Source organism: Pseudoalteromonas sp. APM04 (genome assembly GCF_022809815.1).
GTDB lineage: Bacteria > Pseudomonadota > Gammaproteobacteria > Enterobacterales > Alteromonadaceae > Pseudoalteromonas > Pseudoalteromonas marina.
Window position 1 is genome coordinate 921,232 of record NZ_CP094441.1, and the last position, 57,671, is coordinate 978,902.

General features: G+C 40.0%; 59 protein-coding genes (1 of these 59 running past the window's edge). 50 read left to right on the plus strand and 9 right to left on the minus strand.

Features of this window, described 5'->3' with window-relative positions:
• Window positions 1–79: 79 nt before the first annotated feature.
• The 3 genes from MTP24_RS18950 to fliD all read left to right on the plus strand — a co-directional run bounded on the left by MTP24_RS18950 (window position 80) and on the right by fliD (window position 3,582).
• Window positions 80–1,549 carry a flagellin gene (locus MTP24_RS18950; RefSeq protein ID WP_279388990.1) on the plus strand — a complete coding sequence of 490 codons (1,470 nt, stop codon included), beginning with the start codon at window positions 80–82 and terminating at the stop codon, window positions 1,547–1,549.
• A 148-nt stretch (window positions 1,550–1,697) separates the two neighbouring features.
• Window positions 1,698–2,123, plus strand: coding sequence for a flagellar protein FlaG (locus tag MTP24_RS04345; RefSeq protein WP_243532950.1), 426 nt, complete (start codon window positions 1,698–1,700; stop codon window positions 2,121–2,123).
• 49 nt (window positions 2,124–2,172) lie between these two features.
• On the plus strand, window positions 2,173–3,582 hold the full coding sequence (gene fliD / locus MTP24_RS04350) for a flagellar filament capping protein FliD (protein ID WP_243532953.1): 1,410 nt from the start codon (window positions 2,173–2,175) through the stop codon (window positions 3,580–3,582).
• Window positions 3,583–3,674: 92 nt separating this feature from the next.
• Here fliD and MTP24_RS04355 read toward each other — a convergent pair whose 3' ends face one another.
• Both MTP24_RS04355 and fliS read right to left on the minus strand, forming a co-directional pair.
• Window positions 3,675–3,989: a hypothetical protein gene (locus MTP24_RS04355; protein WP_182737099.1), complete on the minus strand. Its 315-nt coding sequence runs from the start codon at window positions 3,987–3,989 to the stop codon at window positions 3,675–3,677.
• Between the two features lie 8 nt (window positions 3,990–3,997).
• Window positions 3,998–4,399: a flagellar export chaperone FliS gene (fliS, locus tag MTP24_RS04360; RefSeq protein WP_243532955.1), complete on the minus strand. Its 402-nt coding sequence runs from the start codon at window positions 4,397–4,399 to the stop codon at window positions 3,998–4,000.
• 358 nt (window positions 4,400–4,757) lie between these two features.
• Between fliS and MTP24_RS04365 the strand changes: the two genes are divergently transcribed.
• A complete protein-coding gene (locus MTP24_RS04365) occupies window positions 4,758–6,194 on the plus strand; it encodes a sigma-54-dependent Fis family transcriptional regulator (RefSeq protein ID WP_243532957.1) in 1,437 nt (478 codons plus the stop codon).
• A gap of 275 nt (window positions 6,195–6,469) precedes the next feature.
• Here the strand turns inward: MTP24_RS04365 and MTP24_RS04370 are convergent, their stop codons facing one another.
• The gene (locus tag MTP24_RS04370) at window positions 6,470–7,063 is read right to left on the minus strand and encodes a DNA-3-methyladenine glycosylase I (protein ID WP_243532958.1); all 594 of its coding nucleotides are present in this window, start codon (window positions 7,061–7,063) and stop codon (window positions 6,470–6,472) included.
• A gap of 130 nt (window positions 7,064–7,193) precedes the next feature.
• Here MTP24_RS04370 and MTP24_RS04375 point away from each other — a divergent pair, with 130 nt between their 5' ends.
• The 31 genes from MTP24_RS04375 to MTP24_RS04525 all read left to right on the plus strand — a co-directional run bounded on the left by MTP24_RS04375 (window position 7,194) and on the right by MTP24_RS04525 (window position 37,764).
• Window positions 7,194–8,306 carry an ATP-binding protein gene (locus MTP24_RS04375; protein WP_138740375.1) on the plus strand — a complete coding sequence of 371 codons (1,113 nt, stop codon included), beginning with the start codon at window positions 7,194–7,196 and terminating at the stop codon, window positions 8,304–8,306.
• On the plus strand, window positions 8,303–9,769 hold the full coding sequence (locus MTP24_RS04380; protein ID WP_243532960.1) for a sigma-54 dependent transcriptional regulator: 1,467 nt from the start codon (window positions 8,303–8,305) through the stop codon (window positions 9,767–9,769). The genes MTP24_RS04375 and MTP24_RS04380 overlap by 4 nt, the downstream gene beginning before the upstream one ends.
• Before the next feature lie 156 nt (window positions 9,770–9,925).
• Complete coding sequence (fliE, locus tag MTP24_RS04385; RefSeq protein ID WP_008132633.1) at window positions 9,926–10,258, plus strand: flagellar hook-basal body complex protein FliE; 333 nt, start codon at window positions 9,926–9,928, stop codon at window positions 10,256–10,258.
• 20 nt (window positions 10,259–10,278) lie between these two features.
• Entirely contained in the window at window positions 10,279–11,994 is a 1,716-nt protein-coding gene (gene fliF / locus MTP24_RS04390; protein WP_008132632.1) for a flagellar basal-body MS-ring/collar protein FliF, read from the plus strand.
• Window positions 11,987–13,027: a flagellar motor switch protein FliG gene (gene fliG / locus MTP24_RS04395; protein WP_058403503.1), complete on the plus strand. Its 1,041-nt coding sequence runs from the start codon at window positions 11,987–11,989 to the stop codon at window positions 13,025–13,027. The genes fliF and fliG overlap by 8 nt, the downstream gene beginning before the upstream one ends.
• A gap of 3 nt (window positions 13,028–13,030) precedes the next feature.
• A complete protein-coding gene (fliH, locus tag MTP24_RS04400) occupies window positions 13,031–13,837 on the plus strand; it encodes a flagellar assembly protein FliH (protein WP_243532962.1) in 807 nt (268 codons plus the stop codon).
• Between the two features lie 18 nt (window positions 13,838–13,855).
• On the plus strand, window positions 13,856–15,190 hold the full coding sequence (gene fliI / locus MTP24_RS04405) for a flagellar protein export ATPase FliI (protein WP_006792739.1): 1,335 nt from the start codon (window positions 13,856–13,858) through the stop codon (window positions 15,188–15,190).
• Window positions 15,190–15,636: a flagellar export protein FliJ gene (gene fliJ, locus MTP24_RS04410; RefSeq protein WP_006792740.1), complete on the plus strand. Its 447-nt coding sequence runs from the start codon at window positions 15,190–15,192 to the stop codon at window positions 15,634–15,636. Before fliI ends, fliJ begins: the two co-directional genes overlap by 1 nt.
• An 89-nt stretch (window positions 15,637–15,725) precedes the next feature.
• The gene (locus tag MTP24_RS04415; RefSeq protein WP_243532964.1) at window positions 15,726–18,104 is read left to right on the plus strand and encodes a flagellar hook-length control protein FliK; all 2,379 of its coding nucleotides are present in this window, start codon (window positions 15,726–15,728) and stop codon (window positions 18,102–18,104) included.
• 57 nt (window positions 18,105–18,161) lie between these two features.
• Window positions 18,162–18,689, plus strand: a complete 528-nt coding sequence (gene fliL / locus MTP24_RS04420) for a flagellar basal body-associated protein FliL (RefSeq protein WP_008132626.1) — start codon at window positions 18,162–18,164, stop codon at window positions 18,687–18,689.
• 9 nt (window positions 18,690–18,698) lie between these two features.
• On the plus strand, window positions 18,699–19,790 hold the full coding sequence (fliM, locus tag MTP24_RS04425; RefSeq protein WP_010555915.1) for a flagellar motor switch protein FliM: 1,092 nt from the start codon (window positions 18,699–18,701) through the stop codon (window positions 19,788–19,790).
• A 20-nt stretch (window positions 19,791–19,810) separates the two neighbouring features.
• Window positions 19,811–20,209 carry a flagellar motor switch protein FliN gene (fliN, locus tag MTP24_RS04430; protein WP_006792745.1) on the plus strand — a complete coding sequence of 133 codons (399 nt, stop codon included), beginning with the start codon at window positions 19,811–19,813 and terminating at the stop codon, window positions 20,207–20,209.
• Window positions 20,206–20,589, plus strand: a complete 384-nt coding sequence (gene fliO, locus MTP24_RS04435) for a flagellar biosynthetic protein FliO (protein ID WP_006792746.1) — start codon at window positions 20,206–20,208, stop codon at window positions 20,587–20,589. The genes fliN and fliO overlap by 4 nt, the downstream gene beginning before the upstream one ends.
• Window positions 20,590–20,593: 4 nt before the next feature.
• Window positions 20,594–21,334 carry a flagellar type III secretion system pore protein FliP gene (gene fliP / locus MTP24_RS04440; RefSeq protein WP_006792747.1) on the plus strand — a complete coding sequence of 247 codons (741 nt, stop codon included), beginning with the start codon at window positions 20,594–20,596 and terminating at the stop codon, window positions 21,332–21,334.
• A gap of 40 nt (window positions 21,335–21,374) precedes the next feature.
• On the plus strand, window positions 21,375–21,644 hold the full coding sequence (locus MTP24_RS04445) for a flagellar biosynthetic protein FliQ (protein ID WP_006792748.1): 270 nt from the start codon (window positions 21,375–21,377) through the stop codon (window positions 21,642–21,644).
• Between the two features lie 3 nt (window positions 21,645–21,647).
• On the plus strand, window positions 21,648–22,427 hold the full coding sequence (fliR, locus tag MTP24_RS04450; protein WP_006792749.1) for a flagellar biosynthetic protein FliR: 780 nt from the start codon (window positions 21,648–21,650) through the stop codon (window positions 22,425–22,427).
• 9 nt (window positions 22,428–22,436) lie between these two features.
• The gene (gene flhB / locus MTP24_RS04455; protein WP_010555918.1) at window positions 22,437–23,567 is read left to right on the plus strand and encodes a flagellar biosynthesis protein FlhB; all 1,131 of its coding nucleotides are present in this window, start codon (window positions 22,437–22,439) and stop codon (window positions 23,565–23,567) included.
• A 73-nt stretch (window positions 23,568–23,640) separates the two neighbouring features.
• Window positions 23,641–25,749, plus strand: a complete 2,109-nt coding sequence (gene flhA, locus MTP24_RS04460) for a flagellar biosynthesis protein FlhA (protein ID WP_006792751.1) — start codon at window positions 23,641–23,643, stop codon at window positions 25,747–25,749.
• Between the two features lie 20 nt (window positions 25,750–25,769).
• Window positions 25,770–27,245, plus strand: a complete 1,476-nt coding sequence (gene flhF, locus MTP24_RS04465) for a flagellar biosynthesis protein FlhF (protein ID WP_243532967.1) — start codon at window positions 25,770–25,772, stop codon at window positions 27,243–27,245.
• Window positions 27,238–28,098, plus strand: a complete 861-nt coding sequence (locus tag MTP24_RS04470; RefSeq protein ID WP_006792753.1) for a MinD/ParA family protein — start codon at window positions 27,238–27,240, stop codon at window positions 28,096–28,098. The genes flhF and MTP24_RS04470 overlap by 8 nt, the downstream gene beginning before the upstream one ends.
• Window positions 28,099–28,124: 26 nt before the next feature.
• Complete coding sequence (locus MTP24_RS04475) at window positions 28,125–28,835, plus strand: RNA polymerase sigma factor FliA (RefSeq protein WP_008132612.1); 711 nt, start codon at window positions 28,125–28,127, stop codon at window positions 28,833–28,835.
• A 39-nt stretch (window positions 28,836–28,874) separates the two neighbouring features.
• Complete coding sequence (cheY, locus tag MTP24_RS04480; RefSeq protein WP_008132609.1) at window positions 28,875–29,258, plus strand: chemotaxis response regulator CheY; 384 nt, start codon at window positions 28,875–28,877, stop codon at window positions 29,256–29,258.
• Between the two features lie 18 nt (window positions 29,259–29,276).
• The gene (locus tag MTP24_RS04485; RefSeq protein ID WP_006792756.1) at window positions 29,277–30,044 is read left to right on the plus strand and encodes a protein phosphatase CheZ; all 768 of its coding nucleotides are present in this window, start codon (window positions 29,277–29,279) and stop codon (window positions 30,042–30,044) included.
• Between the two features lie 15 nt (window positions 30,045–30,059).
• A complete protein-coding gene (locus MTP24_RS04490) occupies window positions 30,060–32,303 on the plus strand; it encodes a chemotaxis protein CheA (protein ID WP_243532969.1) in 2,244 nt (747 codons plus the stop codon).
• 59 nt (window positions 32,304–32,362) lie between these two features.
• Complete coding sequence (locus MTP24_RS04495; RefSeq protein ID WP_243532971.1) at window positions 32,363–33,517, plus strand: chemotaxis response regulator protein-glutamate methylesterase; 1,155 nt, start codon at window positions 32,363–32,365, stop codon at window positions 33,515–33,517.
• Window positions 33,510–34,274: a flagellar motor protein gene (locus MTP24_RS04500; protein WP_243532973.1), complete on the plus strand. Its 765-nt coding sequence runs from the start codon at window positions 33,510–33,512 to the stop codon at window positions 34,272–34,274. Before MTP24_RS04495 ends, MTP24_RS04500 begins: the two co-directional genes overlap by 8 nt.
• 2 nt (window positions 34,275–34,276) lie before the next feature.
• Complete coding sequence (locus MTP24_RS04505) at window positions 34,277–35,236, plus strand: flagellar motor protein MotB (RefSeq protein WP_243532975.1); 960 nt, start codon at window positions 34,277–34,279, stop codon at window positions 35,234–35,236.
• A gap of 12 nt (window positions 35,237–35,248) precedes the next feature.
• On the plus strand, window positions 35,249–36,019 hold the full coding sequence (locus tag MTP24_RS04510) for a ParA family protein (protein WP_006792761.1): 771 nt from the start codon (window positions 35,249–35,251) through the stop codon (window positions 36,017–36,019).
• 3 nt (window positions 36,020–36,022) lie between these two features.
• Window positions 36,023–36,823 carry a chemotaxis protein CheW gene (locus tag MTP24_RS04515; protein WP_243532978.1) on the plus strand — a complete coding sequence of 267 codons (801 nt, stop codon included), beginning with the start codon at window positions 36,023–36,025 and terminating at the stop codon, window positions 36,821–36,823.
• 24 nt (window positions 36,824–36,847) lie between these two features.
• On the plus strand, window positions 36,848–37,345 hold the full coding sequence (locus MTP24_RS04520; RefSeq protein WP_006792763.1) for a chemotaxis protein CheW: 498 nt from the start codon (window positions 36,848–36,850) through the stop codon (window positions 37,343–37,345).
• Between the two features lie 17 nt (window positions 37,346–37,362).
• A complete protein-coding gene (locus MTP24_RS04525; protein WP_058428556.1) occupies window positions 37,363–37,764 on the plus strand; it encodes a DUF2802 domain-containing protein in 402 nt (133 codons plus the stop codon).
• 35 nt (window positions 37,765–37,799) lie between these two features.
• Here MTP24_RS04525 and MTP24_RS04530 read toward each other — a convergent pair whose 3' ends face one another.
• A complete protein-coding gene (locus tag MTP24_RS04530) occupies window positions 37,800–38,453 on the minus strand; it encodes an OmpW family outer membrane protein (RefSeq protein ID WP_243532980.1) in 654 nt (217 codons plus the stop codon).
• 262 nt (window positions 38,454–38,715) lie between these two features.
• Between MTP24_RS04530 and dapE the strand changes: the two genes are divergently transcribed.
• The gene (gene dapE / locus MTP24_RS04535) at window positions 38,716–39,900 is read left to right on the plus strand and encodes a succinyl-diaminopimelate desuccinylase (protein WP_243532982.1); all 1,185 of its coding nucleotides are present in this window, start codon (window positions 38,716–38,718) and stop codon (window positions 39,898–39,900) included.
• Window positions 39,901–39,955: 55 nt separating this feature from the next.
• Here the strand turns inward: dapE and MTP24_RS04540 are convergent, their stop codons facing one another.
• Entirely contained in the window at window positions 39,956–41,662 is a 1,707-nt protein-coding gene (locus MTP24_RS04540; protein ID WP_243532984.1) for a lysophospholipid acyltransferase family protein, read from the minus strand.
• Between the two features lie 155 nt (window positions 41,663–41,817).
• Between MTP24_RS04540 and MTP24_RS04545 the strand changes: the two genes are divergently transcribed.
• Window positions 41,818–42,738, plus strand: coding sequence for a glyoxylate/hydroxypyruvate reductase A (locus MTP24_RS04545; protein WP_243532986.1), 921 nt, complete (start codon window positions 41,818–41,820; stop codon window positions 42,736–42,738).
• A 203-nt stretch (window positions 42,739–42,941) separates the two neighbouring features.
• Here the strand turns inward: MTP24_RS04545 and smrA are convergent, their stop codons facing one another.
• From smrA to MTP24_RS04560, 3 genes are all read right to left on the minus strand, one after another.
• On the minus strand, window positions 42,942–43,520 hold the full coding sequence (gene smrA, locus MTP24_RS04550; protein ID WP_058428560.1) for a DNA endonuclease SmrA: 579 nt from the start codon (window positions 43,518–43,520) through the stop codon (window positions 42,942–42,944).
• Between the two features lie 128 nt (window positions 43,521–43,648).
• Window positions 43,649–43,894, minus strand: a complete 246-nt coding sequence (locus MTP24_RS04555) for a hypothetical protein (RefSeq protein WP_006792771.1) — start codon at window positions 43,892–43,894, stop codon at window positions 43,649–43,651.
• A gap of 107 nt (window positions 43,895–44,001) precedes the next feature.
• Complete coding sequence (locus MTP24_RS04560) at window positions 44,002–44,445, minus strand: hypothetical protein (protein ID WP_243532988.1); 444 nt, start codon at window positions 44,443–44,445, stop codon at window positions 44,002–44,004.
• A gap of 113 nt (window positions 44,446–44,558) precedes the next feature.
• Between MTP24_RS04560 and MTP24_RS04565 the strand changes: the two genes are divergently transcribed.
• Window positions 44,559–44,942, plus strand: coding sequence for a response regulator (locus tag MTP24_RS04565; protein ID WP_006792773.1), 384 nt, complete (start codon window positions 44,559–44,561; stop codon window positions 44,940–44,942).
• Between the two features lie 65 nt (window positions 44,943–45,007).
• Here the strand turns inward: MTP24_RS04565 and rpsT are convergent, their stop codons facing one another.
• Window positions 45,008–45,268, minus strand: a complete 261-nt coding sequence (gene rpsT / locus MTP24_RS04570; protein WP_006792774.1) for a 30S ribosomal protein S20 — start codon at window positions 45,266–45,268, stop codon at window positions 45,008–45,010.
• 252 nt (window positions 45,269–45,520) lie between these two features.
• On the opposite strand from rpsT, the gene murJ reads away from it, so the two are divergent.
• From murJ to MTP24_RS04630, 12 genes are all read left to right on the plus strand, one after another.
• On the plus strand, window positions 45,521–47,101 hold the full coding sequence (gene murJ / locus MTP24_RS04575) for a murein biosynthesis integral membrane protein MurJ (protein ID WP_279388991.1): 1,581 nt from the start codon (window positions 45,521–45,523) through the stop codon (window positions 47,099–47,101).
• 83 nt (window positions 47,102–47,184) lie between these two features.
• A complete protein-coding gene (ribF, locus tag MTP24_RS04580; RefSeq protein WP_006792776.1) occupies window positions 47,185–48,135 on the plus strand; it encodes a bifunctional riboflavin kinase/FAD synthetase in 951 nt (316 codons plus the stop codon).
• 5 nt (window positions 48,136–48,140) lie between these two features.
• A complete protein-coding gene (gene ileS, locus MTP24_RS04585) occupies window positions 48,141–50,969 on the plus strand; it encodes an isoleucine--tRNA ligase (RefSeq protein WP_058551005.1) in 2,829 nt (942 codons plus the stop codon).
• A gap of 12 nt (window positions 50,970–50,981) precedes the next feature.
• The gene (lspA, locus tag MTP24_RS04590; protein WP_010555931.1) at window positions 50,982–51,482 is read left to right on the plus strand and encodes a signal peptidase II; all 501 of its coding nucleotides are present in this window, start codon (window positions 50,982–50,984) and stop codon (window positions 51,480–51,482) included.
• Window positions 51,479–51,919, plus strand: coding sequence for an FKBP-type peptidyl-prolyl cis-trans isomerase (gene fkpB / locus MTP24_RS04595; protein WP_008132561.1), 441 nt, complete (start codon window positions 51,479–51,481; stop codon window positions 51,917–51,919). Before lspA ends, fkpB begins: the two co-directional genes overlap by 4 nt.
• On the plus strand, window positions 51,919–52,848 hold the full coding sequence (gene ispH, locus MTP24_RS04600) for a 4-hydroxy-3-methylbut-2-enyl diphosphate reductase (protein ID WP_243532990.1): 930 nt from the start codon (window positions 51,919–51,921) through the stop codon (window positions 52,846–52,848). The genes fkpB and ispH overlap by 1 nt, the downstream gene beginning before the upstream one ends.
• 40 nt (window positions 52,849–52,888) lie before the next feature.
• Window positions 52,889–53,923 (plus strand): histidine kinase, encoded by a 1,035-nt coding sequence (locus MTP24_RS04605; RefSeq protein WP_243532992.1) that lies wholly within the window; start codon window positions 52,889–52,891, stop codon window positions 53,921–53,923.
• On the plus strand, window positions 53,920–54,627 hold the full coding sequence (locus tag MTP24_RS04610) for a LytTR family DNA-binding domain-containing protein (RefSeq protein ID WP_010555933.1): 708 nt from the start codon (window positions 53,920–53,922) through the stop codon (window positions 54,625–54,627). The genes MTP24_RS04605 and MTP24_RS04610 overlap by 4 nt, the downstream gene beginning before the upstream one ends.
• A 106-nt stretch (window positions 54,628–54,733) precedes the next feature.
• On the plus strand, window positions 54,734–55,294 hold the full coding sequence (gene pilV / locus MTP24_RS04615; RefSeq protein ID WP_008132554.1) for a type IV pilus modification protein PilV: 561 nt from the start codon (window positions 54,734–54,736) through the stop codon (window positions 55,292–55,294).
• Window positions 55,295–55,296: 2 nt separating this feature from the next.
• Window positions 55,297–56,304, plus strand: a complete 1,008-nt coding sequence (locus tag MTP24_RS04620) for a PilW family protein (protein ID WP_243532994.1) — start codon at window positions 55,297–55,299, stop codon at window positions 56,302–56,304.
• Window positions 56,292–56,795, plus strand: a complete 504-nt coding sequence (locus MTP24_RS04625) for a hypothetical protein (RefSeq protein WP_010555936.1) — start codon at window positions 56,292–56,294, stop codon at window positions 56,793–56,795. The genes MTP24_RS04620 and MTP24_RS04625 overlap by 13 nt, the downstream gene beginning before the upstream one ends.
• A 1-nt stretch (window position 56,796) precedes the next feature.
• Window positions 56,797–57,671, plus strand: partial view of a PilC/PilY family type IV pilus protein gene (locus MTP24_RS04630; protein ID WP_243532996.1) — the 5' portion only. The gene runs 2,311 nt beyond the window's last position; only the first 875 of its 3,186 coding nucleotides appear in the window; it begins with the start codon at window positions 56,797–56,799; the stop codon falls past the right edge of the window.

Consider the following 57,671-nt stretch of genomic DNA (forward strand, 5'->3'; position numbering starts at 1 on the left):
ACGGAGCTGAGCATACATTTGTGGCAGCTCTTGGTTAAATCAAAACAGCAATATTACGAAAGTAATCAGGAGTTTTATCATGGCTATATCAGTAAATACAAATGTATCTTCATTAAACGCTCAACGTAACCTTTCAGCGTCAGGTTCAAATTTAGCTACCTCAATGGAGCGTCTATCATCGGGTATGCGTATTAATAGCGCAAAAGATGATGCAGCAGGCCTGCAAATATCAAACCGTTTAACATCTCAAATTAATGGTTTGGGTGTTGCACAGCGTAACGCTAATGATGGTATTTCAATGGCGCAAACTGCAGAAGGTGCTATGCAAGCTTCTACCGACATCTTACAAAGAATGCGTGAATTAGCACTGCAATCTGCTAATGGCTCTAACTCAGACAAAGACCGCGATGCTTTACAAAAAGAAGTAGTACAGCTAAATACAGAACTAACACGTATTGCAGAAACAACGTCTTTCGGTGGTCAGCAGTTACTAGATGGTTCATTCGGGACTAAGTCTTTCCAAGTTGGTTCTAATGCAAATGAAACAATCGGTGTTACTTTAAAAGATATCTCAGCTAATAGTATAGGCTCTTTCGATAAAGTACTAGCAGGTGCCGCTGGTAGTGCCTTAGGTCTTGGTAGAGCGAGCGCTGCAGCAGATACAAGTGCACTATCAACTAATGGGGTAGCCGGTGGAGCTTTAAGTATCGATGGCACAGCGCTTACTACCGCACCTAGTGGTGGTGATTCAGCGGAAACAATTGCTGCAGGTATTAATGAGCTGTCAGGTACAACAGGCGTTACAGCTGACGCTAGAACGCAAGCTGAAATTAAGTTAACAGCAGGCGACTCAGTAAGTTTTAGCCTTAACTCTGTTCAAATATCAGCTTCTGTTTCGGGCACCGATGATTTAACTGATTTAGCAACAGCTATCAATGAAGAGACAAGTAACACGGGTGTAACCGCAGAGAGTAAAGATGGTCGATTAATACTGACAGACGAAAGCGGTAAAGATATTGAAATTGCAGACTTTACAGCAGCGACTGCGGATATGACCGTAGCAGGTATTGCTCAAGACGGAACGACGCAGGCCGCTCCAATTTCACTTGATGGTCAGTTAGCTGCTGCGGATAGCACAACTGTTGCGGGAAGTATTAAACTTTCATCTGATAGTAACTTTAATGTTGTTGCGGCTACGGCTGCTGATGCTGGTGCTGGTGGTGTAGCAGCACTATCTAAAGTTTCAGATGTAGATATTAAAACTCAAGATGGTTCGCAAAATGCCTTAGCTGTAATTGATGGTGCACTATCGCAAATAGATTCACAACGAGCTAATTTAGGTGCGGTACAAAACCGTTTTAGCCAAACAATTAGTAATTTAGCAAATGTTCAAGAAAATGTATCTGCATCACGTGGTCGTATTCAAGATACTGATTTTGCGGCAGAAACTGCACAAATGACGAAAAACCAAATACTGCAACAGGCTGGAACATCAATCCTAGCGCAAGCAAACCAATTACCACAAGCAGCACTTAGCTTAATAGGTTAAAGGCAATAGCTCAATGGTTAGCTAACTAATACATAAAGTCAGTATTGGTATTTTAAAAAAGGAGGTGGCTTTAGCTACCTCCTTTTGTGGTTTAAGAATATAAACTAAGCTATTGTTGGTTTAATTAAGTGAAAAATAGGAATCTGTTATGAATACAATTACTTCAAACGCAGAGGTTACAACATCACCGGTTCCCATTTCTGGTGATAATAAGCAAGTAGGGCAAGCGGCTCACTCTTTAACTGAGCGAGCGGTAGATGATGTGAAGCAGGCGGACGCACAAAGTCAACAAAAGTTACAGCAAAATCAATACAACAATAACGGTCAAGATGAAAAAGCTCAGCCGTTAGAACGCGAACAGCTCGAACAAATGGCGCAACAATTGCAGGACTTTATGGGTGAAATGAACCGAAGTTTGCAATTTAAAGTTGATGAAGATTCAGGCCGCGATGTCATTAAAGTGCTCGATAAAAACAGTGGTGAAGTAATTAAGCAGTATCCTTCTGAGGAAGTATTAAGTTTAGTATCTAAATTGTCTGAATCTGCAGGTATTTTAATCGACCAAACAGTTTAGTTTAAGTAAAACAACACTAGTTAATTTTTTAAGTATTTAGGGGTGAAATATGTCTATATCGTTTAATGGTTTAGGCTCTGGTTTAGCTGTATCAGATATTGTTGATGCGTTAGTCAATGCTGAGCAAGCACCTGCTGAAGCTCGTTTAAATACTCGAGAAGGTAATTTAACTACAGATATTTCAGCTGTTGGTGCACTCAAGTCAGCGCTTGAAAAAGTACAAACTTCAATGCAAATATTAGGTGATAGCGATAAGTTCCAACAGCGGAGCACATCAGGCAGCGATGATTTTATATCGATAAGTGCTGATGGAGAAGCCCAACCTGGAGGATACTCAGTAAAGGTAAATAACTTAGCTTCGGAACATAAAATTTTATCAAAAGCTTTTGATTCTGAAGCTGCAGTAGGTGAGGGCACTATGACCTTGGCCTCTGGCGATAACAGCTTTGAGATACTTGTGTCTGACACAGCAACTCTTAGCGAAATTCGTGATGCGATAAATGATAGCAACGATAACGACAGTATTAACGCAACTATTATTACTGACGATGATGGACAGCATTTGGTTTTTTCAGCTAAAAATAGTGGTGTTGATAACATCATTAATATTGAAGTTGCTGATATTGACGGAGACAACACCGATTTAAATGGACTTTCGCGATTAGCTTTTGATTTAAATGGTGTTAAGAATATTGATGAAATAATAGAGGCAACAGATGCATCTATTACCATTGATGGTTCACTTACAGTGAGTAGCTCATCTAATGAATTTGCCGGAGTAATTGACGGTATTACAATAACAGCTAAAAAGTCACACGACACAGATGACGATTTGAGTGATATATCGGTTAAAGAGAATAATAATAATATCAAAGCTGGTTTAAATAGCTTTATCGAAAATTATAATGAGCTATTAGAACTAAGCAAGAACCTAGGTGCATCAAGCGAAGATGGCGTTGGGGTTATGGCTGGGGATTCATTACTTCGAGGCGTTATGTCAAAGCTTCGTAGCGAAATAACAAATCCTATTGATTTAGGTGACGGGAACTCGTTATCACTTTCGCAGTTAGGTGTTGAAACAGACCGCTACGGTGTTTTAACACTAAATAGTGAAACATTGGATGACAAAATAGATGCAGATGTTGATTTAGTACAGCAGTTTTTCGTGGGTAATGAAGGCGACGATAATGGTGGGTTTGCAAAGTCCTTTGATGAAAAATTGAGCTTTTATACAGACTCTGACGGCATTATCCAAAACCGAATAGACAGTAAAACGAACCAACTTGATGATTTAGATGATCAGCGCGTGAGCCTTGCTAGTAAAATGGAGTCGTTATCTTCTCGGTTATACGCTCAATATAATGCGATGGATTTATTAGTAGCGAGCCTTAATAACACTAGCAGCTATGTTCAAGCTCAATTAGAGAATATGCCAGGCGTAGTACGAGATAACTCTTAGTAGATAAATATAATATTAATAACTAAATTAAGAAAGCACAAAAAAACCGTTATTTAAAACGGTTTTTTTGTGCTTTCTATTTTAAGTAGATTTTAGCGACTTGCTTTATAAGCTTTAATCGCCTTACCTGATTTTTTATGTTTAATAATAGCTTTTGATGATTCGTTTTTTGCACTATTCGCTTTTACTAAAATAGTATTTATACGAAGCTGAATTAATTCTAATTGTTTTGCGCTTGGGCCGTCGCTGCTTTCGCACCATTGCTTTAGTTTAACATTTAAAGTGTCTAAAAGAGGCTGAGCTTCGTCTGCGTTATCATCATTTACTAACACTTCAATATTACTAAGCAACGTTTGTATGAGCTCAGAGTAGTTAGTTAATGGCTCTGAAAATGTTGGCGAGTCCATAATTGAAATTAAACCGCAGGGCTGCGTTGATCTAGCGGAATGTTATCCCAGCCTTCTTTAATTTCTTTAACAATACTTGATACTTCCACAATTGCTTCAATATCGTTGTTTATGTTCGCTTGCGTTAAACGGCGCTGGCAGTAATCGTAAAGTGCCAATAAATTGTTAGAAATACTAGGGTCTTGTTCTACTTCTAAATTAAGTGCGTCTTGCAGTGCACCAAATAGCAAAATACATGCTGAAATGTTTTCCCCTTTTTTTGCTATTTCTTTGCGCTCAATAAAACCCTTAGTAGCAGCTAAGCGACCGATAATATTACTGAATATAAGGTTTATTTGTTCGTATGGGGCCATTTCGGCAATGCTGCTTGTACGAACTTGACTGTATTTTTTCAATGAGACATGGGCCATGGGAAAATCCTAAAATTTAACTTCAAAATTATGTAAAACTAACATCAAAATAATAGCAATATTAATGCCAAGCGTTTTACATTTGTATAGTTATCGGCATTGTTACTTTTAACTTAAGTAAATAATAGCTTATATATTTTATGTATTGGGTAATTAGTGATTTAAAATTTTTAGTTAGCTTTTATATGGGGGATTATATATTAATACTTAATAGTTAATTCTTAAGTATGATTGAATTAACGAGTGCGTCTGTTTTTTGGCGTTTATGTCAAAAAACTGCCGCTATCACTTGCATCCGTGCTTAACTGGCTTACAATTTAGTTAATTACATTAAAGAGTGAAGCACGGCTCGCTAACTATGATCCTGATTTTAGATAATAATAACAATCGCTCTATTGGGTTAAACGCATCACTTGGTTTTATCGGTGAGGTTACTCATCGTTTAGATGAAGACAACTTTGAACAAGAGTGTGCAAAATATCAGCAGCATGAGTGTATGGTCATTTTAGGGGCTTTACAGTCTCTCGATCACGAAAACTTAATTAAGCGCTACCCAACACTTCCATTTTTATTAATAGGTGAAACGTTAAGACCATTACTTAGCATTGCTAATGTAGTTGGACTTATTTGTGAGCCATTTAATCATGAAGTGACCACACAATTGCTTCATGATTGCCAGCAGTATCATCGTATGTTGCCGGGGGAGCACAAAAATACTCAGTCACATAAATCTTTTGATGGCCTTGTAGGTGAAACACAAGCCGTAAAAGAGGTCCGTTTTTTAATTGAACAAGTAGCAAAAACAGATGCAAACGTTTTAATTTTAGGTGAGTCAGGTACTGGTAAAGAAGTGGTTGCACGTAACGTTCACTTACTTTCTAAACGAAGTACAGGACCATTTGTGCCTGTAAACTGTGGGGCCATACCTGCAGAACTATTAGAAAGTGAACTTTTTGGCCACGAAAAAGGGGCGTTTACAGGGGCTATTTCTGCGCGTAAAGGCCGTTTTGAGTTGGCGCAAGGCGGTACGCTGTTTTTAGATGAAATTGGTGATATGCCGCTACAAATGCAGGTTAAACTTTTACGCGTATTACAAGAGCGAAGCTATGAGCGTGTAGGTGGCACTAAGGCGATTCAAGCCGATGTACGTGTTATTGCTGCAACACACCGCAACCTCGAAGTCATGATTGAAGCAGGCAGCTTTCGTGAAGATTTATATTACCGGTTAAATGTATTCCCTATAGAGAACCCGTCGTTAAGTGAGCGTGCTGATGACATTCCGTTACTACTTAAGGAGTTAATGCGTCGCGTAAACGAGCAAACGGGCACGACAGCTAAATTTACTGAGCGAGCGATCGAAAGCTTAAAAGAGCATGCATGGCCGGGAAATATCCGTGAGCTTGCGAATTTGGTTGAGCGCATGGTTATAATGTTCCCTGAAAAGGTAGTGGACATCCCTGATCTACCCAATAAATATCGTTACATTGAGGTAGATGCTTACGAGCCTGAATATCCTGAAGAACTTATGGAAAAAGATGCTTTTAACGATATATTCAGCACAGGGTTTAGTGATTATGACAATGAGCCAGAGCCTGAATTTAACCAAGCTGGCTCAGGCGTATTACCCGAAGAGGGCATTGAGCTTAAAGAGTATTTAGCAGAGCTTGAAATAAGCTTAATTACCCAAGCTTTAGAGCGTTTTGATTACGTTGTTGCGCGCGCCGCAGAAATATTAGGTGTAAGGCGTACAACACTGGTCGAAAAAATGAAAAAGTATAATCTTTCACGAGATTAGCAGTACGAAAATGGTGAAATACTCTTTGTTATTTTTATTCATTTTTGAGCAATTAATTTACGGGCTTTGCCCGTCGCGCAAGCAAGCTTGGCGTCTACAAGATAAACGCAAACTTAGACTTTGATGCTAGACGCTGAGCTTACTTGCGTGAAAAGTGTAGCTTTTAATTACTTAAACACATATCTGAAAAATTAGGGTAAATGAGTGAATATAGCTAAATTTTACGTTACTTCTCAAAAGCGCAGCGCCTCTTAACCTCTTTGTGAGCAAATTACTTACCCATTAAACGCCTGTATAATTTCTTCTTTTCTAAAGCAGTCATTACTATGATCGTTAACCATACCGCAGGCCTGCATATGAGCGTATACCGTGGTAGGGCCTAAAAATTTAAAGCCGCGCTTTTTTAAATCCTTTGCGAAGGCTGTTGATTCTTTAGTGATTGCAGGCGTCTCTTCGGTATAATTTAAATTGCTCACGATCGGTTTGTTATCAACAAACTGCCATTGATACGCGCTAAAACTGCCAAATTCTTTTTGAATGTCTATAAATTGCTTGGCATTATTTATTGTGGCGTTAATTTTTAAACGGTTTCGTACTATATTTTCATCAAGCATTAAACGCTCAACATCGTCTTGGGTAAACAACGCGACTTTATTTACATCAAAATTAGCAAATGCATTTTTATACCCTTGTCGTTTTTTTAAAATGGTATACCAACTTAAGCCTGCCTGAGCCGACTCTAGCGTTATAAATTCAAACAGTGTTTGATCATCGTAAACAGGGACGCCCCATTCCAAATCGTGATATAAAACGTAATCGGGTTTGGTGGCGTCTAACCAAGCACATCGGCATTTTATTTGCTCACTCATACATATTCCTTTTTATGCGCGTCATTTTTATGTCGCGCTATTATTATTGTAAGTTAATGAAAATAATATAAATAATTTTGGTACACATTGTGCATTGAGCTCCATATCTATACAAATTCGAGATTTGATTATGGCCCTTGCGAGCGTGCTTAAACCACAGTTTATTTCTGCAAATCAGTATAACCCATGTTTACTTCAAGAGGAGTACATAGGTGAGTTAAGCGATCTGCGTCAGCAAGCAAGTTGGCTTTCACATTTAGTTGATACCATGCCCGCAGGTGTGGTTGTGCTTGATGGTAAAGGAATGATTGCAAAGGCCAACCAAATAGCCATTGATATGTTAGGCGAACCTTTAGAAGGTGAAAAGTGGTTTAGCGTTATTCAACGCTCTTTTAGACCGCATCAAGACGATGGTCACGAAGTATCGCTTAAAGATGGCCGTTTAATTAAGCTTGATATAACAGCGTTAGCGCCCGAGCCGGGCCAGCTAATTTTAATGACCGATTTGAGTGAAACACGCCGTTTACAAAAGCGAGTTGCTCATATGCAGCGCCTAAGTGCTTTGGGTAAAATGGTGGCGTCGCTTGCACATCAGGTTCGAACCCCACTTTCAGCGGCCATGCTTTATGCTGCTAATTTGGGCTCTAAGCGTTTACCCGAGGCATCTCGCGATAATTTTCAAAGCAAGTTAATGTCACGCTTAAAAGATTTAGAAACTCAAGTAAACGATATGCTACTTTTTGCCAAAAGTGGCGACCAACAAGTTGTTGAACAAGTGTCTATGCAGCAGTTACTCAGTGAGGTAAAAGCGGGTGCTGATGCTATGGTGACACTAAATGACAGTCATTTAGCTGTTAACCTCCCAGAGCCAGATATTCAAATAACAGGCAATAAATCAGCCATAGCCAGCGCAATTCAAAATTTAATCCATAACAGTATTCAAGTCATTGGTGCTGGCGCTGAAGTAAAATTAAGTGCTGCGACTGACGAGCAAAATCCAGATTTTGTTCGTATCAGCGTATCCGATAACGGTCCAGGTATTGATTTAACTCAAGCAGAAAAAATATTTGAACCCTTTTATACCACTAAAAGCCAAGGCACAGGGTTAGGGCTTGCTGTTGTGAGTTCGGTTGCAAACGCTCATCAGGGGCGTGTTGACGTGACTAATAATAAAGGCGGTGGAGCATGCTTTAGTTTGCTTTTACCTATTCGCACCGCATCTAAATTAGAGGAATCATTATGAGTAACACTATTTTAGTTGTCGAAGATGATGCAGGGCTTCGCGAAGCCTTAATTGACACACTCGAAATGTCGGGGATTGAATGTATTGCGGCTAATTGTGCAGAGCAAGCCATGTTATTGCTGAAAAAAGAGCAATTTTCGCTGGTGGTGAGTGATGTACAAATGGGCACTATGAGTGGGCTTGATTTACTACGCAGTATTAAGCTTAACCACCCTGAATTGCCTGTTTTAATGATGACGGCGTACGCTACCATTGACGATGCTGTTGAAGCGATGCGCTTGGGCGCTATTGATTACATGGCAAAGCCGTTTGCACCTGAAGTTTTACTCAATATGGTAAGTCGATACTTACCTGAAAAAGCAAAAGAGACCGACGGACCCATTGTTGCCGACCCAAGCAGTATTCAACTTTTAGAGTTAGCAAGTAAAGTTGCACGCTCTGATGCGAGCGTTATGGTGCTAGGCCCAAGTGGTTCAGGTAAGGAAGTGCTTGCACGGTATATTCATGATAAATCGAACCGATGCGATGCGCCGTTTGTTGCAATTAACTGTGCAGCAATTCCTGAAAACATGCTTGAAGCAACCTTATTTGGGTATGAAAAAGGCGCGTTTACAGGCGCAATTCAAGCGTGTCCTGGTAAGTTTGAGCAAGCGCAAGGCGGTACTATATTGCTCGACGAAATAACAGAAATGGATTTAGGGCTGCAAGCTAAACTACTTCGTGTGTTGCAAGAGCGCGAAGTAGAGCGCTTAGGTGGAAGAAAAACAATCCAGTTAGATGTACGTATACTTGCAACAAGTAACCGCGATTTGAAAGAAGCGGTTACCGAAAACCAATTTAGAGAAGATTTATATTACAGGCTTAATGTGTTTCCTTTGATGTGGCGACCACTTTGTCAGCGACCTGGAGATATCCTTGTATTGGCTAAGCATTTAATTGAGCGCCACTTAAACAAAAGTAAAGAGCCTATGGCTTATCTTGATAGTGCCGCAGAGAAAAAATTACTTGCTCATTCATGGCCTGGTAATGTGCGTGAGCTTGATAACGTAATACAACGTGCGTTAATACTTAGGACTGGGGATACTCTAAACGAGCATGCTATTTTCATTGAAAACATAGCGGCGACAGATTTTGTAATGGAGCCTGCATCTGTCAGCGCGCAAAATACTAGTCAGCAGCAAGTAAATGCTACTAATAGAGATATTGACCAAGGCACTATGAGTTCAGCGTATTATGACGAACAGTCATCTCCAGCCGAGCCAACAAAACAAGACTTATTGGCTGTTGATACGGGAAGTTATAAGGATGAGCTAAAAGATAAAGAGCATCGCATTATTTTAGAAACGTTAGCAAGATGCCAAGGTAAGCGAAAAGATGTCGCTGAAACGCTAGGTATAAGCCCTCGTACATTACGTTATAAATTAGCGCAGATGCGCGACTTAGGTATTTCACTCCCCGCATAACATCATTTTTGCCCTAAATTTAGCTATTGAATTTAGGGCTGTCAAAACTCTGACTTGTCAAATTCCTTCCAACTCATTGAAATTATTAATTTAATTTTTTGGCATGCTTTGTGCTTTATTCATGTTAAGAGTTAACTGCATTGTCAGAGACAAATTATGAAAATTCAAAACAGCGCTGTATTTCAAGAAATGCAATCAATGGCTTTAGAGGCTGGCCGTAATAATCAAATCGAAAGACTGCCAGTAAAAACACAAGCCTCATCAACCGCTCAATTTGGCGATATGCTATCGGATGCAATTAATACTGTGCACGGTTTGCAGCAAGACGCTAAACAAAAAGTAGTGGCGGTAGAAACAGGCGACAGAAGCGTGTCTTTGGCTGAAGCAATGATTGCTTCTCAAAAGTCGTCAGTTGCATTTGAAGCGACAGTGCAGGTTCGTAATAAACTTGTCGAAGCTTACAAAGAAATCATGAACATGCCTGTTTAACTAGGTAGTGGAGAATTATTGTGGCGCAATCTAATCAATCAACCGATCTGGCTCTTGCTACTGGTGAAATGGACCAAAGCGATAGCGACGATCAACAAGAACAGAAATCAGGCTACTTAAGTTCGCTAAATGGCGTTGATTTATTGCGCCAAGTAACTTTAGTCATTGCTTTAGGCATTTGTTTAGCGATTGCTATATTTATTATTATTTGGGCACGTCAGCCAGATATGCGCCCACTTGGTAAAATGCAGACAGAAGAGCTTATTGAAACGCTCGACTTTTTAGACGCACAAAAAATTGAATACCAAGTAGATGGAAATGTAGTGCTCGTCCCTGAAACTGAGTATCAAAATATTAAACTTTTAATGACTCGTGAAGGGCTAGAGCAAGGCCCTACATCGGGTTCAGATATTATTATGCAAGACATGGGGTTTGGTGTAAGTCAGCGTTTAGAGCGTGAACGCTTAAAGCATGGCCGAGAACAACAGTTAGCGCGCACAATTGAAGAGCTCAATAATATTACGCGTGCACGTGTATTGCTTGCCATTCCAAAAGAAAATGTATTTGCGCGCAGAGAGAAAAAGCCTTCAGCAACTGTTGTACTTACTCTTAAGCGTGGGCGTTCGCTAGATAGCGAAGAAGTCGACTCAGTGGTTGATATGGTTGCATCGGCTGTACAAGGTTTAGAGCCGGCTCGTGTAACAGTAACGGATCAAAATGGTCGCCTACTAAATTCAGGCTCGCAAACATCGCTTGCTGCACGTTCACGTAAAGAGTACGACATAGAGCGTAAGCGTGAACAAGAATATCTTGAAAAAATAGACAGTATTTTAATACCTGTTGTAGGGCTTGCAAACTACACTGCACAAGTTGATTTAAGTATGGACTTTAGTGCTGTTGAGGAGACGCAAAAACGCTACAACCCAGATTTACCAGCAGTAAGAAGCGAAACCACATTCGAAGAAAATAATATAGGTGGTTTAGCAGTCGGTATACCTGGTGCACTGACGAATCAGCCTCCAGTAAACTCTAATATCCCTGAAGTTGCAGGACAAGGTGGCGCAGGTAGTGCAACTTCACCATCAAGAACGCATAAAGAAGCGACGCGTAACTATGAGTTAGATACAACTATCTCACATAAGCGCCAGCAAACAGGTGTGATACGCAGAATAAGCGTGTCGGTGGCCGTTGACTACATTCCAAAAGTAGGTGAAAACGGTGAAACCACAATGACACCGCGCTCAGTGGAAGAACTGTCAAATATTCGTCGTTTATTACAAGGTGGCGTTGGTTTTGACATGCAGCGTGGTGATGCACTTGAAGTGGTGACGGTTCCGTTTGTTCGCGAAGCAACTGATTTTGATATTAGTGTGCCGCTTTGGGAACAAGACTGGTTTATGAAAATAATCCGCTTGGTACTGGGTGCCCTCGTTATTATTGTACTGATAATGGCGGTAGTTAAACCGATGCTTAAACGCTTAATTTATCCAGACGATACACTTGAAGAGTATGACGAAGATGCCTTAAGTGCAGGTGTAGATATTGGCGATAGCACGTTGGATATGCTAAACAAAGACTTTGATTCTGCTTCAATTGGTTTCTCAAGCGATGGTACACTGCAGTTACCAGATTTACATGGCGACGAAGACTTACTCAAAGCAATTCGTGCTCTTGTAGCCAATGAACCAGAACTATCATCACAAGTAGTGAAAGCGTGGTTAACAGAAGATGACTGATCAAGAACAAAAACAATTACCGCCAGCGTTTGATGTTGATAAGCTCGATGGCGTAGATAAAGCCGCAATATTACTGTTGAGCCTATCAGAAGAAGATGCAGCGCAAATCCTAAAACACTTAGAGCCTAAGCAGGTGCAAAAAGTGGGTATGGCAATGGCGGCGTTAGACGACCTGTCACAGGCTAAAATAAGTGCGGTTCACAACTTATTTATTGAGCAAATTCAAAGCTTCAGTACTATCGGATTTCAGTCAGAAGACTTTATTAAAAAGGCGCTTACCGCTGCATTGGGTGAAGATAAAGCGGCCAGCCTTATTGATCAAATTGTTATGGGGTCTGGGGCTAAAGGTCTTGATTCTCTCAAATGGATGGACTCTAAGCAGGTGGCGAATATTATTCGTAATGAACACCCCCAAATACAAACGATTGTATTATCTTACTTAGAGCCTGAGCAGTCTGCAGAAATTATTGCGCAGTTCCCAGAGAAAGTACGTCTTGATTTAACCATGCGAATCGCCAACCTTGAAGAAGTGCAACCAGCCGCACTGCAAGAACTTAACGAAATTATGGAAAAACAATTTGCCGGACAAGCAGGGGCACAAGCTGCGAAAATGGGTGGTTTAAAAGCCGCGGCAGACATTATGAACTACCTAGATACAAACGTAGAAGGGCAGCTAATGGATTCTATTCGTGAACATGACGAAGAGATGTCTCAGCAAATTCAGGATCTTATGTTTGTATTTGAAAACTTAATGGATGTGGATGACCGGGGTATTCAAGCCATTCTACGAGAAGTACAACAAGATGTATTAATGAAAGCAATCAAAGGTGCAGACGACGGTCTGAAAGACAAAATACTGGGTAATATGTCTAAGCGTGCTGCCGATATGCTGGCTGATGATTTAGAAGCAATGGCGCCTGTACGTATTAGCGAAGTTGAAGCTGCCCAAAAAGAAATTTTATCAACGGCACGTCGTTTATCTGATTCGGGTGAAATTCAGTTAGGCGGTGGTGGTGGTGAGGAGTTCTTGTAAGCCATGAGCAAACTCAAAGGGCGTCCACTTCGAGCTGAAGAAGCTGATGAATTATTAAAACATTGGGCGATTCCCGATGTAGCACCTAACGAAAAAAGCTTTGGTAACCGCTCAACAGCCTATGGCACCCCATTGGGCGAGCTTTATAAAAAAGAGCTTGCCGAAGAAATGCCGACCGAAGAGCCCGAAGAGCCCGAGCTGCCAAAGCTTACTATGGTTGAGCTTGAACGCATTAGACAAGATGCTTATGAAGAAGGCCTTAAACAAGGTCATGAACAAGGCTACATTGACGGCTTTGAAAAAGGCGTTAGTGAGGGAAAAGAAGCTGGTTATAAAGAGGGGCTAGAGCTCGGTAAAACTCAAGGCCAAGAAGATATAAAACCGATTATTGAAGAGCAACTAATTAGCCTTAAAGGTATTTTAGAAGCACTTAATTCACCGCTAAAAAAAGTGGATGAACAAGCCGAGTTGCAACTTATTCAATTAGCTAGCATGTTGGCTGAAGCAGTTATATACCAAGAAGTACAAACATCGCCAGATGTTATTTTACATACATTAAAACACAGTATTGATTCGTTAAATGCGCAACAAGAAAAAGTAAAAGTGCATCTAAACCCAACCGATTTAGACATTATAAAAGATAGCTATGGCGAGCAAACTATAGCAGACAATAACTGGCAATTAGTTCCCGAACCCACGCTTGAAAGAGGTGGATGTGAGGTGAAAACCGCGCAATCTTCTCTCGATATGACTTTAAAAACACGCGTCAAAGAAACGTTGGATAGTTTTTTGCATAATAGTAATATCTAAATATTTTTTAGGCGTACTATGTCTGTGCAAATTGCTTCTTTGAGCGAACGCTTGTCGCAATATCAACAAAACATTAAGCCCTACACACCTGCAGTAGCGGGTATATTAACGCGTGTTGTTGGCCTTACCTTAGAGGCAAAAGGTCTGAGGGCACCTGTTGGTAGTCAATGTAAAATCGAAACCATGAACGGTTTTGTTGACGCAGAAATTGTTGGTTTTAACGACCAAACCTTATATTTAATGCCTAATGATCATATTTCTGGCGTACTGCCAGGTGCCCGAGTAATACCCCAAGTAAATAATTTGGGGTTACCTGTAGGAATGAGCCTACTAGGGCGTGTAGTTGATGGCTTAGGGCGTCCACTCGACGGACTTGGTAAAATAAACGCTGAACATTATTTAAAGTTTGCTCAAAATACGATTAACCCTTTAGCCAGACGTCCGATCAGCCAGCCAATGGACGTTGGGGTGCGTGCTATTAATTCAGTGATCACCGTAGGGCAAGGTCAGCGTATGGGCTTATTTGCAGGCTCTGGTGTAGGTAAGTCTGTACTGCTAGGAATGATGACTAGGGGCAGCGAAGCCGATGTCATTGTAGTTGGTTTGGTTGGTGAACGTGGTCGTGAGGTCAAAGAGTTTATTGAAGAAATTCTTGGAGAAGAAGGGCGTAAACGTTCTGTTGTTGTTGCAGCACCCGCCGATTCATCGCCATTAATGCGTTTAAAAGGTTGTGAAAGTGCAGTGACCATTGCCGAATATTTTAGAGACCAAGGTTTAAATGTGTTACTGCTACTCGATTCAGTAACTCGCTACGCAATGGCTCAGCGTGAAATTGCTTTAGCAGTTGGAGAACCACCGGCAACAAAAGGATACCCACCATCGGTTTTTGCAAAACTACCAGCCTTAGTTGAACGAGCTGGTAATGGGGGGGAAGGGCAAGGTGCTATAACAGCCTTTTTCACCGTGTTAAGTGAAGGCGATGATATGCAAGACCCAATTGCAGACGCTGCACGCGCCATACTAGACGGCCATATTGTACTTTCTCGTGAGTTAGCCGACAGCGGCCATTATCCAGCAATAGATATCGAAAAATCTATTTCACGTGTTATGCCCCAAGTGGTTTCAGAGCCTCATATGCAACAAGCGCGAGTACTTAAACAAGTGTATTCAATGTACCAACAAAATAAAGACATGATCACATTAGGCGCCTATCAAAAGGGCACTGATCCCATGCTCGACCAAGCAATAAATATGATGCCAAGAGTAAACGGGTTTTTACAGCAAGGTATGCGTGATGTGATAAGTTATGACGATGGGCTGCAAGGGCTAGCCCAATTATTAGGTCAAGGGTAATGGCTAAAAACAAATTTGACTTGCTGCTAAAACTTGAAAGCGACAAAGAAGAAAGTTTACGTATGAGTTATTTGCAAGCTAATCAAAACCTGCAAGCAAACCAGCAAAAACTTCAGGGTTTAAATGACTTTAGGCTTGAATACTCTCAACAGTTACATTTAAAAGGTCAATCAGGTTTATCAAGCGCTGGTTTTGGGCAGTATCATGCGTTTATAGCAAAAATTGAAGAGGCTATTCGGCAACAAGCAAGTACTGTAAATACGGCAAAGCAAGTTGTTTCACAGCGAAAAACGTTGTGGCTAAAACAGCAAATAAAGGCTAAAGCAGTGGCTAAATTGATTGAAAATCAAAAAATAAAAGCAGCAGCTGTGGTAGCTAAAAACGAGCAAAAAATGCTGGATGAGTTCACATCCAATCAATTTTTTCAGCGTCGCAAACTTTCTTAAGTTAGGCACGTTTATTGCTTTGTTAATGGGTGGTATTTAATTTTGGGCAATGTGCGGTGACATGTTGCCGTAACCGTATTAGGTGACTTATGGCGATGAATGATATTTCTGTTTCAATTTCGGCTGATAAAGAGTCTTTTTTAGCATTTAAAGACAGTAGCTTAGCCGATTCTTCTGATGAATCAGGAACTGAGTTTTTTACTCAGTTGCAAGACGCCCACACTACATTTGAGCCAACAAAAAAAGAGATTAATAAGCCTGAAGCAGATACTTTATCTGCCGCCTCAGCAGATTCCTCATCAGTTACTAATAAAAAATTAAAAAGTGATTCTGATGATGAAGACATAGCCCAAATAAATTTGTCTGGAAGCGATATTCTGGAGCAGATCAATTCATCTCAACTAATGAACACTGAGGTTACAAAGCCAAGTGAAAAAGCAAAAGATATAAACCTTGCAGATACATCAACAAATAAAACACCGCTTGTTATTGCTGATTTAAAAGAGAAACTGCCGGTTAAAGGCTATGTTGCTGTGCCAGCAAAAGATTTACCTGTTAAAGATGAAGTAGGTAAAATAATAAGACCACATGCAACACTTACTGATAACAACGCAAGCGGTGTGGCAAGTATAGTAAATGATGTAGATATTAATGACTCGTCAAATTCACAAAGACAAAATAAAACGTCTCTTGCTCAGGCTGTTGAAGCAGAACTAAATATAAAATCGGATAAAGTTAAACACCCTGCAGAAGTGCAAAGTATAACTCAGGGCTTTGATACAAAAGATAATGAAGCAGATACTAAAAAAGGCATTTTTACGGATAAAATAACAGCTTCACAAAGTTCAGTACTCTCTGACGTGAGTGTCAATTCTGATCAGACTATTTTAAAAACGGATGTTGATAAAATAGATACTACTCAAAGCACATTAGAGAATAGCGGTAAAGTTAACGTCAACACTTTAGCTCAAAATACCACAGCTAAAAATACAGTTGCGGAACTAACAGAAAATACGCTCACAGCAACGTTACCCAACTCAAACATAACTGAAACTGAGAAAGCAGACGCGATAAATACACTCATTGCTAAAGATGAAAATGCATTAATGTTACCCAACTCAAACATAACTGAAACTGAAAAAGCAGACGCGATAAATGCACTCATTGCTAAAGATGTAAATGCATTTAAAACAGATAAAGTATTAGCAAGCCTAACGCCTGAGCAGCTAACAAAATTACAGACTGAAATTAAACCAGTAATGCTTGACGCATCAAGCAAAGCTGAAAAATTGACGGTTTTAAAGCAAATGCTTACCCAATTTATAACGGATAATAAACAGACACAAAGCACTGACGTTAAGTCGTCAGCCAGTGAGCAGTTTAATACGCTTTCAGGGACCGAAAAGCAGGCATTACTGACTCAATTAAATGCCTTTATTAAAGCCGAGCAACCAAAAGGTGAACAGTTAGCGACTATTAAGCAAGCGATTGGTGAGCTAAAAGTGTTGGTTGCGAAAGATGCGAATCAATCATCAGACACTAAATTTACGATATCGCAAAAAGCTGTAAATGACTCACAAAAATTGCCGCAAACAAATGAATCTCAAATAGACAAAGTGGTTACCTTACCGGTAAAAGGTGAAGAGATAACAAAACCAGTTACTTTTGTAGCTTCGCAAACACCAAATACGGTAAACAGACCACAAAAAGTGAGTGTGAAATCAGGCTCTGAAAATAGCGCTGATCCAACTAAATTAGCAGCACAGCCTACTAGTGATGAAGAGCTTACAAAAGCGCTTGAGCAATTGCAAAAAGAGGGGCTAAAAAATACCACGGCTGAGCAGTCACCCGCTAAAGTTATGCAGGTGTTTCACCATATAACTAATGCTTTAAATACAACCCAAACCAGTGCCCAAAGCTATTATGATTCGGTTGATTATGAAATGGGCTTGTTGGATCAACAAGCTATTCAAAATCAGCAGTTACAAAGTACAGCACAGACAAAGCAGGTAAGTATTGATCCTGGTGTGATGCAGGCGATTAATATAGTTAAAAGTGACGCGGCCAAGTTACTACAAGAGCGCGTTAGTTCAATGCTAAGCATTAATAACAAAGAGGCTGAAATTCGTCTTGATCCACCTGAGATGGGCAGCATGCAAATACGAGTTCGTAGCGATGCAGAACAAGCACAAATTAACTTTGTGGTACAAAACCAGCAGGCCAAAGAAGCACTCGAACAATCTATGCCTCGCTTACGCGAAATGTTAGCGCAACAGGGATTGGAACTTGGTGAAAGCACTATTTCATATGGCCAATCAGGTGGTGAAAATGCTGAGCAAAATGAATCGGGGGCGGGTGAGCAATTAGCCAAAAATGGAGCTGCAAATAGTGAAAGTGATGAGCCATCAAATAGCCCAGAACAAACTTCTGAGCAACAAACATCATCATCAATAGATTACTATGCCTAACTACTGCTATTATAATAACTAAAACAAGCAAATACCTTTGCGATATAAGGAATCATGATGGCTGAAGAAACAAGTTTAGAAATAGAAGAAGCGCCAAAAAGTAAAAAAAAGCTGATAATTATTATTGCAGCAGTACTGCTCGTTGTAGGTGGTGCTGCGGGGTTCTTTTTAATGTCGGGCTCGGATGAGCCTGTTGAAACATTAGATGAAGAAACGACCCTTTCAGAAGAAGCGCCAGAAGCTTCTGGGTCATCTGCAGAAATAGGCAGTGCGCTTTATGTTGCGATGCCAAGACCTTTTGTTTTTAACGTTCCGGGCTCGAGCCGAGATAGAATTGTACAAATTAAAGTACAACTTTTGGTACGTGGTGAGGTAAATGAAGAAACAGCTAAAAAGCATATTCCGCTGATTGAAGGTAAGTTACTCAGTGTATTTTCGACCACTACTGCTGACGAGCTTAGTACCAGTGCAGGTAAAGAAACTCTGCGTTTTACTGCGCTAGAGACAGTGCAAACTGCCTTAAATGACGTTGAAGGCAGCAAAGTAATTGAGCGGGTATTATTTACCGGCTTTGTAATGCAATAAGGGGTTAGCGTGAGCGACTTATTATCCCAAGACGAAATTGATGCGCTATTACATGGTGTTGATGACGTTGAAGAGGAAGATATAAACGATGGTGAAGATGGCGGGGGAAGTACGCTTCAGTACGATTTTTCTTCGCAAGATCGAATCGTACGTGGTCGCATGCCGACGCTGGAAATTGTTAATGAGCGTTTTGCTCGCCATATGCGAATTAGCCTATTTAATATGATGCGCCGGACAGCGGAGGTGTCTATTAATGGCGTTCAAATGATAAAGTTTGGTGAGTATGTTCACACTTTATTTGTACCAACAAGCTTAAATATGGTGCGTTTCAGACCTTTAAAGGGTACCGGCCTGATCACCATGGAAGCACGGTTAGTATTCATTTTGGTGGATAATTTTTTTGGCGGGGATGGCCGTTACCACGCAAAAATTGAAGGCCGTGAATTTACCCCAACAGAGCGCCGAATTGTGCAAATGTTGCTAAAAATAATCTTTGAAGATTATAAAGAGGCATGGGCACCGGTAATGGACGTGTCGTTTGAGTACCTCGATTCAGAGGTAAACCCCGCAATGGCTAATATTGTGAGCCCGACTGAAGTTGTGGTTATTAGCTCTTTTCATATTGAACTCGATGGTGGCGGCGGTGATTTTCATATTGCTTTGCCATATTCAATGCTCGAACCAATAAGGGAACTATTGGATGCGGGTGTTCAGTCAGATACTGAAGATACCGACTTACGTTGGAGTAAGGCATTACGAGATGAAATAATGGATGTTGAGGTTGACATGTCAACTCAGCTTTTAGAAGTTGACTTAACACTTCAACAAATAATGGAGCTTAAAGCAGGTGATATTATTCCTGTTGAAATGCCAGAGCATATAACTGTATTTGTAGAAGAACTACCCACGTTTAGAGCTAAAATGGGCCGCTCTCGTGATAATGTTGCGTTGCAAATTAGCGAAAAAATTAAACGTCCTGATTCAGTTAAATCTGAGCTGCATGTATTTACCAAAGGCGGCAAGAAAATTGACTCAGATGCAGAGTTAGCAGAATTAGAAGAAGATTTACACCTTTCAGACGGTGTAGACTTAGACTGGTAATTGATTAAAAGGTTAAACGTATGAGCGATGATCAAGACACAATGGACGAATGGGCAGCCGCACTTGCTGAGGCTGAAGGTGGTGATGATGCTGGCGAAGCGCAAGTTGCCGAACTTGATGAATTAAGTGATGAAAAAAGCGAAATAACAGGCGAAGAAAAGCGCAAGCTCGATACAATTTTAGACATCCCAGTGACCATATCGATGGAAGTTGGACGTTCAAAAATTAATATTCGTAATTTGCTACAACTTAACCAAGGCTCTGTAGTTGAGCTTGATCGTGTTGCTGGTGAGCCATTAGATGTATTGGTTAATGGTACCTTAATTGCTCACGGTGAAGTGGTCGTGGTAAATGACAAGTTTGGTATTCGTCTAACGGATGTTATCAGCCAAGTAGAGCGGATCAAAAAGTTACGATGAGTGCCTTTTTTGCGCTAACAGCGTCTGTATTTACAAAAACAGAGTCAGTTACGCCTACGGGCGATTTAATTTCTATGGTGCTTTCGCTTATTGTGGTGCTAGTGCTCATTGTTGTTCTGGCTATTTTTGTAAAAAAACTTAATCCTAATTTGGCAAACAGTGATGAATTTAAAGTGGTTCGAAGTCTTCCCTTAGGCTCACGCGAACGCTTAATGGTGGTAGAAATTGATAATGCGCAGCATTTATTAGGCGTCACGCCGCACAGTATTAATTACCTTCATAAATTAGAATCACCACTGAGTGAAAAAGAAATCCCAGAACTTGCTAAGCAATTTAGTAAACTGTTAAACCCCAAATCGAAACAAAATAAAAAGAACTGAACCTATGACTAAGTGGCTGCTAATTATTTTTGCCATTGTGTTTGTTCCAAGCGTAAGCGCTGAAGGTATTGATGCGCTTACTATCACAACAAACGCAGATGGCACACAAGATTACTCGGTGACATTGCAAGTTTTAGCCATTATGACGGCGCTGAGTTTTATACCGGCAGCCATAATCATGATGACGTCTTTTACACGTATTATTGTTGTACTCGCAATTTTACGCCAAGCAATTGGTTTGCAGCAAACGCCCTCTAATCAAGTACTGTTGGGCATGTCTTTATTTTTAAGTATTTTTATCATGGCGCCTATTTATCAAAAGGTTAATGACGTAGCCATAGAGCCTTATTTAAATGAGCAAGTTACGTCGGTACAAGCATTGGAGCTTGCAAAAGAGCCAATGAAAGCATTTATGCTCTCGCAGGTTCGTTTAAAAGACTTAGAAACATTTGCCAAAATAGCAGGCTACGACAAGCTAGAGTCACCTGAAGAAACTCCGCTTATAGTTCTTATACCCGCATTTGTAACAAGCGAACTGCAAACTGCGTTCATCATAGGATTCATGTTTTTTATACCTTTTTTAATCGTCGACTTAGTTGTTGCGTCTGTACTCATGGCTATGGGTATGATGATGCTCTCCCCTATGATTGTTTCCTTACCCTTTAAAATAATGCTGTTTGTACTTGTTGATGGCTGGAGCTTAGTGATGGGAACCCTCGCCAAAAGCTTTGGTTTAGGCACATAGTATGTATTTTTTGAATGTAACTAAAAGATAGGATTACAGCATGGAACCAGAAATTTTTGTTGATATTCTTAGCGATGCACTGTTTTTAGTTATTAAATTAGTATCGGCTATTGTTGTTCCAGGTTTAATTATTGGCCTAGTGGTGGCGGTGTTTCAAGCGGCTACGTCTATCAATGAACAAACGTTGAGTTTTTTACCGCGTTTGCTAATTACTATAAGTGCATTAATTGTTGGTGGTCACTGGTTTACACAAGAACTTATGGACTTTTTTACCCGGTTGGTGTTGCTCATTCCCGAAATTGCAGGTTAGCAAGTGGAGTACCCGTTTTCAGTTGTCATTCAATGGTTGAGCGACTTTTTACTACCTTTGGTACGTATTAGTTCCATGATTATGATAATGGCGGGGTTAGGCGCTAAAAATGTGCCAACACGTATAAAGCTGGGTTTATCAGTGGTCGTGACTCTGTTGGTTGTGCCTGTTCTTCCTCCAGCTACATTTACTAACTTGTTTTCGTTTGAAATGATTTTAGTGGTCATACAGCAAATGCTTATTGGAATAGCGATTGGCTTTGCTTCTACCTTGTTACTCAATACCTTCGTATTGGCAGGTCAGATACTTGCTATGCAAACCGGTTTAGGTTTTGCTTCTGTCATTGACCCCTCAAATGGAGCCAGCGTTCCGGCTGTTGGTCAGTTTTTTCTTATTTTAGCAACACTATTATTTTTTGTATTCAACGGCCATTTAATGATGATACAGATGGTTGTACATAGCTTTGAGGTACTGCCAATTGATGGTAATTGGTGGTCAGTAGATCATTACTGGGATATTGTAACGTGGGGCGGTTGGATGTTTACAACGGCTTTAGTGCTCTCACTTGCACCATTGACAGCAATGCTAGTTATTAATATTTCATTTGGTATTATGACCCGTGCGGCGCCTCAGTTAAATATTTTTGCTATTGGTTTTCCATTCACTCTTGTAGCAGGGCTTGTCATTATTTGGGCAACACTGGGCAACTTCATCCTGCAATTTGAATTTCAGTGGCTTAAAATGATCGAACTAATGTGTACCTTAGTTGGTTGTTCACCTTAGGAGTGTGTTATGGCTGAAGATTCAGGTCAAGAAAAAACAGAAGAACCCACAGGGAAAAAAATAGAAGAGTCTAAAAAGAAAGGGCAGGTTGCTCGTTCAAAAGAATTAGGCACCATGTTTGTTCTTATATTTTCAGCTATTTCATTGTTAATGTACGGCCCTGAAATTGGTAAGGGGTTATACAATATTATGGGCAGAATGCTCAGTCTTAATCGAAATGAAACCTACGACACCACTAAAATGTTTGCGGTTTGGTCCAGTGTTGCCGACGCGCTTATTTTTCCTATGGCTATGTTTGTATTCATTATTTTATTTGCGGGCATTATAGGTAATACTTTACTGGGTGGCTTTAATTTTAGTTGGCAAGCAGCCGCTCCTAAAGCAAGCAAAATGTCTCCATTTAAAGGCTTTAAACGCATGTTTGGCCCACAAGCTGCAGTAGAGCTTACTAAAGCTATTTTAAAGTTTTTAGTGGTCGCAAGTTTTGCCTTTTTTTTAATTAATACTTTTTTTGACGAAATATTACACTTAAGTATTGAGTCTGCACCTAATAATATTATCCATGCGCTCGAAATCCTCTCGTGGATGTTTTTAGCATTGTCGTGCACATTGGTAATTATTGCAGCAATCGATGCCCCGTATCAAAGTCATACTCACCATAAGCAGTTAAAAATGACACTGCAAGAAGTAAAAGATGAGTACAAAAACTCTGAAGGTGACCCTCAAATAAAAGCGCGTATTAGGCAAACTCAGAGACAAATGTCTCAAAAAAGAATGATGCAAGACGTGCCCGATGCCGATGTAGTTGTTACCAACCCAACGCATTATTCTGTTGCTCTTAAATACGACACTGAGCGAGCAGGAGCACCTATAGTGCTTGCTAAAGGCGTGGATGAACTGGCTATGCAAATTCGAAAGGTGGCAAACGGCAATGATGTACCCATTGTTGAGTCGCCAATGCTTACTCGAGCGCTTTATCATACCGCAGAAGTAGGAGAACAAATTCCTGATCAACTGTTTACTGCCGTTGCACAGGTGCTAGCTTATGTTTTTCAGCTAAAACGCTTCAATAAAGGTCGCGGAAAACGCCCGACTAAGCTTAATAAAAAGCTCCCCATTCCTGATGCCTACAGGTATTAATATTACTCCTTTATTAACTTGGAATAGTTATTGCTAATTCTACGTAGTGTCAATTTTTTGAAATTGTAGAATTATGAGTTTTAAAGCGGTATTACAACAACTTAATGCAGATAAAAAAGAATATGCAAAAGGCGTAGGTACGCCTTTACTTGTGCTTGCAGCTTTGGGAATGGTCATTTTACCGTTACCGCCATTTTTACTTGATATCCTTTTTTCATTCAATATTGCGTTAGCGTTGGTGGTACTACTCGTCACGGTTTACACCATGAAACCCGTTGAGTTTGGTATGTTTCCGGCCGTGTTGCTTATCGCCACAATTATGCGTTTAGCACTCAACGTAGCCAGTACACGAGTTGTACTTTTAGAGGGACATAATGGTGGAGATGCTGCGGGGAAGGTAATAGAAGCCTTTGGCTCAGTTGTGATTGGCGGCAATTATGCTGTTGGTTTAGTGGTATTTTTAATTCTGATTATTATTAACTTTGTAGTAATCACTAAAGGTGCAGGGCGTATTTCTGAGGTATCTGCACGTTTTACACTTGATGCAATGCCTGGTAAGCAAATGGCAATTGACGCTGATTTAAACGCAGGGTTTATTAGTGCCGAGCAAGCGCGCGATCGCCGAGAAGAAGTAACCCGCGAGGCCGATTTTTATGGTTCAATGGATGGTGCAAGTAAGTTTGTAAAAGGTGATGCTATTGCTGGTATCGTCATTTTAATTATTAACATTGTTGGTGGCCTATTTGTTGGCATGATCCAGCATGACTTAAGCTTTGGCCAAGCTATGGAAGTTTACACACTCCTTACGATTGGTGATGGCTTGGTGGCTCAGCTCCCCTCATTACTACTATCAATTGGTACCGCAATTGTAGTAACACGCCAAAACGAGTCTCTCAATATGGGCGACCAGTTTAAGAAACAACTTGGCAACGAAAAATCTTTATTTATAGCCTCTGGCATCTTAATTACCATGGGCTTAGTGCCTGGCATGCCTCATTTAGCATTTTTAAGCCTAGGTGCATTATTAGGTTATTTAGCTTACTACACTCAACAAAGTAAATTAAAAGTGGCTGCAGCAGAAGCCGAGGCTGCTGCAAATGGAACTGCTGGTACGGGCGTTGCCAACAAGCAAGAGCAGAAAGAACTTGGCTGGGATGACGTTCAGCAAGTAGATGTAATTGGCTTAGAAGTGGGCTACAGATTAATTCCTTTGGTTGACCAGTCTCAAGGCGGAGAGCTGCTAAATCGTATTAAGGGTGTTCGTAAAAAGCTCTCTCAAGAGCTGGGTTTTTTAGTTCCACCCGTACATATTCGCGATAACTTAGAGCTTGACCCTAATGCATACAGAATTACGCTTATGGGGGTATCTACCGGTGAAGGTGAACTCAAGCATGGTGATGAGTTAGCAATAAATCCAGGTCAAGTATTTGGGCCAATTAAAGGGGTTGAAACTAAAGACCCTGCTTTTGGGCTTGATGCGGTATGGATAAAACCAGATCAAAAAGACGAAGCACAATCGCTTGGCTATACCGTGGTAGATTCAGCTACAGTTGTGGCTACACACATTAGCCAGTTGCTTACTAACAGCGCAGCACTGCTGTTAGGTCACGAGGAAGTACAGAACTTATTAGATATGTTAGGTAAAAGCCACCCTCGCTTAGTTGAAGGTTTAGTCCCTGACGTATTACCGTTAACTGTGATAGTAAAAGTACTACAAAATCTACTTAATGAGGGCGTTGCAATTCGTGATATGCGCTCAATTGTACAAACCCTTGTTGAGTATGGGCCACGTAGCCAAGACCCTGATGTGCTAACGGCTGCAGTACGTATTTCATTACGTCGATTAATCGTTCAAGACGCTGTAGGCATGTCTTCAGAAATCCCTGTCATAACCTTGGCGCCTGAGTTGGAACAGATGTTGCATCAGTCACTACAAAATGCAGGCGACGAAGGTGCCGGTATAGAGCCAGGACTTGCAGAGCGACTTCAAGTGTCACTAAATGAAGCGCATCAAAATCAAGAAATGTCCGGTGAACCTTCAATATTGCTAACGTCGGGAATGTTACGCACTGTGTTATCTCGTTTTGTTAAGTACACCATCCCGGGTTTAAGGGTGATGTCTTATCAAGAGGTACCAGATGAAAGACAGATCAAGATAGTCAGCTCTGTTGGCCAACAATAAGATTTTAAAGGGGTTGAATCATGAAAATAAAACGTTTTTTTGCTAAAGATATGCGCACAGTACTTAAAGAAGTTAAAGACGAATTAGGTGTTGATGCGGTTATTATGTCAAATAAAAAACTAGCTAACGGTGTAGAAATTGTAGCAGCAGTAGATTATGACAAAGCAGCCCCTAAAAAAGAGCAAGCACTTAGCGCTCCAGCACAAAGCTCAACAAAAACACAGCCAGTGCATAATTTTGTAAAACCAGAGCCTCTTCGCGCTAAACCAGAGCCACAAGCGAAAGTAGCCGATAGTCTTCAGGCATTATTAGAGCGTCAAGCCCCACGCCCTCGTTCTGCAGAATTGGCTTCTATGTTTTCTCAATCAGGTATTGATACTACAGACAACTACCAAGAGCCAGTTCAAGAGCAGCGTCCTCGTCCTATATTCATTAATGAACGTCAAGCTTCAGCGCGTCCGCAAACACAAGCAGACAGCCTTGGATTTGATGATTTAGAAAGTGGTTTTGATGATCTTGACAGTCCAGTGACACCTCGCGAAGAAACTAAGCATACTGAAAGTGAGCAAATTTCGTCAATGCGTGACGAAATGAATGCCATTCGTCAATTGTTAGAACATCAAGTGTCAGGGCTTATGCAACAAGACATGGCAAGACGCGATCCTACTCGTGCATGCATGATTGATCGTTTAGTCGGTATGGGAATAGATAAAGATGTTGCTGAGCAAATGGCGTGCTTTGTACCTGACGATGTATCTCGCCAGCAAGGTTGGAAAGCACTTTTAACAATGGTTGAAGATCAGATGCAGACAACCAACAACGAGATTTTACGTCAAGGCGGTGTATACGCCTTAGTCGGCCCAACGGGTGTTGGCAAAACAACAACCGTTGCTAAATTAGCTGCGCTTGGCGCACAAAAATACGGTGCAGACAAAGTCGCTTTAATCACAACAGACACATACAGAATTGGTGCTTATGAGCAACTCGCCACTTATGGCCGAATTATAGGTTGTGGTGTAAAGCAAGTTAAAGATGCTAATGAATTAGCTGAAGTTTTATATCATTTACGAAATAAACGACTAGTATTAATTGATACTGCGGGTATGAGCCAACGCGACTTGCGCTTAACAGAGCAACTTAATACGCTAATGCGTAATCAGCGTGTTGATATTCGCAGTTATTTAGTGCTCAGCGCAACATCGCAAATACATGTGTTGCAAGAAACCGTTAGGCACTTTAAAAAAGTGCAGTTAAGTGGTTGTATATTCACCAAATTAGACGAATCTTTAAGTTTAGGTGAGATTATTAGTATAGCGATTCAAAATCGCCTTCCAATAGGGTATCTTACTAACGGTCAACGAGTACCAGAAGATATTCGAGTTGCAAATGCTGAAAAACTAGTTAAAAAGGCTGAGCAACTCTATTTAAAAAGAGCAAAAGTACAACATTCAAGGCACCAAGCAGTGGCGCCAAGCACAGTAGGGATGTATGATTAACACAGTATTAGATCAAGCAAGTGGCCTGCGCAAAATGAGTCAAAACAATAACAACGGCGTAAAAGTTATCGCTGTCACTGGCGGTAAAGGTGGAGTAGGAAAAACAAATGTTTCTCTGAATACTGCAATTGCATTAGGCCAGCAAGGTAACAGAGTGTTGGTTCTTGATGCCGATTTAGGCTTAGCAAACTGTGACGTTATGCTAGGACTACGTGTTGAACGTAACTTATCACATGTTTTATCTGGTGAATGTGAACTTGATGAAATTTTAGTTGAAGGCCCCGCAGGTATAAAGATTGTACCCGCAACGTCAGGCTCTCAAAGTATGGTTGAATTATCGCCTTCAGAGCACGCGGGACTTATACGGGCTTTTAGTGAATTAAATACAGAATTTGATATTTTAATTGTCGATACAGCCGCAGGTATTTCAGACATGGTGCTGAGTTTTTCTCGCGCGGCACAAGACGTCATGGTTGTTGTATGCGACGAGCCCACATCGATTACAGATGCTTACGCGCTCATTAAAGTGTTGAGTCGCGAGCATGGTGTATACAAATTTAAAATTGTTGCAAATATGGTCCGTAGTATGCGTGAAGGGCAAGAGTTATTTGCTAAACTTTCCAAAGTGACCGATCGTTTTTTAGATGTATCAATGGACCTGGTCGCAACGGTTCCCTACGACGAAAATATGCGCAAAGCAACGCGTCGCCAAAAAGTTATTGTAGAGCTTTTTCCTAATTCGCCGGCGGCACTTGCTTTTCAAGCGTTAGCAACAAAAGCAGTTAAATGGCCAATACCTAATCAACCATCAGGTCATCTGGAGTTTTTCATAGAGAAACTAGTAAACGGCTAATTATGACAACATTGGTGAATAAAGTTATGGGATATCAATCAGCACAAAACTTAAATGTGATTGTTGAAAAACATGCATCACTTGTCAAAAAAGTGGCATGTCATCTTATAGCGCGTTTACCAGCCAGCGTGCAGCTGGACGATTTAATACAATCAGGAATGATAGGTCTGATTGAAGCATCTAAAAGTTTTGATGCAACCAAAGGGGCTAGCTTTGAAACTTTTGCGGGGATTCGTATTCGTGGGGCAATGCTTGACGAGATGCGACGTGGCGATTGGGCACCCCGTTCAGTACATCGTAAAAGCCGTTTGGTGGCCGAAACAATTGCTTTTTTAGAAAAAAGCTTAAACCGTGAGCCAACAGATATAGAAGTTGCTGAAAAACTTGAAATTTCGTTAAATGAGTACCATCATATCTTAAACGATGTAAATGCAAGTAAAGTACTCGGTATTGAAGACCTTGGTGTTGATGAAGATGCCATCAGTCCAGTGGGCCAAGATTTAGCGCTAGACAAACCGTTTAATAATGTTAAAAATGAGCGGTTTAACGAGTCTCTATTAGGTGCAATAAAATCTTTACCAGAACGTGATGCAATGGTGCTGTCTTTGTACTATAACGATGAAATGAATTTAAAAGAAATAGGGCATATACTCGATGTAAGTGAATCGCGTGTAAGTCAAATACATGGTCAGGCGATGATTAAGCTTAAAGCTAAAATCAATGACTGGATAAATTAGTAGTAAGTAAACAAGGTTAAGACCTCACTGGGGGATGTTTTGGATAAAAACATGAAAATTCTGGTTGTTGACGATTTTTCAACAATGAGACGTATTATTAAAAATCTGTTGCGTGACTTAGGTTTCACTAATGTTCAAGAAGCAGACGATGGGTCAACCGCTTTGCCAATGCTACAAAATCAAGTATTTGATTTTGTTGTTACCGATTGGAATATGCCAGGAATGCAGGGTATAGACCTACTAAGAGCAATACGTGCGGATGATAAGCTTAAACACATTCCAGTATTGATGGTAACGGCTGAAGCTAAAAAAGAACAAATTATAGCGGCAGCACAGGCAGGTGTTAATGGTTATATCGTTAAGCCATTTACTGCTGGAACACTCAAAACTAAATTAGAAAAAGTATTTGAACGTTTAGGCTAATGATAGGGGGAGAGGCTTATGTCAGCACTTGCTGCGCCTCAAATAACTTTAGAACAAGCTCGTCAGCTCGTTGTTTTTCTAGAAAACGGTGAGCAAGACAAAGCCAATCAGTTAATTTTAGATACCGCTTCTAAGGAGCAATCTGAAATATTTGCTGAGGTTGGAAAGTTAACCCGTCAATTGCATGAAGCTTTAAAAAGCTTTGAGCTAGACACTCGCTTATCTGACTTAACTACCGATGCTATTCCAGATGCAAAAAAACGGCTCAATTATGTTATAGAAATGACAGAAAATGCCGCGAATAAAACAATGGATGCTGTTGAGGCTAGCCTACCAATTGCTCAACAGTTGGCAGACGAAATATCTCATATCAAACCGACATGGGATCGCCTAATGAATCGAGAGATTGAGTTAGGGGAGTTTAAATCGTTATGCCACAGCATTGATAAGTTTATGAACAATTCTCATCATAAAACCGATGAGCTGCAAAGTTTGATGACTAATGTACTTATGGCACAAGACTATCAAGATTTAACCGGACAAGTTATTCGCCGAGTTATTGAGCTTGTTAGAGAAGTTGAAGAAAGCTTAATTCATCTTTTGACAGCCTTCGCTGATCAAAGCGAAAGTAAAGCCGAAAAAATAGAACAACAAAAAACAAATGAACCATTAGACGAACAAACTTTAGCAGGTCCAGAAGGCCCTATTATTGATAAAGAATCACGTAATGATGTTGTATCTGATCAAGATGAAGTCGATGATCTTTTATCAAGTTTGGGCTTCTAAGAGGAGAGTAACTGCATGTTTGAAGTCGATGAAGATATTTTACAAGACTTTCTTGTAGAGGCAGGAGAAATCCTAGAGCTTTTATCTGAACAGTTAGTTGAGCTGGAAAACAATCCAGAGGACACCGAATTACTCAATGCCATATTTAGAGGGTTTCACACTGTAAAAGGTGGTGCTGGGTTTTTAGCTATGACCGAGCTCGTTGACGCATGTCATGGCGCAGAGAATGTGTTCGACCTGCTTAGGCAAGGCGTACGAACGGTTAATTCGGAGTTGATGGACGTAATTTTACAAGCTCTCGATACGATTAACGAGATGTTTGCTACCATTCAAAATCGTGACAAACCAGAACCCGCTGATCCCGAACTTCTTGAAACCCTTCATAAACTAGGTTTACCTCCAACAGAAGAAGAGCTTGCTGGTGACTCACCAGTTGATTCAACTGAAGAACCTCAAGCCGAGGTTATTGATGCCCCAGTTGCCGAGGAAGCCTCAGGAACTGATGAAGAAGATCCGTTTGCATTTGACGAGCTATTTAGCGGTGGAACAGTTGAACAAAGCGATGATGAAACTCAGATTGACGAAATAACAGAAGATGAATTTGAAAACTTACTAGACGAATTACATGGAAAAGGTCAAAGCCCTGTAGCTGAAAGCGCGTCCAGTAGTAGTGATGTCAGTGGAGACATTACAGATGATGAGTTTGACAACTTACTTGATGAACTTCATGGCGTTGGAAGCTTTGGTGCTGTTGCGGCCAGTGAGCCTGTAAAAGAGCAAACAGCAAGTAATAATTCTGCAGAAAGCTCTGCAACGCCTTCAACACGTTCACCTGCAAGTGATTCTAGCGATGATGAAATTAGCGATGATGAGTTTGAAGCATTGCTTGACGAACTTCATGGATCAGGTGCCCCTAAATCAATAGAGAGCCCTGCAGCTTCAGAGCCGAAGCCCGCTGCTAAACCTGTGGCTAAGGTAAGTGAGCCTGTCAAAAAGCCTGAACCTGTAAAAGCCGCTGCGCCAAAACCAGTGCAAAAGCCTGCAGAAAAAGCAGCTCCAGCGCCTGCAGCTGTGAAAAAGCCAGCTCCTCCGCAAGCAGAAACAACAGTCCGAGTTGACACAAAACGCCTAGACCAAATAATGAATATGGTGGGTGAGCTTGTACTTGTTCGTAACAGATTGGTAAGTTTAGCCACTAACTCAGAAAGTGAAGCAATGGGCAAAGCCATTTCTAACTTAGATGTTGTGACGGCTGATATCCAAGGCGCAGTAATGCAAACGCGAATGCAGCCAATTAAAAAGGTATTTGGCCGCTTCCCTCGCGTTGTTCGTGACTTAGCACGAAGCTTAAATAAAGATATTAGTTTACAGCTTGTTGGTGAAGAAACTGATTTAGATAAAAACTTGGTTGAGGCACTTGCAGACCCGCTTGTTCACTTAGTTAGAAACTCAGTTGACCACGGAATAGAGATGCCAGCAGCTCGTGAAGCAGCAGGCAAACCTCGGACGGGTAATGTTACACTTTCAGCGTCTCAAGAGGGAGACCATATTTTGCTTACCATCAAAGATGATGGTGCGGGTATGGATGCTGAAAAGCTCAAAAAAATAGCAATCAGTAAAGGCGTTTTAGATCACGACCAGGCGAGCCGTTTATCGGATACCGAGGCGTACAATTTAATCTTTGCACCAGGATTTTCTACCAAAGAAGAGATCTCTGACATCTCAGGGCGTGGTGTGGGAATGGATGTTGTAAAAACTAAAATCACTCAACTTAATGGCTCAGTGAGTATTCAGTCAGAGCTAGGTGTTGGTACAATTTTAGAAATAAAAGTACCGTTAACACTTGCGATATTACCAACCTTGATGGTTGTAGTTGGCGAACAAACATTTGCATTACCATTAGCTGGTGTAAGTGAAATATTCCATTTAGATCTAACCAAAACAAATGTAGTTGATGGTCAACTAACTATTATTGTACGTAAGAAAGCGATACCGCTATTTTATCTTGAGCATTGGTTAGTTAAAGGAGCAGATCGCACTCAGCGCAAAGCGCAAGGTCATGTTGTTATTGTTCAAATAGGTACTCAGCAGGTTGGTTTTGTAGTTGATTCTTTAATAGGTCAAGAAGAAGTTGTAATTAAACCTCTTGATGCTCTTTTGCAGGGTACCCCAGGTATGGCAGGCGCAACTATTACATCAGATGGTGGAATTGCACTAATTTTAGATGTTCCAAATATGTTAAAACACTACGCTGGCTAAATCATAAAGTAGGTACACATAAGATGTGTGCCTACGTATAAATTTAATAAGAGAGCTAAATGGCCGTAAAAGTTTTAGTTGTTGATGATTCAAGCTTTTTTCGTCGTAGAGTAAGCGAAATCCTTGAACAAGACAGCGATATACAAGTTATAGGTTTTGCCATTAATGGCAGAGAGGCTGTAGAAAAAACGGCTCAGCTTCGTCCTGATATGATCACGATGGATGTAGAAATGCCTGTGCTTGATGGTATCAGTGCTGTTAAAGAGATAATGGCAAATAACCCCACGCCAATATTAATGTTTTCCTCTTTAACCCGTGCTGGCGCAACAGCAACACTTGATGCGCTTGATGCTGGAGCGATGGATTTTTTACCTAAAAAGTTTGAAGATATTGCACGTAATAATGAAGATGCGATAAAGCTCCTTCAAGCTAAAGTCAAAGAAATTGGTAATAAGCGTATTCCTAGAGCCTTTAAGCCAATAACACACCAGAAACCAGCGGCACGCTCTGTGCCTGATAAAATCAGTAATACTGCGTCTTCAATCAGGCAACCAGATAGAAGTTTTCAGCGTTCAACAACCGCATCGACATTAACAAAAACACAAAACAACGTACCAACTCGTGCAAGTGGCAAGCAATACAAGCTTGTGGCTATCGGTACATCTACTGGTGGTCCTGTTGCTTTACAAAATGTGCTTACGCAATTACCCGCTAATTTTCCGCATCCCATTTTACTTATCCAGCATATGCCTGCTGCTTTTACACCGGCATTTGCAGCTCGTTTAAATGGATTGTGCAAAATAAAAGTAAAAGAAGCACAGCAAGGTGATCGTCTTGATCCTGGAACTGCCTATTTGGCTCCTGGCGGGCAACAAATGATGGTTGAAGGTCGAGGTGGTTCTAAAACATTGCGCGTTTTTGAAGACAATAGCGAACGAATCACTTATAAACCCAGTGTTGACGTTACATTTGCAAGTATTGCAAAAGCTTATCAGGGAGATGTTTTAGCTATTATTTTAACCGGCATGGGGGCTGATGGTAGAGATGGCGCAAGAATGTTAAAACAAACTGGCGCCACTATTTGGGCACAAGATGAAAAAAGCTGTGTTGTTTATGGTATGCCACAAGCTGTTGCTAATGCGGGACTTTCAAGTGAGAGTTTAGCGCTTGACGATATTGCAACGCGGATAAAAAGCGAAACCGGTTGTGGATAAGCTTTCTGTACTTGGTTTAATTGTTGCACTAAGTGCTATAGCAATTGGCTATCATTTAGAAGGTGGTGTTATTGCCGCCCTTTTTAATGGCCCTGCGCTCATTATAGTACTAGGTGGGACAGTAGGCGCTGTAATGCTGCAAACGTCTGCTAGTACCTTTAAAAAAATGCTTAGAATGAGTCACTGGGTATTTGTGACTCCCAATTACAATATTGATGATGCAATTGAGCAAGTTAAACGTTGGTCTCATAAAGCGAGACAAGAAGGATATTTGGCATTAGAGGATGAAGCCCTAACTCACTCAGATGTATATGCAGCAAAAGGGCTGAGTTTACTTGTTGATGGCGGTTCAGAGCAGAGGCTACGTGATACGCTTGAAATAGATTTAATGCTGGAGCGTGAGCGTTTGCTTGAAGCTGCCCGTGTATACGAAGCAATGGGCGGTTATAGCCCTACCATCGGTATTTTAGGAGCTGTTCTTGGGCTCATTCAGGCTATGTCTTTTATTACCGATCCGCAATTGCTTGGCGCTGGGGTTGCAACAGCCTTTATTGCAACGATTTATGGGGTGGGGTTAGCTAATTTATTATTTTTGCCAATGGCACATAAGCTCAAGCAACGTGTAGAAGAAAAGATGCTTTACCACGAAATGCTTGCAGAAGGGATAATTGCAATCAGCGATGGCCAAAGCCCAATGAACATTGAGCTAAAGTTAGAAGCTTATCGTGTTGAACGGCCAAGCCTAGTGGACGCATAAAAATGATGCGTCGACGATTTGGTCGCTCGGCCCATAAAAACCAGCATACAGAGCGCTGGTTAGTATCTTATGCGGATTATATGACCATTATGTTTGCCTTCTTTGTTGTAATGTATGCCATTGCGATTAACAAAGAAGAAAACTTCCAAATTTTATCCGATTCCCTAGAGCAAGTATTCGACAAGTCGGCTCGTGTTTATTCTCAGCAAGGTACGGGGGTAGATGGTACTGGAATACTTACTGATAGGGTTACTCCTGAAGATGAATTGCTGTATGGCGAAAGTATCAACAAGGAAGAGCAAGGCCCAGAGTTGTTAGACGGCCAAAGTGAGACGAGTAATATACAGCAAAAATATTTAGGAAAACCACTTGATAGCTTATTAACGAAACTTCAGTCAGCGCTTATTGATGAAATACGTGATGGTGAAGCCAATCTAGAATTGCATCAAGATTGGCTCATAATAGAACTGAGTTCAGGTATGTTATTTTCAAGTGGTAGCGCAGTTGCTCATTCTAGAGCAAAACAAGTTGTTAAAATTGTAAAAGATATTATCGCGCCAGTGGATAACTATATACGTGTGCGTGGATATACAGATGATGAAACAATTAAAAATGAAATATTTCGCTCTAACTGGGAGCTTTCTGTCGCTCGCGCAACTTCAATACTTGTTGAGCTTGAAGCACTTGGCATAAATTCGGCCCGAATGGCTATTGAAGGGTATGGACAGTATTCACCCTTTGCACCTAACGACACAGATGAGGGCCGAGCTGAAAATAGAAAAGTAGTAATAGCGTTATCTAAATATGGGTTGCCAGAAGAGAAAAATAATTCAGCAGAAGAGCCAATAGTTGAGGCAGTAGCGCCTGAGCCAGAAGTAGAATTACCGTCAGACGATGACACAATAAAAATTATTCGTTTACCACATGGTGGAATTCGTATTACAACTCGCAATGAACAGTAACTAGGATATGATGTGAAGATTTGGACTGTAGCCAACCAAAAAGGTGGCGTTGGTAAAACAACGACTGCGGTCAGTCTTGCTGGTACTTTAGCACTGCAGGGTAAACGTGTATTACTAATAGATACCGATCCTCATGCGTCTTTAACGTATTACTTTGGTATTGATTCTGAAGATTTAGAAGTCAGCGTTTACGATATTTTCGCTCGTGGAACTAGTATGCAAAGTGAGGAAATACTTCAAGCATTGTGCCCATCCACTCTCGAAAATTTAGATATATTACCTGCTACTATGGCTATTGCTACATTAGATAGAAGCATGGGCAATAAAACAGGCATGGGGTTAATTTTAAAAAAGACGCTTGCCAAAATAAGCGAACATTACGATTATGCTATTTTAGATTGCCCCCCTGTTTTAGGGGTTTTAATGGTTAATGCATTGGCTGCGAGTGAGCGCATTTTAGTACCTGTTCAAACTGAGTTTTTAGCGCTTAAAGGCTTAGATAGAATGATGCGTACAATGGAATTAATGCAGAGCTCACAAGCGAAAAGTTACGAATATACTATAATACCTACAATGTACGATAAAAGAACGAAGGCATCACTCGAAGCCTACAAAACGTTACAAAAAACTTACGGTAATAGAGTTTGGCCAGGTGTTATTCCCGTAGACACAAAACTAAGAGATGCAAGCTTAGCACAAAAAGTACCCATAGAATTTTGTCCTCGCTCTCGTGGTGTATTTGCTTATAAAGCATTATTAGATTATTTAATTGAACAAGGTTAATGAATGAGTAAGCAATTATTTGCTAATGAAAAAGTAATGACTCAGTACTTAGGTGCCTTACTTTGCGAAGAAGAGCTTGCCAGTGACTTAGAGCCCGTAGCAAAACTTTTAGAAAATATACCGGGTGACTTGCCAAGCGAAGAAGCCACTCATGAAAGTCAGAAGCCAGTTACTAAAATTAAAGTAGTGGCTGAGCATGAATCATCTTCGTTAGATGATACGCATGAAGTTAAAGAAGCAGAAGCTACAACACCGAAAGTTAACGTCATTGAAACGCCAAAAGAGACAACGAGTACAGACCTTAAAATAGCAAAACAGAAACAATTAAATCTTTCAAATAACAGTGAGTCAGATTACTTTGACGGCGAATTTCAGGCATTGTTCTTTGAAGTTGCAGGACTTACGCTAGCAGTCCCGCTTAAAGCTCTTGGCGGTATACATCAATTAGGTGAAGTGAATCACCTGTTTGGTAAACCAAAGTGGTTTAAAGGCGTTATGCTTAATCGTGATGAAAAGCTCAATGTTGTAGATACAGCACGCTGGGTTATGCCAGAGAAGTACGATGAAAAACTTGAGGCATCACTTGATTATCAGTATTTAATAACTTTAGGAGATAGCCAATGGGGATTATTAGCTGAGAAGCTTATAAATAACATTACATTGACAAAAGAAGATGTAAAATGGCGTACAGATCAAAGTAAGCGCCCATGGCTTGCCGGGGTTATTAAAGAAAAAATGTGTGCTTTAATAGATGTAGACAATTTAAATACGTTATTAGAAGAGGGCTTAGATAGCCGTCAGTAGTAATGACCATTATGGGGTAACAGCATGAACCAAGAGAAATTACTGTCAGAAAATAAAAATGCAGATAATAATGATGAAATATTACAGTGGGTTACTTTTAAACTAGAAGAGGAAACCTACGGTGTTAATGTAATGCAAGTTCAAGAAATACTGCGTTACACCGAGATTGCACCAGTCCCTGGTGCGCCTTCTTATGTAATAGGCATTATTAACTTACGTGGTAATGTAGTAACCGTTATTGATACACGTGCTCGATTCGGTTTGTCAGCAGCTGATGCAACTGATAACTCACGTATATTAATTATTGAAGCTGAAGAACAAGTTATAGGCATTTTAGCTGATAGCGTTTCTGAAGTTGTATACCTGCGTAGCTCTGAAATTGACAGTGCGCCAAATGTGGGCACTGAAGAAAGCGCTAAGTTTATCCAAGGTGTTTGTAATCGAGATAATGAGCTTCTTATTTTAGTTGATTTAAATAAGCTACTTAGTGATGACGAATGGGATGAGTTAAGCGATTTATAAGCTTTACCAGATAAACTATGCTGTTACTTAGTATTGCTATAAGCGCGTTAGCGGTAGGTCTTATATCGTTAACGCTTATTATTGCATTTAAAAATAAACACACCAGCGATGTTGCTGATGTACATCAAAAACTTAAAGAATGTGCAGAACAAGTTCATATTTTAAGAAGCGAAGCCGCTGAATTAAGAACCGGTTTACTCAGTATCGGCAAGCGAGTTCTAGAGGTTGAGCAACAAAACCAAGATTTACTGCAGCAGCAATCGGCTCAAAAATACGATGATCCTGATGCTAAGATTTATTCCCGTGCTGTGAAAATGGTTGAGTTAGGTGCAGATTTAGACGAAGTGATTCGCGAGTGTGAGTTACCAAGGGCTGAGGCCGAGTTATTGTTTTCGTTGCACAAAAAAAAAGGCGCTTAGCGCCTTTTTTACACACATAACATCGTACTTAGACTTTAAAAACTATACTTCACACCAAACATTGCCACTACAGGGTCAAGCTCAACTGTTGATGTTAATGCTTTTGCATTGTTAGCGTACACAGTTGCATCTGTATCAATATCCATTATAGAAACCATTGCGTGAAGTCCCCAGTGATCATCCATTTTATAATTAGCCCCTACTTGTACTAAAAACCCTACAGAGTCATCAAGCTCAACTTTAACATCGTCTGTACCTAGGGTTGCTTTAAGAGCTTGCGAAGGCTGTTCATCAAAAAAGGTTGTATAATTAACACCAACACCTATGAATGGTCTGAGCTGGTAGCTTGTATCTAAAAAGTGATACTGTGCCACTAACGAGGGTGGCAAGTGTTTAATGTTAGCAATTTTATTACCAGCCAAGCCGCCTGTTCCATTTACATCATGAGAGAATGGCGTAGCAGCAATCAATTCTAATACCCAATTGTCATTAAATGCATAGTCTACCGTAATACCTAGCTGAGTATTAGAATCACCTTTTAGACCTAATGAAGGGGCTTCGTTAATTGCAGAGCCACTGTTATCTGGGTTTACGTTAATAGCGCCCAGATTTACGCTGAAGTTAGCGTGTGCAGCTGGAGAGAGTACTAATAAAGAGGTTAATAATGCAATGCTAATTTTGGTTTTCATGTTGTTCTCCAAGAACTACTTTTTGATTGACGCCATTATTACGCTTAACAAATATGAAAAACCTGTTCTAGATCAAAGTTTCAAAAATGATTGAACGTTGAAAAGTATTTTATTGATTTAGATTAATTTTGGCGCTGTTTCGTAACAGCAATGATTGACAATCTATGTAAAGAATAATCATCAGAATGTATAAAAGCTGACATCTCTTAGTCATACTCTCACTATTTAATAATGCCTTACTTAGTAATAAAGGTGTTAAAAAATGTCTTTAGTTGTTTCACAACAAGCAGTCACTTCTCAAAGGTTAAACGCCGAATTAATAAATAAATTACAAACGCTTATCAAATTTAAATCAGTGACGCCGAATCAAGCCGGCGCAATAGATTGGCTGGTTGAGCAGTTATGTGAGCTAGGTTTTTGCTGTGAAAAGTTTACGAGTAGTGGTGTCACTAACTTAATTGCGCATATTAAATTCAATGAGGGACCGTGTGTCGCTTTTTCAGGGCACATTGATGTGGTCCCTGCAGATAATGGTGACTGGCTAACCCCTCCGTTTGATGGAAGAATAATTGATGGGGTAATTTACGGAAGAGGTGCCGCTGATATGAAAGGGGGTGTGGCAGCTATGCTAACTGCGACAAAAAAATTAATAAATAACACATCATCAAAAGTGGGGACTTTTTATTGGCTCATTACCTCTGATGAAGAAGGCGAGGCTGAGTTTGGCTCTGCGCAAATAGCCAATAAGCTTTCTTCAAATGGGGTTGTTTTAGACGGATGTATTGTCGGCGAGCCAACGAGTTCGACACATGTTGGCGATACAATTAAAAACGGTCGACGCGGTGCACTTTCAGCACGTATTCTGGTAAAGGGCAGGGCAGGTCATGTAGCTTATCCTCAAAATACCATTAACGCCGCACATATTAGTGCCAAAATAGTCAATAAATTGAGTGAACAAGCGTGGCACTTAGATGACGTAGGCTCAAAAACAACACTGCAAGTTACAGGCATAAATATTGACAATGTGGTCGATAATTTAGTCCCTAGTCACTGCGAGATAACATTTAATATTCGCTATAGCCATCGGTACAGCAGTGAAAAAATTAAATCGATATTGAACAATTCGTTGGATGAATTTTCACGTTACATAACGATTAATTGGGAGCGTCCATGTGAACCTTACTATACCCAACCTAAGAGCAAGTGGAGTTTAATTACTTGTGTTGAACAAGCCATACATAGTCAAACTGGAAACTACCCAGTTCTAAGTACCAGTGGTGGCACATCTGACGGTCGTTTTTTTGCTAACAGCCATACTCAAGTAATTGAATGTGGGCTAAGAAACCATACAATTCACCAGGTTAATGAGCACGTATCTATTGATGACTTAATAAAGGTTGAAGCAATTTATTATGACTTACTTTCACGTATTTATATAGAACGGTAATGTTAGTTAGTTCTCAAATAAAACCCAGATAGTGGCGAGGGTAACCTCGCTTCAATTAGCTTAAGTATCGCTTTGCTTTGTTATCTTTAACATTTTGCAAGTCAACCAATACTAAACCATCAATGCAATTGTTAAAGTCGGGATCTACGCTAAAACTTAAAAATTTTACTCCACCAGGCTTACATAGCTCTGTATATTGTTTAAATAAAGTGGGAACTTGCGCACCCATGTTGGCAAGCACATGCTTTAGTTCTACAAAGTCTTCTTTAACATCATCTTTGCAAAAAATCATGTCACACTGCGCAAGTTCATGTTCGCTTAGTTTGAATTCATTGTTTGGAGTCGCAAGTACTTCATCGGTTTTATAATAATGCTGATAGTAATACACTAGCATGGCCTTTGCCGGGTCAGGTAACGTATTAGACACGCTAACAGCGCCAAATAAATAACGATATTGTGGGTAGTTTTTAACAAATGCGCCAATGCCGTACCACAGGTAATCTAGGCTTTTACGTCCCCAATATTTTGGCTGAACAAAGCTACGACCAAGTTCAATTCCTTGCTCTAGGTAGGGGCCCATTTCAGTGCTATAAGTAAATAAACTGTCGGTATACAGCCCTTTACGGCCATGTTTATCAATTATTTCTTTAGCGCAAGCTAGCCTATACGCGCCTACCAGCTCTAATTGTGTTGGGTCCCAAAGAACTAAGTGTTGATAGTCCATATCGTACTTATCAATATCACGGCGTTTTCCACTGCCTTCACCTACAGCTCTAAAAGCTATTTCTCTCAACCTACCTAGCTCTCTAAAAATAGGTGAGCTACCCGTATATTGATATAAATGAATATGCATACCATCTTGTGTTTCCCCCAGAAGCTGACACGCATCTATTGCTTTTTTAAGCTCTTTCCTACACTCAGGAACAGCAATAGGAGTTTGTGTTTTAAGTGGTAAGGTTTTTTTAGTTGTTAGGCGATACAGTTGCTTTCGTATTAAATTAACAATCTCTTTATCTTTTAAATTTTCTATGAGGTATGACGCTGGAGGAATAGACGCACCAATTTCAAACTCTAACGATTTCTGGCGTTGTTTAAACATTTCTTTTACTAGTAATAAGCTTGCTAAGGGTTTGTAAATTATTGAAGTCCCATAAAATAATGGGCTGTTTTTAGCTTTTATATAAATAGGTAATATAGGGCAATTGGCTTTTTTTGCCATGCGCAAAAAACCGCTGTTCCATTTACAATCTTTGATACCTGTAGGGCTCAGCCGTGATACTTCACCAGCGGGAAATATCAATAATACCCCCTCATTTTTTAAATGCTGGTGAATATTATAAAGCTCTTGTTTTTTACTTGTGCCAGATAAGTTATTTACAGGTAAAAGTAAGTCGTGCATTGGAGTCACCGACATAAGCATACGGTTAGCAACAACCTTTAAATCTTTTCTTACGCTTGAGAGCACTTTAATTAATGCAAGCGCATCTAAAGAGCCTATAGGGTGGTTTGCAACAATAATTAATTTACCTTCGCTAGGAATATGCTCTATTTGCTTTGGCTTGTAACGTGTATCAAAATTGAGCTCATCGAGAACTTGTTCAACAAATTCTAGCCCTTGTAAATGAGGATAGGTGTCGGCAAAGGCCACAAACTCTTGTTCATGTAGTAAATAGCCTAATCCCTTTTTTACTAGGCTTTTTACTTTTGGTGAGCTTTCTAATTGTGGTAAGTTTGCTGCAATTACTTTATCAACACTGATCATACAAACCTCTTTTTAATTTAGCATGATTGCCATGTCTGTAGAGTAAAAAAAGGGTGTGACAGTTATTTTGCAGTTGTGTGACCTTTTAAAGTGTGCAGGGTGCGAAGTGTTGATTAGTCAGTATGGATTTTATAAAAACTTATTTGGAAGTAACTATGTCGGTATTAGTAGCAATTACAGGTCGAGATAACACAAAGTTAATAGCGCAATTACAAGCCCGATTACCCTCTACAAAAATACAGCAGTGGCCAGATTGCAATAACCTAGAAACTATTGATTTTGTATTAGCATGGAAAGCACCGAATGATATGTGGGCAAAGTTGCCAAACCTTAAAGCGGTATCGTCATTTGGTGCGGGTGTAGACAGTATTGATTTAAATTTGCTTGGTGATGACGTAGATGTAGTGCGTATAGTTGATGAAAAATTGGCACAAGACATGGCCGAATATGTACTTACCCATGTTTTAGCGCAAAAATTACGATTAAAAGAATACTTTATTAAGCAAATGCAGCACCAATGGAAGCCCAAAAGGGCTTATCAACAAAACAATGTAGGTATTTTAGGATTTGGGGAGCTAGGTAAAGCATGTGCGAAACGACTTATTGCTAATAACTTTACTGTAAATGCTTGGGCTCATACACATAAAACCAGTAACACAGTTAATTTATTTTATGGCGAACAAGGGCTTAAAAAAATGCTTTGTAACATTGATTATCTAGTCTGCCTGTTGCCATTAACCAATAAAACAAAAGGTATTATCAATAAAAGTACAATTAGTATGCTTCCTAATCATGCTGTTATTATTAATGTTGCACGAGGAGAGCATGTTATAGAAGCGGATTTACTTAAAGCCTTAGAAGAGAATTCGCTTCGGGCTGCAGTCATTGACGTGTTTGAACACGAACCCCTTAGTAAAGAACACCCTTATTGGCAGCATGATAAAATAACCCTTACACCGCATTGTGCAGCATTATCAGATATAAACAGTGTTGCAGCACAAATAGCAGAAAACGTTGAACGCTTGCAGCAAGGTATTACTTTAAATAATCGAATAGATAGAACGAAAGGATATTGATAAATTTAAAGAAACAGCTTGTTAACATATGTAATTTTTATTAATGTTGTATATGTTCTCAACAATAAAAATATAAAGAGGGTGAAATGAAAACAAATCAGGGTGGTGCTAGATTAAGCTTAATTATAATTTCTATAATAATATTAGGCGTATCTGCTTGGTTTAATCAGCCAACTATTTTATAGAATGGCACCACAGCAAGTTTAGCGCTTGCTGTGGATTTCTCTATTTTCGTGTTTTTTATCGGCACTTTTTTTGAGTAAAACATAAGTCGCACCACTCCCTCCATGATGCCTCTGTGCAGTATGATATGCCAAAACCGCCGGTAATTCAGGTAGCCATTTATTTACAAAACTTTTTAGTATTCCTGGTTTAGTTTTATTTTTAATTCCTACACCATGCCTAATAAGCACCACGCGAACATTTTGCTGCTGACAGTCATTAATAAAATTAAAGAGCGTATTGCGTGCATTTTTAAGTAGCTGGCCATGAAGGTCTAAGGTCGCATCAACTTGATACTTTGCTAAACGTAAGTTTTTAAATACAGGGCCTTGTACTCCGTCTTTTTTAAAACTTAAAATAGCAAATGGCTCAACAAGCTCAACAGACTCTGTACTTAAGTAGTTCTCATCTGTTGATAGAGTATTTTCAGCCGCTTGTCGCTTTTGTTGTTGCGCAAGTGAAGAATGAGGGCTGCTTGATAACGGTTTAATAGTATCACTGCTAATAGGGGTCACATCTTCCATAGAAGATAAAAACAAATCAAAATCAGATAAGGACATACCGAAATCTCAAAATAATGTAGTACGAGGTCAATATTATCTTAGTTCACCTAATTACCCAACCATTTTGATTTATACAATAAAAAAGCCCAGCAATGCTGGGCTATAAAATATTCTAGGGGAAATTGTTAGCTCTGAGTTACATTAAGTTGCCCAAATGTATAAACCTTAAACAGATAAAATGTATTGATCAATACTAAACTCATATTTGAAATAACACTCGACGACATAAGATCTAAGCTAAATGATAAAAATAACAGGCCACATGCACTTATGGCGGCTACGCGCAGTAATGTTATGTGGTTAATAAAGAATGCACCTAAACCTAGTGCAAGTAGTATCGTGTTTAAAAGCCAATCTAGCTCATTTAGCATGGTCGTTTCAATAGTTCAGTTGTTGAAAAAAGGAGCGCCATTATGGTGATCTTTTGCGCACCTTTCAACCAAGTAATTTTACATTTTTCAGATTAGTTTTATTAATGCTAAAAGTAACTTTTAATCGCTGAAATGAGACCGTCGTCAGCAATAACTTGATACTTTTGGCAGCTCTGAGGATTCTGTAAATCACTGCATAAATAAAGAGATTTACGCTTATCGTCAAACTTAGGATGTAAATGCGAGTCAACAAGCGTTGCACCGTATCCAAATACACCAGGCCAATAAATACTTTTGCTAACCATCCCTAATTTTTTATAGGTGAGTAAAGTTGGTTTTGGAAAAGTTATAATGATAACTGCAATAATAGCGAGCGTTATTAACAGCCCTTTTTTAGGTTTAGGGTTTTGGCTATTTAACTCTGTATCAATAGTGTGTTGTTTAGTTTGTGCCTGCCTTTGAGAAGTTGCCCGAGTTTTATTTTTTTGTGTTGTATTTTTTCTTGCCGGTGTTTTACCTAGCAAGGATTGTTTTTTTGGTGTTTTTGACATAAAGCAGATCTGGCCTTTTTTACATAGGTCTTTATAATTCAAATAGTAAATTTATATACTAAGCTAATTATTATAATAACGTAAAGTTAGCTTATAGCCTATGAGGAATGAAGATGGACACGCAGCTATCAATTTTAATAGTGGATGACGTTAGCACGGTGCGTAGTTTTTTGAGCCAAACGCTCATGCATCTAGGGATAGATAATGTAAAGGAAGCATCTACTGCCTCACAGTGTATTAGTGAATGCCAAGCAGCAAAATACAGTATGATTTTTTTGGATATTGAGTTACCGGATGGAGACGGAAAAGAATTAATTGCACAAATCAACGAGATGAGTCCAGAAACGAATGTAATTATGGTGTCTGCGCATTCAGCTGTTGAAAATGTAAAAGATGCCATAGATAAAGGCGCTAAAGGGTTTATCGTAAAACCGTTTACACCTAAAAAAATAGCAGCCATGCTTAAAAAGTTTTATCCAGATTTAGAAATTATGTAGTCCAAAAACTTTTAAGTAAAAAAAAACCGGCAAAAGCCGGTTTTTTATATTCTAACAAAAACAAATTATAGCGCTTTGATCTTAGCTGCTAAACGGCTCTTATGACGAGCTGCTTTGTTTTTGTGGATTAGACCCTTAGTTGCGTAACGGTCTAGGATAGGTGTAGCAACAGAAAAAGCTTGCTGTGCAGCTTCTTTATCGCCAGCTTCAATAGCAACAACTACTTTTTTGAAGTAAGTGCGCATCATTGAGCGACGGCTTGCGTTGTGCTGACGGTTCTTTTCGCTAGTGATAGCGCGTTTTTTTGCAGACTTGATGTTAGCCAAGGTTTGCTCCTAACAATCTTAAAATAAAGCTTAAATTAAAGGCCGTGGAATATGCCTGTTTCTATCATGAATGTCAATTAAATTTAACTATTCAAGAAAAACTGCTCCTTATAACGAACATTAATTTGCCGCTTTAGCAGTTAATGACGCTATTGTAACAAAGCACAGACCCCCAGCCTAGTGCTTTAAAGCGATTTATAAAAAAGACTGTGGCATAATCGCGTATCTTAGGGATTTTTAAGTAGGTTTAAGGTGTCAAAAGGTTTATTTCGCTCCGGTATGATTGTTAGTTGTATGACTATGATCTCGCGTATTTTAGGGCTCGTAAGAGATGCAGTTGTTGCTAATTTACTCGGCGCAAGTGCTGCGGCTGATGTATTTTTATTTGCTAACCGAATTCCTAACTTTTTACGTCGCTTATTTGCAGAAGGCGCTTTTGCACAGGCATTCGTACCCGTTTTAAGTGAAATAAAAGAGCAACAAGGTGATGATAAAGTTAGGCTCTTTGTTGCCCAAGCTGCAGGTACGCTGGGCACTATTTTATTGTTAGTCACTATTTTTGGTGTAGTGGCTTCGCCGGTTATTGCCGCTTTATTTGGTACCGGCTGGTTTATTGATTGGTGGCAAGGCGGCCCCAATGCAGAAAAGTTTGAGCTGGCCAGTTCGTTATTAAAATTTACCTTTCCGTATTTGTTGTTTGTAAGTTTAGTCGCGCTTAGCGGTGCGGTAATGAATGTTTACAACCGTTTTGCCGTTGCCGCATTTACTCCTGTGTTACTCAATATATCAATAATCACCTGTGCAATTTTTTTACATGATAAGTTTAGTGTTGGTGCATATGCCCTCGCTATAGGTGTATTTGTCGGTGGCATTGTTCAGTTGTTATTTCAATTACCTTTTTTATTCCGCGCTAAAATGTTGGCTCGCCCGCGTTGGGCTTGGCATGACGAAAACGTAAAAAAAGTGCGTAAGCTTATGCTGCCTGCATTGTTTGGCGTATCGATAAGCCAAATTAATTTATTACTAGATACTATGATTGCCTCGTTACTGATGACAGGTTCTATAGCATGGCTTTATTACTCAGACAGGCTAATAGAGTTTCCGCTTGGTTTATTTGGGATTGGTATAGCCACTGTCATTTTACCCGCACTCTCTAAATTGCACAGCAGTAAAAAATTGAGCGATTTTCAGCATACGTTAGATTGGGGAGTTCGCTTTGTAATATTTTTAGGTATACCAGCAATGGTTGGCTTAATGATAATAAGCCCACTTATAATTACGGTCCTATTCGATCATGGTGCCTTTAAAGAGGACAGTGTTGATCATGTAAAAGCGGTAAGTTTAGGTGTTGTAGCTTACTCTGTTGGGTTAGTTAGTTTTATGTTGATTAAAGTGCTCGCGCCTGGGTTTTATTCACGTCAAGATACTAAAACGCCCGTACGCATTGGTATTATAACCCTTGTGCTAAATATGGTATTTAATATTATGTTAGCCCCTTTTATAGGTTACTTAGGGTTAGCACTCGCTACATCAATGTCAGCCAGTTGTAATGCATTTTTACTTTACAGGCAGCTAAAAAAAGAAAATGTTTATCAGTTTTCTTCTATGAGTTTGCGTTTCACTATAAAGTGCATCGTTGCAAGTTTAGTCATGGGCTGTGTTACATGGTATGTAAGTAGTTACTATTTCTGGGCCTCGTGGGCTTTCGCACAACAAGTTATATTATTAATTGCCCTTGTTGTATTAGCAGGAGTTAGCTACTTTGCAATGCTCTTTTTAATGGGTGTAAGACTAAATACGATAAAAAGTGTAGCAATTACTGAATCAAACTAAAAAAAAGATTATAATCGGCAGCCTTGTGGCTTTTCCTTGATATAAGTCGTGATAATACTTGCTGAAAAAAGGCTTTAGGTGGCATGGAGTTAATTAGAGGTATACACAATATTCGCCCACACCATTTTGGGTGTGTGTTAACTATTGGTAATTTTGACGGCGTTCACTTAGGTCATGCGCAAGTATTAAAAGGCTTGTTAGCCGACGCAAAAGCACACAATTTACCCAGTACGGTGTTGTTGTTTGAGCCTCAACCTCAAGAGTTTTTTGCAAAAAATAATGCCCCAGCAAGGTTAACTCGCTTACGCGACAAGTTACGTTTATTAAGTGATTTAGGCATTGAACGTGTAATTTGTATTAGCTTTAACCAGCGGTTTGCAAATATGCATGCAGAACAGTTTGTAAACGAGATACTCATAAAAAAACTCGGTGTTAAAGCGTTAACGGTGGGTGACGACTTTAGATTTGGCCAACAACGTAAAGGTAATTTTAATTTACTTGTAAATATGGGCAAACAAGCAGGCATGGATGTACAAAGCACTGCGAGTTTTCATCAGTTAAATGCTAGAGTAAGTAGCACGTTAATACGTGAGGCATTGGCATGTGGTAACTTAGCCGATGCAAAAGTGATGCTTGGTCATAATTATGCGATTTCTGGGCGTGTTATACACGGTTGGAAACGAGGCCGTGAACTTGGCTTTAGAACTGCAAATATAGCGCTAAAGCGCCAAGTTTGCCCCGTGAATGGGGTATTTGCTGTGCAAGCGACTATTGCAGGGAAACAGGTTTTTGGGGTTGCTAATATAGGCAACAAACCCACATTTAATGGGACACGTGCACTTCTGGAAGTTCATCTTTTTGACTTTGCACAAGACATTTACGGACAATTTATGCACGTTGAGTTGATACAAAAACTCCGCGATGAAAAAAAATTCGAGACATTAACACAATTAACGGCGCAAATAGCAACAGACGTTGCCGCCGCTAAACAGTGTTTTGGTTTAAATCAGGTAGCCGATAGAGACGGAATGTAGGATAAATGAGCGACTATAAACATACTTTGAACTTACCGGAAACACCGTTTCCAATGCGTGGCAATTTGGCACAACGTGAACCAAAAATGCTAAAAGCATGGTATGAAGACGACCTATATGGTCAAATCCGCAGCGCTAAAAAGGGTAAAAAAACCTTTATTTTGCATGACGGTCCGCCATATGCAAATGGCGACATTCACTTAGGTCACTCAGTAAATAAAATTTTAAAAGACATTATTGTAAAGTCTAAAACCTTATCTGACTTCGACTCGCCATATATTCCAGGCTGGGACTGTCACGGTTTACCAATCGAGCTAATGGTTGAGAAAAAAGTAGGTAAGCCTGGCGTTAAAGTAACTGCGAGCGAGTTTCGCGAAAAATGCCGCGCTTATGCTAAAAAGCAAGTTGAAGGTCAAAAAGTAGACTTTAAACGTTTAGGTGTGTTTGCCGATTGGGACAAGCCATACCTAACAATGAATTTTGATTTTGAAGCGAATGCAATTCGTGTACTTGGTCGTATTATTAAAAATGGTCACCTACACAAAGGTGCAAAGCCTGTGCACTGGTGTACTGATTGTGGCTCTGCATTAGCTGAGGCTGAAGTTGAGTATCAAGATAAACAGTCGCCAGCCATTGATGTGCGTTTTATTTTTGATGATCAAGACGCCGTAGTTAATGCATTTGATATGGCACAAGGGCATAAAGGTAAAGGTGATGTTGGTACTGTAATATGGACTACAACACCATGGACGCTTCCTGCAAACCGTGCAGTCGCAGTTCATGCTGAGTTAGAATATGCATTAGTACAAGTTGAAGATGAAGGCGCTGAGCAGCGTTTAATTTTAGGTTCAGAGCTTGTAAAAGATGCTATGGATCGTTTTGGTTTTAATCATTACCATGTTTTAGGTTACGTAAAAGGTGCTGCACTTGAAAACTTGCAAGTAGCGCATCCTTTTTATGACTTTAATGTACCGGTAATTGTTGCAGAGCATGTAACTACGGACTCAGGTACTGGCGTGGTGCATACAGCACCGGGTCATGGTCAAGAAGATTTCGTGGCAGGCTTAAACTATAACCTAGAAGTTGCTAACCCAGTTGGCGCTAACGGTGTGTACTTGCCTGATACAGAATTATTTGCAGGCCAGCACGTATTTAAAGCTAACGCGAGCGTAATTGAAGTATTAAAAGAGCGTGGCGCTTTAGTGCACCACCATGCGCTTACTCATAGTTACCCACATTGCTGGCGTCATAAAACCCCTATTATTTTCCGTGCTACGCCACAATGGTTTGTTAGTATGGATCAGGCTAATTTACGTAAAGATTCATTGGCTGAAATCAAAAATACACAGTGGCTACCAGAATGGGGCGAAAGCCGTATTGCAAACATGGTTGAAGGTCGCCCAGATTGGTGTATTTCTCGCCAACGCACTTGGGGTGTACCCATTGCTTTATTTGTTGACAAAGACACCGGTGCATTACACCCAAATACCCAAGCGCTTATTGAGCAAGCTGCCGCATTAGTAGAAAAATCAGGTATACAGGCATGGTATGACTTAGAGCCAGAAACACTATTAGGCGAAGAAGACGCTAAACAATACATGAAAGTGCAAGACACACTCGATGTATGGTTTGACTCAGGCGTGTCGCATGCGTGTGTTGTTGATGCTCGTGAAGAATTAGTAGGCCCAGCAGATTTATATCTGGAAGGGTCGGATCAACACCGTGGTTGGTTTATGTCGTCGATGATGACATCGGTTGCAATTAATGGTCATGCCCCTTATAAACAAGTGCTTACGCATGGCTTTACCGTTGATGAAAACGGCAGAAAAATGTCTAAGTCATTGGGTAACGTTATTTCTCCGCAAAACGTTATGAATAAGTTGGGTGCTGATATCTTACGTTTATGGGTCGCGTCTACCGACTACACGGCTGAAATGACTGTATCGGATGAAATATTTAAACGCTCTGCAGATCGCTACCGCCGTATTCGTAATACGAGCCGTTACTTATTAGCTAACTTAAATGGTTTTGATCCTAAAACAGATCAGGTTGCTGTTGACGATATGGTTGAGCTTGATAAGTGGATTGTTGGCCGTGCTGCACAGCTTCAGGACGAAATTTTAGCCGCTTACGATAGCTACCAAATGCTATTAGTTACGCAAAAGCTAATGAACTTCTGTACGGGTGAGCTTGGTTCGTTCTACTTAGATGTAATTAAAGACCGTCAGTACACAGCTAAGAGCGACAGCCATGCACGCCGTTCTTGTCAAACTGCGCTTTACCATATTGCTGAAGCAATGACGCGTTGGATGGCACCAATTATGAGCTTTACAGCACAAGAAATTTGGGAAGCTTTACCTGGAGAACGTAGCGATTACGTATTTACATCAGTATGGTATGAAGGTTTACAAGCACCAACAAATACCCAGTTTAGTAATGATGACTGGCAAGCAATTTTAAACGTACGTGACGAAGTGAACCGTTTATTAGAAGCGGCACGTAAAGAAGAAGTTATTGGTGCAGCTCTTCAAGCTACAGTTAATTTATTTGCGGGCGAAGAGCTGGCAAACAAATTAACAGCATTGGGTGATGAGTTGCGTTTTGTACTGCTAACGTCAGCTGTTAATGTAGCGCATGTTGATAGCCAGCCTGCAGATACGCAAGAAACAGAAATTGAAGGTTTGTACATTAGTGTTGCAGCAACAGATGCCGCCAAATGTGAACGTTGTTGGCATTACAGCGACGATGTAGGCATTGAGCCTGCTCACCCAGAAATTTGCGGTCGTTGTGTTAGTAATGTTGATGGTGAAGGCGAAAAGCGTCAATTCGCTTAGGGGATGTTTTTAGTGAGCAAACTAGCCCAAAAAAGTGGTTTAGTGTGGTTATGGTTGAGTCTATTGCTTTTAGCAATAGACTTTGCCAGTAAAACACTTGTTGTAAATACTATGGCTTATAGCGAGTCTATTAATTTACTACCTGTTTTTAGTATTACCTATGTGCATAACTATGGTGCTGCTTATAGTTTTTTAAGTGATGCTGGTGGTTGGCAACGTTGGTTTTTAAGCGCAATTGCAATTGCTATAAGTGCCTTATTGGTGTGGTGGCTAAAAAGATTACCCGCAACTAATAAAGTGTTATGTGGTGCTTACTCGTTAGTGCTTGCTGGCGCTATTGGTAACTTATACGACCGTATTGCTTACGGTTATGTAATTGACTTTATTCACGTATTTTATGAAGACTCACATTTTCCAGTATTTAACTTTGCTGACTGTGCTATTTGTGTAGGCGCGGCATTGTTATTATTTGACGCCTTTACAGGTGAGAGTCCGAAGGAGCATAAAGCATGAGCCAAGCTGTAATTGGTGAAAACTCGCAAGTTATTTTTCATTTTTCTATAAAACTTGAAGATGGCTCTGCCGCTGATTCAACTAAAGTGCACAACAAACCTGCAAAGTTAACAATGGGCGATGGCAGCTTAACGGCAAATTTTGAGAAGTGCCTTTTAGGTCTAAGCGCAGGTGAAAGTAAAACCTTTGAATTAGAACCTGAAGATGCATTTGGTCAGCCAAACCCAGATAACATTTATTATGTTGATCGTAGTAAATTTGGCGCAGAAACACCTGCGAAAGTAGGTGCTATTATTGCGTTTACTCAACCTGATGGTACAGAGCTTCCGGGCTTAGTGCGGGAAGTGCAGGGTGAGTCGGTTACTATTGATTTTAACCATCCGCTATCTGGCCAGCGTTTAACATTTGAAGTTGATATTATTGAGGTAAAAGGCTAATGGATATTTTATTAGCTAATCCACGTGGCTTCTGCGCAGGCGTTGATAGAGCAATTAGCATAGTAGAGCGCGCTTTAGATATTTTTGAAAAGCCAATTTACGTACGTCATGAAGTTGTTCATAACAAATATGTTGTTGACGGCTTAAAGAACCGAGGCGCAGTGTTTGTAGAAGAATTACACCAAGTACCAGACGACAGCATTGTTATTTTTAGTGCGCATGGTGTATCTCAAGCGGTACGCTCTGAAGCCAAGCGCAGAGAGTTAAAAGTATTTGATGCGACTTGTCCACTTGTAACTAAAGTACATATGGAAGTAACCCGCGCAAGCCGTAAGGGTATAGAATGTATTTTAATTGGCCATCATGGTCACCCAGAGGTTGAAGGCACCATGGGGCAATACGACAATGATGCTGGCGGTATTTATTTAGTAGAAACCGAAGACGATGTTATTGCGCTTAATGTTAAAGATGCAAAAAACTTATTTTATTGTAGTCAAACAACGCTCTCTGTTGATGACACTGCTGATGTAATAGATGCATTACGAGAAAAATTTCCTGCAATTGACGGCCCGCGTAAAGATGATATTTGTTACGCGACTCAAAATCGCCAAGATGCTGTTCGCGACCTAGCTGATAAGGTTGATGTATTATTAGTTGTTGGTGCGAAAAATAGCTCAAACTCAAATCGCTTGCGCGAACTTGCAGATAAAATGGGTACAACCGCTTACTTAATTGACGATGCTACTGATGTACAGGAGCAATGGGTTTCAAGCGCTAATTCAGTAGGGGTTACGGCTGGTGCGTCAGCACCTGAAGTGCTTGTTCAGCAGGTAATAAGTCGTTTAAAAGAGTTGGGTGGCACACAAGTTGTAGAAAACCCAGGTGAAGAAGAGAATATCGTATTTGCTGTTCCTGTGGAGCTGCGTTAATCTATATAAATTAATTATTTAGATTACAAGGAGAGCTGTGATGAGCAAAACGCCTCAATCGGATGTATTGCTTTTTTCAGCTCTTTTTAATGAGCGAGGTGTGCTTGCCTCGCTTGTTGTCACTCAAGTTATTGCGGTTGTTTTAGCATTTGCTCCGCATGCTCAGGGTGATATATGGCTTAGGCTTGGAATAATTAGCCTATTTTTACATTTAATTGTTTTATCAAGTACTTCCTCGTTATATATAGCTCGGCACTTTTTACAAAAGCGTACACGTGCCCTACAACTTTCGCTCTTTTTTGTTTCTTTTTTATTATTTACCAGCATGTTTAGTGTTTTATTTTCGCGCTTTGCGTTTGATATAAATACAACTGAACACCTTATTTATTTTGTCATTCAAAATACTATTATTGTTGCATTTATAGTTGCTTTATTTGTGCAGTTTTTGCTTATCTATGCTGAAAAAGAGCAACAAACTAAGGCACTTTCCCGTGCTGAGTTAGACGCTTTGCAAGCACGAATTCGTCCACACTTTTTATACAACAGCTTAAATACAGCGGCAGAATTAACGCATCACGATGCCGCGGCTGCAGAGCAAGCTATTTTAGCATTAGCTGCATTGTCACAAGCGGCAATGCGTTCAGGGCAAAGCGTGTTGTTGAACGATGAGGTAACACTGAGTAAGCAATATATTGCCTTAGAAACTTGGCGCTTTGGTGAGCGATTAAAAGTTAATTGGCACATTCCCTCAGATTTACCAGCATTAAATATACCGTGTTTAACACTTCAGCCATTAATTGAAAACGCAGTATGCCACGGTGTTGAAACAAGTGAAGACGGCGCGACAATAAATGTAGAGCTGCATATCACCACCGGCTATATAACAATGATTGTCTCAAACCCAATTACAGCTTCAAAGGTGCAAACTAGGCCTAATAATGGAATGGCACTTGATAATATTCGCCAGCGTTTAAATATTTATTATAAAAATAAAGCGCAGCTTACTATTACTAATAGGGATGGCGTATACAGGGTGAAAGTCGTTATTCCTAAACATATTGAGAATAGCGTATGAATGTACTGATTGTTGATGATGAACCATTAGCTAGGACGCGATTAAAACGGCTTTTAGCAGTTGACAAAAGCATAGTGATAAAAGCAGAGGCAGCGAATGGGAATGAAGCGTTAGAGCTTGCTAAAAAGTATAACCCTGATTTAATTTTTTTAGATGTCGATATGCCAGGAATGAATGGCTTAGAGGTAGCGCATAAGCTAAACAGAATGCCTTTACCACCCGCTATTGTGTTTGTTACGGCTCACCCAGAGCATGCATTAGATGCCCTGCAATTAAGTGCTGCGGGATATCTAGTTAAACCTATTACCGACCAATCTTTAAGTAAAGTGCTAGATCAGCTAGGGCGTTTAAATAAAGCGCATGTGCAAAAACAGCAATCAGCTAAAATTAGTTACCAGGTGGCAGGGGTTATAAAAAGTGTAGAGCTTGACAGTATTATTTATTTTATCGCGCAGCAAAAATACACAAACATGGTTTTTGAAGGTGGAGAAGCCTTTATAGAGCAGAGCTTAAAACAGTTAGAGCTACTTTACCCCGCCCAGTTGTTACGAATTCATAGAAATACCTTAGTAAACAAAAGTAAGCTGCTATGTTTGAAAACACAAAATACAGGGGTACATACAATAGAACTTGTTGGTTGCAAAGAGCACTTAGCTGTAAGCCGACGGGAACTAAAAGCAGTTAAAGATATATTAAATGCCTAGCTGTTAACCGTTTATCAACAAATCCTACCGCTTATCCTAGTAAGTATTGAATCTAAATTTTAATGCCATAAACTTACAATCAGACAATTTTTTATTTGGTTTTGGTATGCAATCGTCTCAAACAAAATTTCAAAAAGGCTTCACACTAATTGAAGTGCTTATTGCATTTATAATTTTAAGTTTTGGCTTATTAGGGGCCGTGGCTTTGCAAGCTAAAGCTAAGCAGGCAAGTTTTGATTCTATGCAGCGAGCTGCTGCTGTTGCGCTAGGAAACGATATTATTCAACGTATTCGTGCAAATGATACACCGCAATTAGTTGGGCTTTACGCTAAAACATTTAATAGTGAAACCTCTACAACAACGTCTCAAACTTGCTTCACAGCAAGCTGCAGTGCAGCGCAAGTTGCAGCTTTAGATTTAGAACAATGGAAACGCGCGATTAGAGCGCGAGAAAATACAGGCGCCTTAGATGACGCAACTGTGTGTATTAGGCCAACAGCAGTTGGTGGCTCAGGTGGTAAAGCATTTAATTTAGAAGTGATTATTTCATGGCAAGGCAGACAAGAATTTACAGCCAATGATGCAACAGCCGCAATTGAGTGTGGCGAATCAGACAAAAAGCGCCGTTTAGTGGTTTTAACTAGTTACATTTACCTTAGGAGTTAAGCATGAGCATTAAGCAAAAAGGTTTTACCCTTGTAGAAATGATGATCTCGCTTTTTATAGGGGGCTTAGTACTTGGCGGCGTTATGTTCACCTACATTGGCATGAAAGTAACCACAAAAGACACCATGACCATAGGTGAGATCCAAGAGTCTGCGCGCCTTGCTATTAACATTATGCAGCGTGATATAGAACAAATTGGATTTTGGGGCACATACTACGATGACTCTTTTGTCGCAGGGAATACAACAAGGGCGACGGCAACAACTCCTGCACCAGATTGTTTTGAAGGGGCTAATAACGGGAGTTTTCCTGATTTAGCGTCTGCTACTAACTTTAGAACCATCTATGCAAAGGTTGCGGAAGAGTCTAAAGAACTAAATTGCGTGAGTAACCCTGTTAAAAGTACAGATATTTTACAGCTTAAATTTTTACAAGGTAACCGCTTAACAGTAACAGCTGGAGGAAACGAAACCCAAGCAGGTCAAAACTATTTTATTGCAGAGCAAGAAAAGGCGCAATTTGTTCGCGGCGTAGTCAATGCTGGTGCCCTAAATATTAATGCAACTGTTTGGCCTTATAGCCACCACGTTTATTACATTTCAGAGCAAACGTACAAAGTTAATAATAAAAATATTACTGTTCCCGCATTGATGAGAAAACGCTTGGTGGGGGCTAATATTTCTACAGAGACAATAATGGAAGGCGTAGAAAATATGCGCTTTGTTTTTGGCCTTGACACAAATAGTGACAGCCGAATTGATACCTATAAAAGTATCGGCGATATGGAACATTCAGACTGGGAAGACCGAAAGGGTATTTTAACTGTTCAAGTATTCTTATTGATAAGAGCTTTACAAGAAGACCCCGGGCTTAAATTAAAGAATCAAACATATACCTTGGGCGAAGACGATAATAAGCGCCAGTTAACATTTAATGACAGTTACAGACGCACCGTATTTACTACCACAATTCGATTAAACAACGTTGGATCAAACTTATGGCGTATTTAAAAAACTCACCTAACAAACAGCAGGGTGTTGTGCTTATTACTGCATTAATTATGGTAATAGCCGTCACTGGTATTGCTGTAACACTGATGAGTAGCAGCAGTATTGACGTTAAAATTACAAATGCAGCGCAAGAACGAGAAGTCGCTGAAAACGAACTTATTGGTGAAGTTCAAAGAATGATTTCTGATGAGGCTAACAAAGGGGCTGCAAACCAGTTTTTTTTAACACCCGATGAAGTCTCACACCATTCTGGAGACAACGGTGAAGGTATGACAATTGCAACGCACGGCGATATGCAAAGTAAAATGATTAACTTAAATCAAGGTGCACTTGATTTAGAATGCCCAAGGCGCTTTAACTTCACAGCGGGTATATCGTGCAACATGGTACAAGTTGCTACTACCGTTGAATATGGATCTAAAGCAAAGCATTCACTCACAATTGTGACAGGTGTAGCACAAGAAATGGCTAGTATGAGTAAGGGAATTTAAGATGAATTTTAAATTAAACAAAGTGCTAGCGGCATTACTTGGCTTAGCAGTCAGTGCAACAGCAAGTGCAGAAGACATTGAGTTATATGTAAACCATAATGTTGAAACAGATGAAAACCCAAGAGTATTAATGATATTTGATACGTCCGGTAGTATGGCTTGGGATGTTACTGATGGTGGGCAGTGCTATCGTCGCTATCAAAATGGGCAATTTTATCAATCAGATTGTTTTAAAAGTCAGACTTATTTTAACTATACGCAGCAGTGTTATAAATCAGTTAACGGGTACGCCCAAGCTATTTGTGAAGATAGCAGACTTTTAGTAGCTAAAAATGCTATTAAACAACTAGTCAATGATAACGATGATATTGATTTTGGTTTAATGCGTTTTAACGGAAACTCTGGAGGTTATGTACTTGCAAGATCTGGCGCTAGTAAATCAAATATATTAAACGAAATCGATGACTTACCAGCTAGCGGTTCAACGCCAATAACAGAGACTCTCTGGGAAGCCTACCGTTATATAACAGGTGCAGGTCTCGATTTTGCAAATGGTATAAACAATCGGGATAAAAGCGCAGATGCAAGCGGGAACTATAAGTCGCCTTTTAAAAAAAATTCTGGCGACCCTTTGAGATGTGACAATTCAATAAATTTAATATTAATGACAGATGGCGACCCTACGAATGATAGTGGCCGTGATAATCAAATAAAAAATGTGCACAATGATATATTTGACGACTCAATCCCTTTTGTTGATGGTGACTATTCAAATAGCTATTTAGTGGCTTTATCTAAAATTATTCATGGTACCAACGACACAAAAGTAGATCTATATACAGATACAAGTGATGTATTAGACACTGGCAGGGTATA

Coding starts and splice junctions, on each gene's coding strand:
- MTP24_RS18950 (WP_279388990.1), top strand. CDS start 80: ATGGCTATATCAGTAAATACAAATGTATCTTCATTAAACGCTCAACGT.
- MTP24_RS04345 (WP_243532950.1), top strand. CDS start 1,698: ATGAATACAATTACTTCAAACGCAGAGGTTACAACATCACCGGTTCCC.
- fliD (WP_243532953.1), top strand. CDS start 2,173: ATGTCTATATCGTTTAATGGTTTAGGCTCTGGTTTAGCTGTATCAGAT.
- MTP24_RS04355 (WP_182737099.1), bottom strand. CDS start 3,989: ATGGACTCGCCAACATTTTCAGAGCCATTAACTAACTACTCTGAGCTC.
- fliS (WP_243532955.1), bottom strand. CDS start 4,399: ATGGCCCATGTCTCATTGAAAAAATACAGTCAAGTTCGTACAAGCAGC.
- MTP24_RS04365 (WP_243532957.1), top strand. CDS start 4,758: ATGATCCTGATTTTAGATAATAATAACAATCGCTCTATTGGGTTAAAC.
- MTP24_RS04370 (WP_243532958.1), bottom strand. CDS start 7,063: ATGAGTGAGCAAATAAAATGCCGATGTGCTTGGTTAGACGCCACCAAA.
- MTP24_RS04375 (WP_138740375.1), top strand. CDS start 7,194: ATGGCCCTTGCGAGCGTGCTTAAACCACAGTTTATTTCTGCAAATCAG.
- MTP24_RS04380 (WP_243532960.1), top strand. CDS start 8,303: ATGAGTAACACTATTTTAGTTGTCGAAGATGATGCAGGGCTTCGCGAA.
- fliE (WP_008132633.1), top strand. CDS start 9,926: ATGAAAATTCAAAACAGCGCTGTATTTCAAGAAATGCAATCAATGGCT.
- fliG (WP_058403503.1), top strand. CDS start 11,987: ATGACTGATCAAGAACAAAAACAATTACCGCCAGCGTTTGATGTTGAT.
- fliH (WP_243532962.1), top strand. CDS start 13,031: ATGAGCAAACTCAAAGGGCGTCCACTTCGAGCTGAAGAAGCTGATGAA.
- fliI (WP_006792739.1), top strand. CDS start 13,856: ATGTCTGTGCAAATTGCTTCTTTGAGCGAACGCTTGTCGCAATATCAA.
- fliJ (WP_006792740.1), top strand. CDS start 15,190: ATGGCTAAAAACAAATTTGACTTGCTGCTAAAACTTGAAAGCGACAAA.
- MTP24_RS04415 (WP_243532964.1), top strand. CDS start 15,726: ATGGCGATGAATGATATTTCTGTTTCAATTTCGGCTGATAAAGAGTCT.
- fliL (WP_008132626.1), top strand. CDS start 18,162: ATGGCTGAAGAAACAAGTTTAGAAATAGAAGAAGCGCCAAAAAGTAAA.
- fliN (WP_006792745.1), top strand. CDS start 19,811: ATGAGCGATGATCAAGACACAATGGACGAATGGGCAGCCGCACTTGCT.
- fliO (WP_006792746.1), top strand. CDS start 20,206: ATGAGTGCCTTTTTTGCGCTAACAGCGTCTGTATTTACAAAAACAGAG.
- fliP (WP_006792747.1), top strand. CDS start 20,594: ATGACTAAGTGGCTGCTAATTATTTTTGCCATTGTGTTTGTTCCAAGC.
- MTP24_RS04445 (WP_006792748.1), top strand. CDS start 21,375: ATGGAACCAGAAATTTTTGTTGATATTCTTAGCGATGCACTGTTTTTA.
- flhB (WP_010555918.1), top strand. CDS start 22,437: ATGGCTGAAGATTCAGGTCAAGAAAAAACAGAAGAACCCACAGGGAAA.
- flhA (WP_006792751.1), top strand. CDS start 23,641: ATGAGTTTTAAAGCGGTATTACAACAACTTAATGCAGATAAAAAAGAA.
- flhF (WP_243532967.1), top strand. CDS start 25,770: ATGAAAATAAAACGTTTTTTTGCTAAAGATATGCGCACAGTACTTAAA.
- MTP24_RS04470 (WP_006792753.1), top strand. CDS start 27,238: ATGATTAACACAGTATTAGATCAAGCAAGTGGCCTGCGCAAAATGAGT.
- MTP24_RS04475 (WP_008132612.1), top strand. CDS start 28,125: ATGGGATATCAATCAGCACAAAACTTAAATGTGATTGTTGAAAAACAT.
- MTP24_RS04485 (WP_006792756.1), top strand. CDS start 29,277: ATGTCAGCACTTGCTGCGCCTCAAATAACTTTAGAACAAGCTCGTCAG.
- MTP24_RS04490 (WP_243532969.1), top strand. CDS start 30,060: ATGTTTGAAGTCGATGAAGATATTTTACAAGACTTTCTTGTAGAGGCA.
- MTP24_RS04495 (WP_243532971.1), top strand. CDS start 32,363: ATGGCCGTAAAAGTTTTAGTTGTTGATGATTCAAGCTTTTTTCGTCGT.
- MTP24_RS04505 (WP_243532975.1), top strand. CDS start 34,277: ATGATGCGTCGACGATTTGGTCGCTCGGCCCATAAAAACCAGCATACA.
- MTP24_RS04515 (WP_243532978.1), top strand. CDS start 36,023: ATGAGTAAGCAATTATTTGCTAATGAAAAAGTAATGACTCAGTACTTA.
- MTP24_RS04520 (WP_006792763.1), top strand. CDS start 36,848: ATGAACCAAGAGAAATTACTGTCAGAAAATAAAAATGCAGATAATAAT.
- MTP24_RS04525 (WP_058428556.1), top strand. CDS start 37,363: ATGCTGTTACTTAGTATTGCTATAAGCGCGTTAGCGGTAGGTCTTATA.
- MTP24_RS04530 (WP_243532980.1), bottom strand. CDS start 38,453: ATGAAAACCAAAATTAGCATTGCATTATTAACCTCTTTATTAGTACTC.
- dapE (WP_243532982.1), top strand. CDS start 38,716: ATGTCTTTAGTTGTTTCACAACAAGCAGTCACTTCTCAAAGGTTAAAC.
- MTP24_RS04540 (WP_243532984.1), bottom strand. CDS start 41,662: ATGATCAGTGTTGATAAAGTAATTGCAGCAAACTTACCACAATTAGAA.
- MTP24_RS04545 (WP_243532986.1), top strand. CDS start 41,818: ATGTCGGTATTAGTAGCAATTACAGGTCGAGATAACACAAAGTTAATA.
- smrA (WP_058428560.1), bottom strand. CDS start 43,520: ATGTCCTTATCTGATTTTGATTTGTTTTTATCTTCTATGGAAGATGTG.
- MTP24_RS04555 (WP_006792771.1), bottom strand. CDS start 43,894: ATGCTAAATGAGCTAGATTGGCTTTTAAACACGATACTACTTGCACTA.
- MTP24_RS04560 (WP_243532988.1), bottom strand. CDS start 44,445: ATGTCAAAAACACCAAAAAAACAATCCTTGCTAGGTAAAACACCGGCA.
- MTP24_RS04565 (WP_006792773.1), top strand. CDS start 44,559: ATGGACACGCAGCTATCAATTTTAATAGTGGATGACGTTAGCACGGTG.
- ribF (WP_006792776.1), top strand. CDS start 47,185: ATGGAGTTAATTAGAGGTATACACAATATTCGCCCACACCATTTTGGG.
- ileS (WP_058551005.1), top strand. CDS start 48,141: ATGAGCGACTATAAACATACTTTGAACTTACCGGAAACACCGTTTCCA.
- fkpB (WP_008132561.1), top strand. CDS start 51,479: ATGAGCCAAGCTGTAATTGGTGAAAACTCGCAAGTTATTTTTCATTTT.
- ispH (WP_243532990.1), top strand. CDS start 51,919: ATGGATATTTTATTAGCTAATCCACGTGGCTTCTGCGCAGGCGTTGAT.
- MTP24_RS04605 (WP_243532992.1), top strand. CDS start 52,889: ATGAGCAAAACGCCTCAATCGGATGTATTGCTTTTTTCAGCTCTTTTT.
- MTP24_RS04610 (WP_010555933.1), top strand. CDS start 53,920: ATGAATGTACTGATTGTTGATGATGAACCATTAGCTAGGACGCGATTA.
- pilV (WP_008132554.1), top strand. CDS start 54,734: ATGCAATCGTCTCAAACAAAATTTCAAAAAGGCTTCACACTAATTGAA.
- MTP24_RS04620 (WP_243532994.1), top strand. CDS start 55,297: ATGAGCATTAAGCAAAAAGGTTTTACCCTTGTAGAAATGATGATCTCG.
- MTP24_RS04625 (WP_010555936.1), top strand. CDS start 56,292: ATGGCGTATTTAAAAAACTCACCTAACAAACAGCAGGGTGTTGTGCTT.